Consider the following 57,671-nt stretch of genomic DNA (forward strand, 5'->3'; position numbering starts at 1 on the left):
CCGAAGTCTGTGCAGTACCTGTGGGAGCGGGTTTACCCGCGAAGAGGCCGGTACAGGCGGTATAAATGAAAACGCCCCGAACCAGTCGGGGCGTTTCACTTGCAGCAGCAGTGTCTTACTTGCCTTCCCAGCGCTTGAGCACCAGGGTGGCGTTGGTGCCGCCGAAGCCGAAGCTGTTGCTCATGACCGTGTCGATCTTGGCGTTTTCTTCGGTTTTGCGCAGTACCGGCAGGTCGGCGACTTCCGGGTCCAGCTCGTCGATGTTGGCGGAGCCAGCGATGAAGTTGTTTTCCATCATCAGCAGGCAGTAGATCGCCTCGTGCACACCAGCGGCGCCCAGCGAGTGGCCCGACAGGCTCTTGGTCGAGCTGATCTTCGGTGCCTTGTCGCCAAACACTTCGCGAACGCCCTTCATCTCGGCAACGTCACCGACCGGCGTCGAGGTCCCGTGAGTGTTCAGGTAGTCGATCGGGGTGTCGACAGTGGACAGTGCCTGCTGCATGCAGCGGATGGCACCTTCACCGCTCGGTGCGACCATGTCGTAGCCGTCGGAGGTTGCACCGTAGCCGACGATTTCGGCGTAGATCTTGGCGCCGCGGGCCAGGGCGTGTTCCAGCTCCTCGACCACGACCATGCCGCCGCCGCCCGCGATGACGAAACCGTCACGGTCAGCGTCGTAGGCGCGCGAAGCCAGTTCAGGGGTTTCGTTGCGCTTGGTCGACAGGGCGCCCATGGCATCGAACAGGAACGACTGGCTCCAGTGCTCTTCTTCACCACCGCCGGCGAAGACGATGTCCTGCTTGCCCCACTGGATCTGCTCCAGGGCGGTGCCGATGCAGTGCGCGGAAGTGGCGCAGGCCGACGAGATCGAGTAGTTGATGCCCTTGATCTTGAACGGGGTGGCCAGGCATGCCGAAACGGTGCTGCCCATGGTGCGGGTGACGCGGTATGGGCCGACGCGCTTGACGCCTTTTTCGCGCAGGGTGTCCAGCGCTTCCATCTGGTTCAGGGTCGAGGCGCCGCCGGAGCCGGCAACCAGGCCGGTACGCGGGTTGGACACCTGCTCTTCGGTCAGGCCGGAGTCCTTGATCGCGTCCTGCATCGCCAGGTAGGCGTAGGCAGCAGCGTGGCCGACGAAGCGGTAGACCTTGCGGTCGATCAGTTCTTCGAGGTTGAGGTCGATGGACCCGGAAACCTGGCTACGCAGCCCCATTTCCTTGTATTCCGGGTTGTAACGGATACCCGGACGGCTGTTGCGCAGGTTTTCGGTGACGGTAGCTTTGTCATTGCCCAGGCACGATACGATGCCCAGACCAGTGATAACGACGCGGCGCATGCGAATAACCCTTAGAAATTGTCAGTGGAGGTGAACACGCCGACCCGCAGGGCTTCGGCGGTGTAGATCTCGCGACCGTCGACGCTGACCGAGCCATCGGCGATGGCCATGTTCAGCTTACCCTTCAGGACGCGCTTGATGTGAATGTTGTAGGTGACTTTCTTGGCGGTAGGCAGCACCTGGCCGAAGAATTTCACTTCCCCCGACCCCAGCGCACGGCCACGGCCCGGCAGGCCTTGCCAGCCGAGGAAGAAGCCGACCAGCTGCCACATGGCGTCGAGGCCCAGGCAGCCTGGCATCACCGGGTCGCCTTCGAAGTGGCAGGCGAAGAACCACAGGTCCGGGGTGATATCCAGCTCGGCGACCAACTCACCTTTGCCGTACTTGCCGCCTTCTTCGCTGATATGGGTGATGCGATCGACCATCAGCATGTTCGGCGCGGGCAGTTGCGCATTACCTGGGCCGAACAGCTCACCGCGACTGCAGCGCAGCAGGTCTTCCCGAGTAAAGGCGTGTTGTTTGGTCATGCGAGCTCCTCAATAACCCCCTGTGGCAGGGGATGAATCTTCCCGGCCGACCCTTCTTGCTTCTGGGACGGCAGCCTACAGGTAGACTATTGCGTTGTGGTGAAAGTCACAGCGCACCTGGTGAAAGAAGTACAGGTGTGCACTGAAACGTCTATTTTCAGGTCCGAACAAGGTCCTGTCCAGTACTTAAGACTGCCGCACTTTAGCATTTATCGCCAGTCGCCGCTGTGCGGCCTGGTAACCAGCGCTGCAATACCCGCTGCAACTCGGTGCGGCGGAACGGTTTGCTCAGGTAATCGTTCATGCCGGCGGCCATGCAACGCTCGCGGTCGCCCTGCAAGGCATTGGCCGTCAGGGCGATGATCGGCAATTGGCCGCAGGCCGGCAACAGGCGGATACGCCGGGTGGCTTCGTAGCCATCCACTTGGGGCAGGCGGCAATCCATCAGCACTGCGGCAAACGGCTGCTGCCTTACCTGTTCCACTGCCTGTAGCCCGTCGTGGGCCACGCTGACGTCCATCCCCAGGCTACGTAACATGGCTTCGATGACGCTTTGATTGACCGGATTGTCTTCCACCAGCAGGATGCGCTTACCCACCTCAAGTGGCGCAATGCCCCCAGAGGCACCGGGCCGCGTTGCCGGCGTATCGATAGCCAGGGGCAGCGGCATTTCCAGGGTAAAGGTCGAGCCCAGCCCTTCGCGGCTTTCACCGCGCAGCTTGCCGCCCATGCGTTCGGCCAAGGTGCGGGCGATCGACAGGCCCAGGCCGGTGCCGCCATAGCGCCGCGAGATCGAGCTGTCAGCCTGCTGGAAGGCCACGAACATCATTTCCAGGCGTTCGCTGTCGATGCCGATGCCGGTGTCGCGCACGCTGCAGGTAAACCACAGCAATTGCCGGTCGAGCGGCTGCCAGCGTGCCTCGACCTGTACCTGGCCACGCTCGGTGAACTTCAGGGCGTTGCCGATCAGGTTGAGCAGGATCTGGCGAATCCGCGTCGGGTCACCAACCACCTGGGGCTGTGCGCCATCCGCTGGTAACTGCAGGTGCAGTTCCAGGCCGCGTTGCTGGGCGCTGTGCTGGAACGACTGCACGCTGCTGGTGATCAGCTCGCCCAGGTTGAAGTCGATGTGCTCGAGCTCCAGCGTGGTGCGTTCGATCCGCGAGAAGTCGAGAATGTCATTGATGACCTTCAGCAAATGCCCGGTGGACTCGCTGGCCACAGCCGTGTAATCGGCCTGTTCGCTGGTCAGCTGGGTGGTTTCCAGCAGTTGCAGCATGCCCAGCACGCCGTTCATGGGGGTGCGCAGTTCGTGGCTCATCATCGCCAGGAACTCCGACTTGGCGCCGTTGGCCTGTTCGGCTTCCTCACGTGCCTGGATCAACTGGGCGATGGCCTGCTTCTGTTCGGCGCTGGCCTGGTCCAGGGCGTTTGCCAGGTTGTTGATATGGCGCGCCAGGTGGCCCAGCTCGCTGTCGTCGACCACCGGCAGTGGCGCGTTGTATTCACCCTGCTGGATAGCCTTCACCGCATGGCTCATGTCGCTGATCGGTTTGGCCAGGCTCATGGCCAGACGACGGGCGAGGAGGAAGGTGAACAGCAACGCGAACAGCGCCAGGATGCCTGCCTTGATCACGATCTCCTGCTGGCGCTGACTGAACGCATCGTCGGACATGCCGACGATCACTCGGCCCAGGTAATCGTCGCCGATGGCCGGTGTTGGCGCTTTGCCCTGTTGCAGGAAGTCGCTGTCCAGGCGGATCTGCTGCAGGCGAATCGGCGCCTGGAACACCTCCACCTGCTGCGCACGGTTGTTGCTCTCGTCCTGCTGCTCGACGTACACCAATATATGGTTGCGGCTGTCTTGCACCTCGAGGAAGCGCACGTGGGGGATGCTCAGGGTGGCACGCATCAGGCCTTCGAGTACTTCATTGTTACCGGATATGACCCCGTACTCGGAGGCGGGCGCCAGCTGGTTGGCAATCAGTTGCCCGGTGTGGTTCAGCTCCTGGCGCAAATCCTGGATCCGCACGAAGGTGAAGAAGCTGATCAACAGCAAGGTCAGCAACAGCGCCGGGCCCAGGCTGATGATCTGGGTGCGGGTGTGGATGTCCCAGCTCAGGCGTTTGCTCATGGGGTGGGTTCTCCTGCGGCCAGGGCCTTGGCAGTGGCGTTCGGATCGATCGGTTCAAGGCCCAGGGCGCGTGCCACCTGCTGGTTGCCGCTGACGCCGTAGTGCGCCGGGTACAGGCTGCGCGGCCAGCGCGCCGGTGATTGGTCGAGCAACTGGTCCAGCACAGCCAGCCAGTCATCCTGGTCGCTGTAGGTGCTGGCCAGGGCGCCGGCACGGACGAAGCCGGCATTCGGGCCGATCAGTGCCATTTGCCGGCCATAGCTGCTGAGCAGCAGGTTCTTTGCCGTTTTCGGGTTGTATAGCTCGGGGTCGTCGAGGGCGAGCAGCACGTCGCTGTTGCCCAGCAGGTGCTGCAAGGGGCGGCTGTCGCGCTGGTCCGGCCAGTCCTGGGCGACGATTTCCAGGCCCAGCGGGCGTGCCGCCTGGCGCAGTTCGTCGAGCAGAAAATGGCTGTGCTCACCGTACAGCACGCCAATGCGCCGGGCTTGGGGTAACAGGTAGCGGGCCAGGCGCAGTTGCCGGGCCATGGGCGGGTCGCTCCACAGCAGGGTCAGGTACGCGGGGCGCGACTTTCCCAGGCGTTGTTCAGCCTGTACTCGGCTGATGCGCATGGCCAAGGCAGGCGGCCCATTGCTTTCAGCCAGGCGCCACTCCAGTGCGGCGTTGTCGAGCAGCACCAGGCGCACGTCAGCCTTGAGCTGGCCTGGCCGGGCCAGCTCGGCGACGCTCTGGAAGCGCACCTGGTCATGGCTGCGGCGGGCTTGCAGCGCTTCGACGAAGCTGCGCACGCCTGGCTGGTCTTCGCCGCCGACCAGCAGGATTTCGCTGGCGGACAGCGAACCCAGCGGCCACAGGCAGAACAGCAGCAGGCGCAGCAGCCGGGCCATCAGAACTCCAGCTCCGCGCTGACGCTCAGGCGGTGGCGGCTGTCATAACGGTTCTGAATCGATGTGGTCGGTTCGTCGTTCAGGCGTTGCTGCCAGAGCGCGGCCAGTTCCAGGTTGCTGCCTTCGATGCGAAAACGCTTGGCCACGCGCAGGTCGAGGCGCTCGTAACGGTACTGGTTGAGCGCATCGTCGCCGTAGTAGAACAGCGCGCTGGACCAGCCTTCGCCCCATTCGCGCATCCACCCGGCCGAACCACTGTTGCGGGCGGTGTTGGCGCTGTCGGCGGGGTTGCTGGCCCAGGCATCGACATAGGCATAGGTCAGGCGCAGGCGATCGCGTGGCGCCAGGTGCCAGTCGAACTGTGCTTCGCTGCCGGTAAAGCGGGCCTTGTTGGCGTTGCTGGCGATGTACTGATTGTTCTTCAGGGGCTCGCTGATCATTCCGGTGATCTCGTCATAGAACACCTTCACATCCATGTTCAGGTCGATGTCGCTGAAGTAGCCGTTGTAACCCAGCTCGCGCGAGCGCATGCGCTCCTGATCGAGGTCGCCCGGGCCGCGCGTCTTGACGAAGTATTCGGCATTGCGCTGGCCGAACGCTGCGGGGTTCAGGTTCTTGACCGTGTAGCTCCAGTTGACGTTGTTCTCGAACATGTCCGGCGAGCGCACGGCCTCGGAGTACACCGCGCGCAGGCCGTGGCGTGGCGTGATCAGGTAGTTGACCGCCATGCGCGGGGTCAGCGAGCTGCCGGAAAGGCGCGAATCCTCGAGCATCGCACCACCCTGGAGAATCCAGTGCTCATCGGCGCGCCATTCCAACTGGCCGAACAGGCGCCAGGTCTGGTCGTCGATGCTGCCGTTGAAGTAAGTCTGCGAATCGGCGCGATCATAGCGGTAGTTCATGCCGCTGAGCAGGCGCACGCTGTCGGTCAGGCTCAGGGTGTCCTGGATTTCCAGGTCGTAGCGGGTTTCTCGGGTGCTCTGGTCGACATCGCCACACACCACGTTCTTGCCACCCTGGTTGTTCCACTGGTCTTTGATCGCATCGACCAGCGCCTGTTCTTCGGGGTTGCTGCTGCTCGGCGGGTTGTTCGCCCCACGGGCGACCTTTTCGGCGAAGTCGGGGTTCATCTGCCACAAGCGGGTCAGCTCGGGGCTGAACGACAGCGCCGCATCGCAGGCGCGCCAGACCTGCTGACGGTCGAAATGCTGCGCCGAGCCCTGCACATACAGGCTGTGCTCGGGGTTGAAATCGATGTTCCAGCGTACTGAGCCGGCGTAGTCCTTGGCGTTGACGTCGGCGTTGTCACCGGTCTGGGTGACGTAGGGGAATACCGGCTGATACGTATACGGCCGCTGGTTGCTGCCTTCTTTGGCCGCCAGTTGCCATTCCAGGGTCTGGTCCGGTGCCAGGACGTGGCTGACACTGAGGTTGAAGCGGTTCAGGCGGCGGCTGTCGCGGTAGTCCTGGCCGAACTGGTTTTCGTCGAAGCCGTCGTCCTGCTGGCCGGACACCGACAGGCGCAGGTCGCCACCGTCCCAGCCGAAACCGTGGCTGAGGTAGTAGTCGTTGATGCCGTCCTGGCCGCGGGTCAGTTTCATCCGTGTACCGTGGCTGTCGGCCGGGTTGCGGGTGAGGATGTTGACCACCGCCATCAGTGCGTTGGCGCCATAGCTGACGGTGTTGGGGCCGCGGAATACCTCGATGCGCTCGATGTCCTCGATGGCCACCGGGATGTCGCTCCAGTCGACCGTGGCCAGGCCGGCACGGTATACCGAGCGGCCGTCGATCAGTACCTGCATGCGCCGTGCTTCGTTGACGTTGCTGCCGTGGTAGTTGACGGTCGGCTGGTTGCCGGCGCCATAGCCGATCATCATCCCGGGTACCAGGCGCAGCAATTCGGGGATGTCGCGGGCGCCGCTGGCGCGGATCAGTTCGTTATCAAGCACGGTCATGCTGCCGGGCACCGCCGCCGGGGATTGTTTCAGGCGCGTGGCGGTCAGAACCTGCGGCAGGTCCGTGTTGTCGATGAACATGTCGTCGGCCATGGCCGAGCCACCGAGCAATGCGGTCAGCAGCAACAGGCGAGGGTAGGGGGGCGGGCCAGGGAACACAGGACAGCCTTGTCTCAGAGTTGAAACAGGCATGGTAACTGACCGGGAAGGTTTTGCCAGTGGCCTGGGTTCGAATTGCCTGCGCGCGATCACACAGGCACCAGAAATACCATGGCGAACCCGAATCAGCCCCGGCACTGGCTCTGTAGCAGGCGCGCCGTATAATGGCTTGGTCGCCACTTAACTTATGGCTTTAACGGATTGAATATGACTGAACAGCACCCTGTTGCAGTTCTGGGAGGCGGCAGCTTCGGCACCGCCGTGGCGAACCTGCTGGCCGAGAATGGCGTGCCGGTGCGCCAATGGATGCGCGACCCTGAGCAGGCCGAGGCGATGCGGGTCAACCGCGAGAACCCGCGCTACCTCAAGGGCATCCGCCTTCAGGACGGTGTCGAGCCGGTCAACGACCTGCTGGCCACCTTGCAAGCCAGCGACCTGATCTTTGTCGCGTTGCCGTCGAGTGCCCTGCGCAGCGTATTGGCGCCGCATGCCGAATTGCTGCGCGGCAAGTACCTGGTCAGCCTGACCAAGGGCATTGAAGCGCAGAGCTTCAAGCTGATGAGCCAGATCCTTGAAGAAATCGCGCCTGAGGCCCGCATTGGCGTGCTGTCCGGCCCCAACCTGGCCCGCGAGATTGCCGAGCACGCGCTGACCGCCACCGTGGTCGCCAGTGAGGACGAGCAATTGTGCCAGCGGGTGCAGGCTGTGCTGCACGGGCGCACCTTCCGCGTCTATGCCAGCAGCGACCGCTTCGGCGTCGAACTGGGCGGTGCACTGAAGAACGTCTACGCGATCATTGCCGGCATGGCCGTCGCCCTGGGCATGGGCGAGAATACCAAGAGCATGCTGATCACCCGTGCGCTGGCCGAGATGACCCGCTTTGCTGTGAGCCAGGGCGCCAACCCCATGACCTTCCTCGGCCTTGCCGGTGTCGGTGACCTGATCGTCACCTGCTCATCGCCCAAAAGCCGCAACTATCAAGTCGGCCACGCACTGGGCCAGGGCCTGAGCCTGGAACAGGCGGTCAGCCGCCTGGGCGAAGTGGCCGAAGGGGTCAATACGCTCAAGGTGCTCAAGGCCAAGGCCCAGGAAGTGCAGGTCTACATGCCGCTGGTGGCCGGCCTGCACGCCATCCTGTTCGAAGGCCGCACACTGAACCAGGTGATCGAGCACCTGATGCGCGCCGAGCCGAAGACCGACGTCGATTTCATTTCCATCAGTGGTTTCAATTGAGCGAAGGAGCAGCACATGAACGATACACCCGAGCGCGCCCAGCGCGAGTCGATCATCCTGCGGGTGCTGTGGATGCTGGTGTTCCTGGTGGTCTGGCAACTGGCCGAGCTGCTGCTCGGCGGCCTGGTGCTGGTGCAACTGATCTATCGCCTGGTCTATGGCGCACCGAGCGCCAGCCTGATGAACTTCGGTGACAGCCTCAGCCAGTACCTGGCGCAGATCGGCCGCTTCGGCACTTTCCATACTGACCAGAAACCCTGGCCGTTCGCCGATTGGCCGGCAGCACGTGCACCGGAAGGCGAGGCGCCCCACGCCGTGGCCCCGGCCGCGCACCCGGTGCGCGACGAGGAGCCCAAGCTGTGAAGCTGTGGGTGCTGCGCCATGGCGAGGCGGAACCGCGCGCCAACACCGACGCCGAGCGGCGCCTGACCGGCCATGGCCGCGAGCAGGTGCTGCACAGTGCTGCGCGGCTGCTTGGCCAGCCGTTGCAGGCGATCATTGCCAGCCCGTACGTACGTGCGCAACAGACGGCCGCTTTGGTGCATGACACCCTGGGCTTCGCCGATCCTGTGCGCACCGTACCGTGGCTGACACCCGACAGCGATGTGCGGCAGGTGATCGGCGAGATCGAGCGTCTGGGCCTGGAGCACGTACTGCTGGTCAGCCATCAGCCACTGGTGGGGTCGCTGGTCGGCATGCTGGAGCATGGCCATCTGCAGCAGCCAGCGCCAATGAGCACCGCCAGCCTGGCGGAGCTGGAGGGCGACTGGCCGCTGGCGGGGCTGATGGCATTACGCGCGCTCAACGTCCCTGACTGAGCTGGAGCAACTGGTATTATTGCCACTTGCGAACGAGCTGTTGCGCTCCCTGGATCTGCAGCCCACGATTGAACACGCGCAGAACAACGACCGGCTCGATTTCGCCCAGTACAGCCTGCTGCGCGAGGCTGCCGACGCCAAGCTCCATCACCTGATGGGCAGAATTCGCAACAGGGTCGAGCAGCGGCCGCTGGATACCCTCCATGTCAAGCAGGACCTGCACGCGCTGCAGCAATCCTGCCTGCGCAGGTCTCACCTGCTGCAAACCCGTTGCCTGGCCTTGCGCCGCCTGCAGCTCGACCTTCAGGACCAAGGCCTGGCCCGCGAGGCGCGGGAAAGCCAGATTGCCTACATGCAGGCCTGTCTGCGCCGTTCGCTGGCCAGTTTCGACGAGTCGGCATGACCTGATTGCCCTTGGCGATGACATTTACAGACGTTGCCGAGTGCCAGCGCGATGCCGACAATGGGCCATCATCTCCCGTCCGGACCAGGCGCCATGTCGCAGCAGATCTTCTTCGCCCATGCCAACGGTTTTCCCTCGGCCACCTACGGCAAGCTATTCGCCGCCCTGGCGCCGGATTACCAGGTCAGTCACCTGGCCCAGCATGGCCATGACCCGCGCTTTCCGGTGGACGACAACTGGCAGAACCTGGTCGATGAACTGCTGCATCACCTGGCGCAGCAGGAGGCGCCGGTCTGGGGCGTCGGCCACTCGCTGGGTGGCGTGCTGCATCTGCATGCCGCCTTGCGTCGGCCCGACCTGTACCGCGGATTGGTGATGCTCGACTCCCCGGTCCTGACCCGTGCTGACCAATGGCTGCTGCGCACAGCCAAGCGCTTTGGCTTCATCGACCGTATCACCCCGGCTGGCCGTACCCTCGGCCGGCGTGAAGCCTTCGCCGACCGTGACAGCGCGCGCGACTACTTTGCCAGCAAGTCGCTGTTCCGCCACTTCGACCCTGATTGCCTGGAGGCCTACCTCGAACATGGCCTGCAGGTGGCCGAGCAGGGGTTGCGCCTGCGTTTCGACCCAGCCACGGAAATCAGCATCTACCGCAATATCCCCCACGCCAGCCCGGCGCCAGCGCGCCAGTTGCAGGTGCCCTTGGCGATGGTGTGTGGCGAGCGCAGCACTGTCATCCGCCGCCACCATGCATTGGCGGTGCGCGGCATGCCCCGGGGTGAATACCACAGTGTGCCCGGTGGGCACATGTTTCCGCTGGAGCGGCCGACCGACACGGCCAGCCTGATCAAAGGCCTGTTCGACCGCTGGAGCCAGGCATGAGCGCCCAGGTCGAGGAAGTCCGCCTGAGCCTGGGCCATATCGAACTGGCTGCGCACCTGTTCGGCCCGGCGGACGGCCTGCCGGTGATCGCCCTGCACGGTTGGCTGGACAACGCCAATAGTTTCGCCCGCCTGGCACCGCAGTTGAAGGGCTTGCGCATCGTCGCCCTCGATCTGGCCGGGCACGGTTATTCCGAGCATCGCCCGTTGGGCGCGGGTTACGCCCTGGCCGATTACGCCCACGATGTGCTGAGGGTTGCCGAACAACTCGGCTGGCAGCGTTTTGCCCTGCTTGGGCATTCGTTGGGGGCGATCATATCGGTGCAGCTGGCCGGTGCCTTGCCAGACCGGGTCAGCCATCTGGCCTTGATCGACGGTGTCATTCCGCCCACCGGCGCCGAGCAGGATGCCGGCGAGCGCCTGGGCATGGCCTTGCAGGCTCAACTGCGGCTGGACGGCAAGCGCAAGTCGGTTTACGCGAGCCTGGAGGAGGGCGTGCAGGCGCGCATGAAGGGCATGGTTGCGGTCACTCGGGAAGCCGCCGAGCTGCTGGCCCAGCGCGGCCTGATGCCGGTGCCCGGTGGTTACAGCTGGCGCAGCGACAGCCGCCTGACCCTGCCATCGCCAGTGCGCCTGAGCCAGGCCCAGGCCATGGCCTTTGTGCGGCGGGTGAGCTGCCCGGCCAGCCTGGTGGTGGCCGCCGACGGCATGCTGGCGCGCCACACCGAACTGCTGGAGCAGCTACCCTTTGAGCAGACGCTGCTGCCCGGCGGGCATCACCTGCACCTTAACGACGAACAGGGCGCGGCCCTTGTCGCAGACTGTTTCAATCGCTTCTTTGGCTTTGCTTGACTTGCACCGGACAAGTGTCGAGGCTTGGCGGGTTGAACAGGGAGACAACCATGCAACTGCCAGACATCCTGGAGCTTCAACCCGGCGCGCTGCGCCGCATGGGTCGCCGATGAGCGCGCCCGTTTCCATCCGTACTGCCTTCGCCGCCTGCCTAGTGCTGGCCAGCCCCTTGCTGTGGGCCGGCAGCCTGCCGGTGCCGGTGGACGCCAAGGTGGTCGACCAGCGCCCGGCCGTGGAGCAGGAACGTGTCTACCCCATGGGCCCGTTGCGCAAGATCAGCGGCCGCCTGCGCGTCGAAGACAAGGTCGAAAGCCGAGGCCAGGTCAGTTCGGTCACCTATGAGCTGCCAGTCGAGCGCAGCGCCCGCGAAGCCTTCACCAGTGCCCGCGAAACGCTGCAGCAGGAGGGCGGCTACCCGCTGTTCTGGTGCCAGGGCCGCGACTGCGGCGAAGGCAGCCTGTGGGCCAACGATGTGTTCGCCAATGCCCGGTTGAATGGCGGCGACGAGCAGCAGGCATTTATCCTCCTGCGCCGCTCGGCCGAGGAGGCCGACACCCTGGTCGCGCTGTACAGCGTCACCCGTGGCAACCGCCGCGCCTACCTGCATGTGGAAGAGTTCGTCGCCAGCAGCCCGCTGGGTGAAATACTGCCCACCGCCGCCACAGTGCTGCGTGAAATGCGCGACACCGGCAAACTCGACTACCCTGACCTGGCTGCGCCACGGGACAGCTGGGTGACCTTGCTGGCGCGCAGCCTGAACCTCGACAGTACCCTGCGCGCCAGCCTGAGCGGTGCCCAGGCCGGGGCCTGGCGCGAACAGCTGGTCAAGGCTGGCGTGCGTGACGGCCGGCTTGAAGTCGGCGATGCGCCCACCGAGGGCCTGCACCTGGAACTGATTCGTTGAGTGAGCGCCACCATGGCCAATAATGACCGCCTGCTGATCCAGATTCTGCTGCTGGCGCTGCTCGGTGCCGCCCTGTGGGTCATGGCACCGTTCATTTCCGCGTTGTTGTGGGGCGCGATCCTGGCCTTCGCCAGCTGGCCATTGATGCGCCTGCTGACGCGTGCGCTCGGTGGGCGTGAAACGTTGGCTGCCAGCCTGCTGACCACGGCCTGGATCCTGATCGTCGCCTTGCCGCTGGTGTGGCTGGGCTTCAACCTGGCCGACCACATCCGCGACGCCACCGCCTTTGTGCGTGACGTGCAGGTCGATGGCCTGCCCGATGCACCTGACTGGCTTGGCGGCATTCCTTTCGTTGGCGAGCGCCTGGTCAGCTGGTGGCAATCACTCGACCAGCAAGGCGCTGCCTTGCTGGCATCGGTGAAACCTTACCTGGGGCAGGTCGGCAACTGGTTGCTGGCGCGCAGTGCTCAGATCGGCAGTGGCGTGCTGGAGCTGACCCTGAGCCTGGTGTTCGTATTCTTCTTCTACCGTGACGGGCCGCGCCTGTCGGCATTCGTGCTGCGCCTGCTGAACCGGCTGGTGGGCGAGCGGGCCGATTACTACCTGGAGCTGGTGGCCGGAACCGTGCAACGGGTGGTCAACGGCGTGATCGGCACGGCGGCGGCCCAGGCCCTGCTGGCGTTGATCGGCTTCCTGATCGCCGGGGTGCCTGGGGCAATCGTGCTGGGGCTGGTGACCTTCATGCTCAGCCTGATCCCGATGGGGCCACCGCTTGTGTGGATCCCGGCGACCGGCTGGCTGGTATGGAAGGGCGAGTATGGTATGGCGGTGTTCCTCGGCATCTGGGGCACCTTCGTCATCAGCGGCGTGGACAACGTGCTCAAACCGTACCTGATCAGCCGCGGCGGCAACCTGCCGCTGGTGATCGTGCTGCTCGGCGTGTTCGGCGGGTTGATCGCCTTTGGCTTCATCGGCCTGTTCATCGGCCCGACCTTGCTGGCGGTCGGCTACAGCCTGCTGCTGGACTGGAGCCGCAATTCGGCGCAGTCCCAGCAGTGAGCCTGCACTGGCCTTCTCGCGGGTAAACAAGCTCCCACAGGATCGCCATAGCCTTTGAATTCGGTGCGGCCTCTGTGGGAGCGGGTTTACCCGCGAAGAGGTCAATGCAGGCATTCAACAAACCTCATCTTTACGCATTCTTTATTCCCATCCCCACCCCCTGATCTCGCCCCTTTACGCCTCTTCCTCGGACAATTCCCTCAAAGCGGTCAACGCCGCACCACGGGGGAGTTCCACTCATGTACATGCTCGACGGTCTGTCACTGCTGCTGGCAGTGGCGTTGGCGGTTTACCTGCTGGTGGCGCTGCTGCGCGCCGATCGCAGCTAGGGAGCGGCCATGCACAGTTACGATTACGCTTTGCTAGTGGTCTTTTTCGCCATCGTGCTGTTGCCGGCACCGTGGCTCGGGCGCTTCTACTACAAGGTCATGGAAGGGCAGCGCACCTGGCTGACGCCTGTACTGGGCCCGCTGGAGCGGCGCTGCTACAGCCTGGCTGGCGTGCGTGCCGACCAGGAGCAGAACTGGAAGCAGTACACCCTGGCCCTGCTGGCCTTCAACCTGGCGGGCTTTGTGCTGCTGTTCGCGGTGCTTCTGCTGCAAGGCTACCTGCCCCTCAACCCGCAGCACCTGCCCGGCCAGGAATGGTCGCTGGCATTCAACACGGCGGTGAGCTTCGTCACCAACACCAACTGGCAGGCCTACAGCGGCGAGGCGTCGGTCAGCTACCTGAGCCAGATGCTCGGCCTGACCGTACAGAACTTTGTCAGTGCCGCCACCGGCCTGGCCGTGCTGGTTGCCCTGTGCCGTGGCATCGCTCGCCGCTCCACCACCGACCTGGGCAATTTCTGGGTCGACATGACCCGCGCCACCCTCTACGGCCTGCTGCCGTTGTGCCTGCTGCTGTCACTGCTGCTGGTCTGGCAGGGCGTGCCACAGACTTTCGCCGACTACGCCCACGCTGTCACCCTGCAGGGCGCTGACCAGACCATCCCGCTGGGCCCGGCCGCCAGCCAGATCGCCATCAAGCAATTGGGCACCAACGGTGGCGGCTTCTTCGGTGTCAACTCGGCGCACCCGTTTGAGAACCCTACGGCCTGGAGCAACCTGTTCGAGGTGGCCTCGATCATCCTGATTCCGGTGGCGCTGGTGTTCACGTTTGGTCACTACGTCAAGGACCTGCGCCAGAGCCGCGCAATCATCGCCTGCATGCTCGGCCTGTTCCTGCTCGGCGGCGCCACTGCGTTGTGGTCGGAACACCAGCCGAATCCGGCACTGGAAAGCGCCCAGGTGCAGCAGAGCGCGCCCATGGAAGGCAAGGAAAGCCGCTTTGGCACCACCGGCTCGGTGCTGTGGACAGTGACCACCACGGCGGCCTCCAACGGTTCGGTAAACACCATGCATGACAGCCTCAACCCCCTGACCGGCATGGTCGCGATGGTCAACATGATGGTCGGCGAGGTGATTTTTGGCGGCGTCGGTACCGGGCTCTACGGCATGTTGCTGTTCGTGCTGATTGCCGTGTTCCTGGCTGGCCTCATGATCGGCCGCACGCCGGAATACCTCGGCAAGAAGTTGCAGGCGCGTGAGGTACAGCTACTGGTGGCAACCCTGCTGGTGATGCCGGTTGGCGTGTTGGTGCTCGCCGCCATCGCCGCCAGCTTGCCTGGGCCGGCAGGCGCGGTGAGCAACCCGGGCGCCCACGGTTTCAGTCAGCTGCTGTACGCCTATACCTCGGCCACCGCCAACAACGGCTCGGCGTTCGCCGGGTTTGGCGCCAACACGGTGTACCACAACGTGATGATCGGCCTGGCCATGCTGATCGGCCGCTTCGGTTACATCCTGCCGATCCTGGCGTTGGCCGGCAGCCTCGCAGCGAAGAAGAGCGCCCCCCAGGGTAGCAACAGTTTCCCCACCCACGGTCCGCTGTTCGCCAGCCTCTTGCTGGTGACCATCCTGCTGGTCGGTGGCCTGACCTTCCTGCCGACCCTGGCCCTCGGGCCGATCGCCGAACAACTGAGCCTGGGTTTCTGAGGAATCATCCATGAACATGCCCATTCCTGAAGTGAAAGCCTCGCGCAGCGCCAAGGACCAGACCCGCTTCGCGGCGCTGTGGCGCCCGGCGCTGGTGCAGGCCTTCGTCAAGCTTGACCCGCGCCAGCTCAAGCGTGCGCCTGTGATGCTGGTGGTCGCCCTGACGGCGATTCTCACCACCGTGCTGTGTTTCGCGCCCGGCAATGGCGTCAGCACGGGCGTCGCCGCGCAGATCGCCCTGTGGCTGTGGTTCACCGTGTTGTTCGCCAACTTCGCCGAGGCCCTCGCCGAAGGCCGGGGCAAGGCCCGCGCCGACAGCCTCAAGGCCGGAAGCCAAGGGCTGACTGCGCAGCGCCGCACGCGCGATGGCAGTTTTGAAAGCGTCCCTGCCACGGCACTGCGCAAGGACGATGTGGTGCGCGTGGTGGCCGGTGAGATGATCCCCGGTGACGGCGAGGTGCTCGAAGGCATCGCGGCGGTCAACGAAGCGGCCATCACTGGCGAATCTGCGCCTGTCATTCGTGAATCCGGCGGCGACCGCTCGGCCGTTACCGGCAACACTCGGCTGGTCTCGGATTGGCTGCTGATCCGCATCACCAGCAACCCCGGCGAGTCGACTCTGGACCGCATGATCGCCTTGGTCGAAGGCGCCAAGCGGCAAAAGACTCCCAACGAAATCGCCCTCGATATCCTGTTGATCGGCCTGACCCTGATCTTCCTGATCGTGGTGGTGACCCTGCAGCCGTTCGCCCATTTTGCCGGCGGCAGCCTGCCGTTGATCTTCCTCGCCGCGCTGCTGGTGACGCTGATCCCCACCACCATCGGCGGCCTGCTCTCGGCCATCGGCATCGCCGGCATGGACCGCCTGGTGCGCCTGAACGTGATCGCCCGCTCCGGCCGTGCGGTGGAGGCGGCCGGCGACGTTCATACGCTGATGCTCGACAAGACCGGCACTATCACCTTCGGCAACCGCCGCTGCAGCGCGCTGCACGCCGCCCAGGGCGTGACCGCCAAGGAACTGGGGGAGGGCGCATTGCTCGCCTCGCTGGCCGACGATACCGCCGAGGGCAAGTCGATCGTCGAGTACCTGCGCCAGCTGCACGATTTCATCGAGCCTTCGCCCGGGCAGTACCAGGCGATCGCCTTCAGCGCCGAGACGCGCCTGTCGGGTATCGATTTCCAGCAGCACCGCTACCGCAAGGGGGCCGTCGACGCGGTGCTGGCCTTCGTCGGCATGCAGCGCCTCGACCTGCCAACCGCTTTGGCGCGTGAAGTGGAGCGCATCGCCCAGAGCGGTGGTACCCCCCTGTTGGTGTGCGTCGACAAGCGTCTGCTTGGCGTGATTCACCTCAAGGATGTGGTCAAGCCGGGCATTCGCGAGCGTTTCGCCGAACTGCGCAAGCTGGGCATCCGTACCGTGATGGTGACCGGCGACAACCCGCTGACCGCTGCAGCCATCGCTGCCGAAGCCGGGGTAGACGATGTGCTCGCCGAGGCCACGCCAGAGAAGAAGCTGGCGCGCATCCGCCAGGAGCAGAACGACGGCCGCCTGGTGGCCATGTGCGGCGACGGCGCCAACGACGCCCCGGCGCTGGCCCAGGCGGACGTCGGCATGGCCATGAACGATGGTACCCAGGCGGCGCGCGAGGCAGCCAACATGGTCGACCTGGACAGCGACCCGACCAAACTGCTGGATGTGGTGCAGGTGGGCAAGGAACTGCTGGTGACCCGTGGGGCATTGACCACTTTTTCCATTGCCAACGACGTGGCCAAGTACTTCGCCATCCTGCCGGCGCTGTTCGCCGCCATCTATCCGCAGCTGGGTGTGCTCAACCTGATGCACCTGGCCAGCCCGCAGAGCGCGATTCTTTCGGCCATCGTGTTCAACGCGCTGATCATCATCGTGCTGATCCCGCTGGCGCTGCGCGGTGTGCGCGTGCAGGCCGCGAGCGCGGCGCACCTGTTGCGGCGCAACCTGCTGATCTACGGGCTGGGTGGCATCATCGTGCCGTTCGCGGGGATCAAGCTGATCGACCTGTTGCTCAATGCCTTGCATCTGGTCTGAGGAGGCCATCATGAACAGTTACGTACGCCCGGCGTTGAGCCTGATCCTGCTGATGACCTTGGTCACTGGCGCGCTGTACCCGTTGGCGGTGACCGGGGTTGCCCAGCTGGCATTTCCCGAGCAGGCCAATGGCAGCCTGGTGCGCGATGCAGGCGGTCAGGTACGTGGTTCGGCCCTGATCGCCCAGGATTTCCAGGGTGATGGCTGGTTCCACTCGCGGCCCTCGGCGGGGGCATTCGCCACCGTGGCCAGCAGCGCGAGCAACCTGGCACCGAGCAACCCGGCATTGGCCGAGCGGGTCAAGGGCGATGCTGCGGCACTGTACCAGGCGCCGCTGGGGCCGGTGCCCCAAGCGCTGCTGACAACCTCGGGCAGTGGCCTGGACCCGCACTTGCCACCAGAAGCGGTGGCCTACCAGATTCCTCGGGTGGCGGCGGCGCGCCAGGTGCCGGTGGAACGCTTGCAAGCCTTGTTGGAAGAGGCCACCCTCCACCCATTGATCGGACCGCCGGTGGTCAATGTACTGGCACTGAACCAGGCACTTGAGCAACTGAGTCGCTGATACCAAACTGCCCTCGACCCCTGTAGGAGCGGCCTTGTGTCGCGAAAGGGCTGCGAAGCAGCCCCAGCATTCTCAGCACTGATGCTGAGAACCTGGGGCCGCCTTGCGGCCCTTTCGCGACACGAGGCCGCTCCTACAAGGCATGAGATGCCCCCAGAAGGACGAAACATGAGTGACTCCACTCGCGCAGACGCGCTGTTGGCCTCCCTCCCACGCAGCGGTCGCGGTCGGCTCAAGGTGTTCCTCGGCGCCGCCCCCGGCGTCGGCAAGACCTTTGCCATGCTGCAGGCCGCCCACGCCCAGCAACGCCAGGGCGTGCAGGTGCTGGCCGCAGTGGTCGAAACCCACGGCCGCGCCGAGACCGAAGCGTTGCTCGGCGGCCTGCTCCAGCAGCCCCTGCTGCGCAGCGAATACCGCGGCGTCACCCTTGAAGAAATGGACCTCGACGGCCTGCTCCAGGCCGCTCCGACCCTGGCTCTGGTCGATGAACTGGCCCACACCAACGCCCCCGGCAGCCGCCACGCCAAACGCTGGCAGGACGTGCAGGAGCTGCTCGCCGCCGGCATCGACGTGTACACCACGGTCAACGTCCAGCACCTGGAAAGCCTCAACGATCAGGTCCGCGGCATTACCGGGGTGCAGGTGCGCGAAACCCTGCCGGACTGGGTGCTGCAGGAAGCCTTCGAGCTGGTGCTGATCGACCTGCCGCCGCGTGAGCTGCTGGAGCGCCTGCGCGAAGGCAAGGTGTATGTGCCGGAGCAGGCGCGGGCCGCCATCGACGCCTACTTCTCGCAAACCAACCTGACCGCCCTGCGCGAATTGGCCATGCAGACCGCCGCCGCCCAGGTCGACGCCGACCTGGCCCACGGTTACCGCCTGCGGGGCGAAGCGGCGCCGGCCTTGCGTGGGCGCCTGCTGGTGGGCGTGGATGGCGACGAGCAGGCCGAACGCCTGGTGCGCCATGCCAGCCGCGTTGCCCAGCGCCGCCACCTGCCGTGGAGCCTGGTACATGTCGACAACGGCCGGCTGCGTGACGAAGCTGCCCGTCAGCGCCTGCAGGCGGCCCAGCAACTGGCCGAACGCCTGGGGGGCGAGGTGGTGCTACTGCGCGCCGGTGAGGTGGCGCGGACCTTGATCCAGCACGCCAGCGAGCGTCGTGCCAGCCTGGTACTGGTCGGTCAGTCCCGTGACCGCCTGCGCCGGCGCCTGTTCGGTGCCGGGGTCGCCACCCGGCTGCTGCGCGAAAGCCATGGCCTGGAGATCAATGTGCTCGACCGCGACAGCCAGGCCCGCCCGGCTCGTGCGGCGGTCAGCCGGGTGTGGGTCTGGCGCCATTACCTGCTCGCGCTGCTGGCTACGGTGCTGGCTGCCGGCCTGGCCTGGGGCGTGTCGAGCGTGCTGGCGTTACCCAACATCTCGCTGGTGTTCCTTGCCGCCGTGCTGCTGGTGGCCGTGCGCAGCAGCCTGGGCCCGGCGCTGGCCTGCGCGGTGCTGTCGTTCCTGAGCTACGACTTCCTGTTCATTCCGCCGAATTTCTCGTTCAGCATCCAGCGCGAGGAAGACGTGCTGACGCTGGTGTTCTTCCTGCTCATGGCGGCGCTCACCGGTAACCTCGCGGCCCGCCAGCGCAGCCAGCTGCAGGCCCTGCGGGAAACCCAGGCGCAGACCAACCAGTTGCTCGACCTGTCGCGCCGGCTGACCGTGGCTACCGACCGCCAGGCGGTGTTCAATGCGGCCGGCCGACACCTCAATGGCTGGAAGGAGGTGCAGGTGTGCCTGCTGGAGCGCAACAGCGAAGGCCTGCTGCAACTGGCGAGTGGCGAAGCACAGGCCTTGAGCGACAACGAGCGTGCCGCCGCCGAGTGGGCCTGGCAGCACGGCCAGGCCGCTGGCCATGGCAGCGACACATTGCCCAATGGCCGCTGGTGGTGGTGGCCACTGGCGGTTGACGATCAACCCTTGGCCCTGCTCGGCGTGCGCCCGCGTTCCGGCGAACCGCTGAGCGCCCAGCGCCGGCGCCTGTTGATGGCCCTCGGCCAACCTCTGGCCCAGGCCCTGGCCCGTGCCCGGCTGGCTGAACAACTCGAAGCCGCCCGCCTGCACGGCGAAACCGAGCAACTGCGCAGCGCCTTGCTGGCCTCGGTATCCCACGACCTGCGCACCCCGCTGACAGCCATGCGCGGCAGCATCGACAGCCTGCTGGCGCTGGGCGAGGCGATCCCCGTCGAAGACCGTCGTGAGCTGCTCGAAGGCACGCGTAACGAAGCCGAACGCCTGGACCGCTACATCCAGAACCTGCTCGACATGACCCGCCTTGGCCACGGCGGCCTCAAGCTTGCCCGCGACTGGGTTGCCCCCGCTGACATCGTCGGCAGCGCCCTCAACCGCCTTCGCGCTGTGCTGGCGCCGTTGCGCGTGCACACCGACGTGCCGGCGGAGCTGCCGCTGCTGTTCGTGCACGCCGCGTTGATCGAGCAGGCGCTGATCAATGTGCTGGAAAATGCCGCACGCTTCTCGCCCTCACAAGGCCGCCTGGAGCTGCAGGTATCGGTGCACGACGCGCAGTTGCACTTTGCTGTCAGCGACCAGGGGCCCGGCATCCCGGTGGCCGAACGCGAGAAGATCTTCGACATGTTCTACACCGCTGCCCGTGGCGATCGCGGCGGCCAGGGCACGGGCCTGGGCCTGGCGATCTGCCAGGGCATGATCGGTGCCCACGGTGGGCAGATCGTGGTTGGCGAAGGCATCGATGGCCATGGCACCTGCATCACTCTATGCTTGCCGCTGCCCCAGCAACCTGAAGCCGAAAGCGAAACCCCATGAGCCAGTCCGCCACTTTGTTGGTCATCGACGATGAACCGCAGATCCGCAAGTTCCTGCGTATCAGCCTGAGCTCCCAAGGCTACAAGGTGATCGAGGCCGCCACCGGCAGCGAAGGGCTGGCCCAGGCTGCGCTGGCCAAGCCCGACCTGGTGGTGCTCGACCTCGGCCTGCCTGACATGGACGGCCAGCAAGTGCTGCGTGATCTGCGCGAGTGGAGTGCGGTGCCGGTGCTGGTGCTATCGGTGCGGGCCAGCGAGGTGCAGAAGGTCGATGCGCTCGATGGTGGCGCCAATGACTATGTGACCAAGCCTTTCGGCATCCAGGAGTTCCTTGCCCGGGTGCGCGCGTTGTTGCGCCAGGTGCCGCAGTCGGGCGGCAGCGAAGTGACGGCCAGCTTCGGGCCATTGGTGGTGGATTTCGCCTTTCGCAAAGTGACGCTGGATGGTGTGGAGGTCGCACTGACGCGCAAGGAGTACGCATTGCTGGCGCAACTGGCCGGGCACCCGGGGCGGGTGATTACCCAGCAGCAACTGCTCAAGGACATCTGGGGGCCAACCCATGTCGACGATACCCACTACCTGCGGATCGTGGTGGGGCATTTGCGGCAAAAGCTCGGCGATGACCCGACAGCGCCGCGGTTCATCATTACCGAGGCAGGGGTGGGGTATCGGCTAGTAGCCCCCGCTTCGATCTGACTACTTGACGCGGTCCGTGTAGGAGCGGCCTTGTGTCGCGATAGGGCCGCAAGGCGGCCGCTCGATTTCAGCTGTTAATCACAATTTGCCGGGGCTGCTCTGCAGCCCTTTCGCGACACAAGGCCGCTCCTACAAGGACCGCGCCGTTTCAGGCCCTGGGTGGTTCTTTCTCGAACAGCTGGCGCATCACTTCCAGGTAGCGCCTGGCACCCAAGCCCAACGGCCGTGGCTTCAGCCAGATGATGTCAACCCACAACCGCAAGCGGCTGGCCATGTTGTCAAAACGCACCTCGGCCAGCGCACCCGAGGCAATCAACGGCTCCACCAGTGGCTGTGGCAAGTAAGCCCAGCCCAGGCCGGACTGCACAAGGTCGAGCGTGGCCAGGTAGCTGTCGGTCAACCATATGCGCCGTGACAGCACCATGCGCGGGTCCGAGCCGGTCGCCTTGCCCGAGGCTACGATGATCTGCCGCTGTTCGGCAAACGCTTCCTCAGGCAGCGGCGTACCACTGTTGTTGCCTGCGGGGTGGCGTGGCGAGGCTACGGCCACCAGCAGCTGGCTGCCGGCTTCGAGAAAGGACTCGCGCTCATCGATCCCGGGCCGTTCGAACACCAGCGCCAGTTGCACGCTGCCTTCATGCAGCAAGCGCACCGCCTCGGTCTGGGTCGCCGAGCGCACCTCGATCTCCAGGCTGGGAAATTCCTTCGCCAGGGTTTCCAGCGGCTGGCTCCAGCGGCCGGTCTGCAGCTCTGGGGCCATGGCGATGGTCAGGCGCTTCTCCAGCCCCTGGTGCAGTTGCAGGGCCTGGGCATCGAGCAGGTTGAGCTGGCAGATCACCTGCCGCGCCTGCGGTTCCAGGGCCAGGGCGGCGCTGGTGGGCAGGGCTTTGCGTGTGGCCCGGTCGAACAAAACCAGGTCCAGCTCTGCCTCCAGCTGCGCGATGGCCATGCTCACGGCAGACGGTACACGCCCCAACTTGCGCGCGGCGGCAGAGAACGAACCCGCCTCCAGCACGGCGAGGAAAATTGCCAGTGAGTCGCTGCTGAAGGCCATGTCCGCAAACCTGAGGAAGAGGCCGGAAAGTATGAACACTCGCCGGCCTGGTTGACAGCCCTCTTACAGGCCTTCGCCCAGCACCCGGTCGATGCTGTCGACGAAGTAGTCGACGCTCGCTCGGGTGGTGCACATCGGCGGCTTGATCTTGAGGATGTTCAGGTAGTCGCCGGTTGGCTGCATGAAGATGCCCAGCTCGCGCAGGCGGTCGCACAGTGCCATGGTTTCCTCGGTGGCCGGCTCCAGGGTTTCACGGTTACGTACCAGCTCCAGTCCCAGGTAGAAGCCTGAGCCATGGGCCGCACCGGCCAGCGGATGTTTGTCGACCAGTGCCTGCAGGCGCGCCTTGAAATAGCGCCCGGTTTCGCGGGCATTGTCCCACAGGCCTTCTTCCTGCATCACGTCCAGCACTGCCATGCCGATGCGGCAGCTGACTGGGCTGCCACCGGCCGAGGAGAAGAAATAGCCCTCGGCCTCCAGTGCTTCGGCGATCTCACGGCGGGTGATGACCACGCCCAACGGCTGGCCGTTGCCCATGCCCTTGGCCATGGTGATGATGTCCGGCACCACGCCCTGTTCCTCGAAGCCCCAGAAATACTCGCCCAGGCGGCCATAACCGACCTGCACCTCATCGGCGATGCACACGCCACCGCGGGCGCGGACCTTGGCATACGCTTGGCGCAGGTAACCGGCCGGTAGCGAGATGCCCCCGGCATTGCCGTAGACCGGCTCGCAGATGATGCCGGCCAGCTGGCGGCCACGGGCGTCGAGGTCGGCCAGCTTGGCGTCGACGTCGCGCAGGTAGCCGGCGGCTGTGTCGGCGCCGCGCAAGCGACCGCGGAAGGTGTTGGGTGCCTCCACCGGGTGCACCCAGTCCGGGCGGGTTTCCAGGGCCTGCGGGTTGTCGGCGATGGAGGTGGAAATGGCATCGGTGGCCACCGACCAGCCGTGGTAGGCCTCCAACACGCTGAGCAGGTCGCGGCCACCGCTGTAGGCCCAGGCCAGGCGGATCGCCAGGTCGTTGGCCTCGGTGCCGCTGTTGACCATGAATACCCGGTCGAAGCCTTCGGGTGCGAGGTCGAGCAGGCGCTCGGAGAACTCGGTGATGGCGGCGTAATGGAAGCGCGAGTTGGTGTTGAGCAGCGACCACTGGCGCGCCGATTCGGCCACCATGCGCGGGTGGCCGTGGCCCAGCACGGCGACGTTGTTGAGCATGTCCAGGTACGAGCGGCCCTGCAGGTCGATCAGGTAGTTGCGCCAGCCGCGTTCAATCTGCGGTGGTTGCGCGTAGTAGTGTTTCTGCGAGCGGGCGAAGCTGGCATCGCGACGGGCCAGCAGGGCCTGTGGATCGGGCAACGGTTCGGCATCGCAATCGAAGCCCAGCAGCGCGGCGGGCGACGGGCACACGGCCAGCCAGGCTGCAGCCTGGGAAGGTGTGGCGAAGAACGGCGGCTGAGTGTGGGTGTCGAGGCACAGCTGGACACTGAGCAAGCCGCAGCTGCTGCCCAGGGTTTGCCCTTTGGCCACGGCCTGGCCATCTGCCGGGGCATCTTCCAGGCCGTGCAACCACACGGCCCAGTGTGGCGTGCGCAGGCAGCCACGGCCGTCGCCGTGACGTTGCCAGATGCCCGCCTCGGGGGCTTGAACCGGGCTGCCATTGGGTACATGCAGCTCTACGCCCAGCGCGCAGGTTGCCGGTTCTTCGGGGCGATCAATATGGGTTTGTGACAGGCGATACTGGCCGTGCAGGGTACAGGCAGGCGCCGGTTGCGAGCTCAGCAGGTGCCGGTCGAAGCCCGGCTGTTCCCAGTTGCCGGCTTCGCAGTGCGCGCTGAGCACACCCAGATCGACCCGGCAGACCGGCTGCCCGGCCAGTTCAGGGAGCAGCGGCGCACAGCCTGTCAGGTCGGCTGAGGCGGCCGGCAGGCCGGCCGCCTGGAGAATGGCCGCCTCCATCAAGGCGAATGGCACGGCCGTGGCGGTATCGAAGATCTCCCATTCATGGGCGACGTTGTCGCGGGTGTACTGGTTGTCCGGGTCCACGGCCAATTGCTGCGCGCTGCTCAGCACCAGCACTGCCGCACGGTTCAGTACCAGCGGCCACAAGGCGCGCAGCTCGGTCTCGGTCAAGGGGTTGAGGGCCTGGTAGGCGTTGACTGCCGGCAGGATGCGCAGCGGGTCGCCTTCGGCGTGGTGCAGCAGCGCTGCGCAGGTCACCGAGAGGTCGGCGATGCGCCAGGTGCGCGACAGGTCGCCGAAGTCGATCACGCCCTGCAGTTGCCATTGGCGCTGGTCGTCGCGGGCCCACACGGTGTTGTCGTCGGTGATGTCCAGGTGCACGGCCTGGGTCGGCAGCTGCTGCGCCAAGGGGGCCAGGCGCTCGCTGGCCAGGCGCGCGGCTTGCGCGATGCGGGCGCGTTGCGCGGCGTCCTGCAGCACCGGCAGCAGGTGCTCGATCAGCGCCTGGGCATGCTGCGGGTCCCATTGCAGTGTGCGTTCAAGGCCTGGGTGGTCGAAGTCGACCAGGGCCTTGTCGAGCCGCGCGCACAGCTTGCCCAGTTCGGCCATCAGGCGCGGCGGCATGTGTTTGAGGCGGGTCAGTGGCTGGCCGTCGATGTAGTCGAGCAGGCGAACTCGCAGGGGGTGCCCGTCGATGTCCACTGCCAGCAAGGTTTCGCCACTTTGCGCAGTTTGCACGGCGGGCACTGGCAAGCCCTGCTCACGCAGGTAGGCCAGGGCGGCATGCTGCGCCTGCAGTTCGACCTGGGCGTAGCTGCCGTGGCAGGCCTTGAGTACGAAGCGCCCTTGCGCCGCGTCCACGCGCAAGTTCAGGTCCTGCTGGCTGCCCAGTGCCGTCAAGTCGCCATCCAGGTCGTAGTGGGTTTGCAGCAGCGCGTGCGCCTGAGCTTCGCTGAGCGATGGGCTGGGCAGGGCGGAACGCTGGATCAGCGTGTCGAGGGCAGGGGAGGCGGGCTGTTGTTGTTGGCTGGACATGGGGGCTACCGTTGCTGCTGGGTCTTGGATGCGCAGAATCTATTCCCGATCTGGCTGATGATGAAAGACGATAGTGATCAGTTTTTTTGATGAGCGATAGTGCTGGGCATGACCTTTGGTTTGATATTTGCGTATAGGAAGCATTAACATTCGCGTGTTATTTCCCATTTCGCGCTATCAGGACTTGCACAATGTCGTCCCGTTTTCCTTCACGCCCCGCATTACTGGCGATTTGCTGTTCCGCAACCCTGATGGCGCATGCTGCCGAGCCGATTCAGCTGGAAGCGACCGATGTCAATGCCGATGCCTTGAAAGCGCAACCAGGCGCACTGCCTGAGGCGTTTGCCGGTGGCCAGGTCGCCCGCGGTGGCCAGATGGGCGTGCTGGGCAATCAGGATTACATGGACGTGCCGTTCACCCAGACCAGCTACACCTCCAAACTGATCGAAGACCAGCAGGCGGAAGACATCGGCGACGTGCTGGCAAACGACCCGTCGGTGCGGGAGTCGTTCGGCTTCGGCAACCAGTCCAAGGTCTTCATCATCCGCGGCCTGCCGCTGGCGGGGGACGATATTTCCTTCAACGGCTTGTACGGCATCCTGCCGCGCCAGATCATGTCCACCGATGGTGTCGAGCGGGTCGAAGTGTTCAAGGGCCCCAATGCCTTCCTCAACGGCGTGAGCCCGACCGGCACCGGCCTGGGCGGCAACGTCAACCTGCAACCCAAGCGCGCCGGCGATGAGCCGACCCGCCGCTACACCCAGGACATCAGCTCCGATGGCCGTATCGGCGAGCACCTGGACATCGGCCAGCGCTTCGGTGAAGACAACCGCTTCGGTGCCCGCCTGAACCTCAGCCAGCGCGAAGGCGAAACGGCCGTGGACGACCAGGACCAGCGCACCAAGCTGTTCACCGCTGGCCTGGACTACCGCGGTGACACCTTCCGCATATCGACCGACATCGGTTACCAGAAGCAGCGCATCAACCACCTGCGCAACTCGGTGCGCCTGGGCGGTACCACGACCAAGGCCCCGACCGCGCCAGATGCCGATCACAACTATGGCCAGAGCTGGAGCTACAGCGAATCGGAGGACACCTTCGGCATGGTGCGTGGCGAATGGGACCTGAGCGACAGCTGGACTGCCTACCTAGCTGGCGGTGCCCGCCACAGCCGCGAGCAGGGCACCTACGGTACGCCGGTACTGGTCGGCAATAGTGGTGCCGCCACCATGACCCCCTCTGATATCGTCCATGGCGAAGACAACACCAGTTTCAGCGCTGGCCTGAATGGTCGTGTGCAGACCGGCCCGATCAGCCACCAGATCGCTGTGGGCGCCAGCACGATGTGGACCCAGGCCGAGAACGCTTACACGTTCTATTCACCGATCACCACCAACATTTACGACACGGTACAGCGCCCCAAACCCACTAACGTCACCAGCTGGGGCGGTGACATGGGCGACCCAGGCGTGACCGGGAAGACGCGTGCGCGAAGCATCGCTATTTCCGACACGGTTGGCCTGTTCGACGACCGGCTGCTGCTGACCTATGGCTTGCGTCGCCAGCAATTGCGCGTGGAAAACTACTTCTATGACGGCACCTCCAAGCTCCCGAGCGCGGATGGCAGCCGTAACGGCGACCCGTACGACAAGTCGATCACTACCCCGGTGTACGGCATCGTATTCAAGGCCACCGACAGCATCTCGCTGTACGCCAACCGCATCGAGGGCCTTGCCCAAGGCCCGACCGCAGCGGCTGGTACCGAGAACGCCGGCACCATGTTCCCGCCCGGCCGCACCAAGCAACTCGAGGCCGGTATCAAGTTCGACCGCCAGACCTACGGCGCGAACCTGGCAGTGTTCCGTATCGAAAAACCGTCGGACGGCTACACCTTGAACAACGTGTTCATCCGCGATGGCGAGCAGGTCAACAAAGGCCTGGAACTGAGCCTGTTCGGCGAGCCCATCGAAGGCCTGCGGCTGATGGCCGGTGGCACGCGCATGGCCTCGGAGCAGAAGAACACCGCCAATGGCAGCAACGACGGCAACCACGCCATCGGCGTGCCGACCTTCCAGCTCAATGCCAGCGTCGATTGGGATGTGCCGGGTGTGCCGGGGCTGTCGCTCAATGCACGGATGCTGCGAACCGGTGGCCAGTACGTCGATGCGGCGAACAACGTCAGCCTGCCCACCTGGAACCGCTTCGATGCCGGTGCCCGCTACAAGCTGAAAGTGGCGGAGAAGGACCTGACCCTGCGGGTCAACGTCGAGAACCTCACCGACAAGAATTACTGGGCTTCGGCTAACGGCGGTTACCTGACCCAGGGCGATCCACGCCTGGTGAAGTTCTCCGGCACCCTCGATTTCTGATTGCAGGGCTGGTGAAGGGGGATTTGTCGCGCAATGGCGGCAGGGCTGGCAGGTGCATGCCTGGGTTTTGCAGGGGGGGCGGAAATCGAGCGCCGCCCGCGCGGCGCATCGCGGATGAATCCGCTCCTACGTCTTTTTCGGGCCAATTACGCCTGTAAGGTCACCACTGTCCGCCTTGTTTGTTCCCTTCGATATCGAGGTGGACGCAAGGCGGGCAGCCCACCTGTCACAGGACAGACTGGCCCGAAACAGACGTAGGAGCGGATTCATCCGCGATGCGCCGCACGGGCGGCGCTCGATCTCAAAGGCGCTGCAAATCGTCCGACAGGCACTTGGTGGCCTTGGTGCATTCTGAAGCAGGCCCCTCGTAGCCCTCATAAGGAAATCACTCCCCCAAGAATGCCGCCTCCAACAACTGCCGTGTATAAACATGCTGCGGCGCATGGAAGATCTCCCGCGCATCCCCTTGCTCCACCACATGCCCATGCTTGATCACCATCAACTGGTGGCTCAGCGCCTTGACCACCGCCAGGTCATGGCTGATGAACAGGTACGTCAGGTTGTACTTCTGCTGCAGGTTGCGCAGCAGTTCCACCACCTGCCGCTGCACCGTGCGGTCCAGGGCCGAGGTCGGCTCATCCAGCAGAATCAGCGCCGGCTTCAACACCAGCGCCCGGGCAATGGCGATGCGCTGGCGCTGGCCACCGGAAAACTCATGCGGGTAGCGATGCCGAGTCCGCGGGTCCAATCCCACTTCTTCTAGGGCCGCAATGATCGCTGCCTCCTGTTCCTCAGGCGTACCGATCTTGTGAATCCGCAACCCCTCGCCAACGATATCCGCCACGCACATCCGCGGGCTCAGGCTGCCGAAAGGGTCCTGAAACACCACTTGCATCTCCCGACGCAGTGGCCGCACTGCTTTTTGGTTCAGCCCTTCCAGCGGCTGCCCGTGAAAGCGAATACCGCCCTGGCTGGAGATCAGGCGCAGAATCGCCAAACCCAGCGTCGACTTGCCCGACCCAGACTCGCCGACGATCCCCAGCGTCTGCCCCTGGGGCAGGCTGAAGTTGATCCCGTCCACCGCCTTTACGTGGTCAACCGTCTTGCGCAATAACCCCTTCTTGATCGGGAACCACACCTTCAGGTCATTTACCTCCAGCAAGGGTGGCCCAACCGGGTTATGCGCAGGCAACCCGCTGGGCTCGGCATTGATCAGCATCTGCGTGTAGTGATGCTGCGGGGCACTGAACAGCGTGGCGCACTCGGCTTGTTCGACGATCTGCCCGCGTTGCATCACGCACACGCGATGGGCGATACGACGCACCAGGTTGAGGTCGTGGCTGATCAGCAGCAGTGCCATGCCTAGCCGCGCCTGCAGCTCTTTGAGCAGGTCAAGGATCTTCAACTGCACGGTCACATCGAGCGCCGTGGTCGGCTCGTCGGCAATCAGCAGCTCCGGCTCGTTGGCCAGGGCCATGGCGATCATCACCCGCTGGCGCTGGCCGCCGGACAGTTCATGGGGCAAAGCCTTCAGGCGTTTGCGCGGTTCGGGGATGCCGACCATTTCCAGCAGTTCCAGCGTTCGCGCCGTGGCTTGCTTGCCGGTCAGGCCTTTGTGCAGCAGAAGGATTTCGTTGATCTGTTTCTCGATGCAGTGCAGCGGGTTCAGCGAGGTCATCGGCTCCTGGAAGATCATCGCGATGCGGTTGCCGCGAATGCGCTGCATGGCCTTCTCGTTCTGCTGCAGCAGGTCCTTGCCCTCATAGCGGATGCTGCCGCTGGGGTGGCGGGCCAGCGGGTAGGGCAGCAGGCGCAAAATCGAGTGCGCGGTAACTGACTTGCCTGAACCGCTTTCGCCGACCAGGGCCAGGGTTTCGCCCTTGCGGATGTCGAAGCTGATGCCGTCGACCACGCGGTTGACCTGCTCGCCGGTGACAAACTCCACGGCCAGGTCGCGCACTTCGATCAGGTTCTGTTCGCTCATTTCACTTCCTCGGGTCGAAGGCATCGCGGGCGGATTCGCCGATGAACACCAGCAGGCTCAGCATGATCGCCAGCACGGCGAAAGCGCTGATGCCCAGCCACGGGGCTTGCAGGTTGGACTTGCCTTGCGCCACCAGTTCACCCAGCGACGGAGCGCCGGGGGGCAGGCCGAAGCCGAGGAAGTCCAGCGCTGTCAGGGTGCCGATGGCGCCAGTGAGGATGAAAGGCATGAAGGTCATGGTCGAGATCATGGCGTTGGGCAGGATATGCCGGTACATGATCGCGCCGTTGCGCATGCCCAGGGCACGGGCAGCGCGCACGTATTCCAGGTTGCGCCCGCGCAGGAACTCGGCGCGCACCACGTCCACCAGGCTCATCCACGAGAACAGCAGCATGATGCCCAGCAGCCACCAGAAGTTGGGCTGCACGAAGCTGGCGAGGATGATCAGCAGGTAAAGCACCGGCAGGCCCGACCAGATTTCCAGAAAGCGCTGCCCGGCCAGGTCGACCCAGCCGCCGTAGAAACCCTGCAAGGCGCCGGCGATGACGCCGACGATGGAGCTCAATACGGTCAGGGTAATGGCGAACAGGACGGAGACGCGGAAGCCGTAGATCACCCGTGCCAGCACATCGCGGCCCTGGTCGTCGGTGCCCAGCCAGTTGTCCGTCGAGGGCGGCGCCGGGGCTGGCACGCGCAGGTCGTAGTTGATGCTCTGGTAGCTGAACGGGATTGGCGCCCAGACCACGAAGCTGTCTTTTTTCTCCAGCAGGTCGCGGATGTACGGGCTCTTGTAGTTGGCCTCCAGCGGGAATTCGCCGCCGAAGGTGGTTTCCGGGTAGCGCTTGAACGCCGGGAAGTACCATGAGCCTTCGTAGCGCACGGCAATTGGTTTGTCGTTGGCGATCAGCTCGGCGCCCAGGCTCAGGCCGAACAGGATGAGGAACAGCCACAGCGACCACCAGCCTCGGCGGTTGGCCTTGAAGCGCTCGAAGCGCCGGCGGTTGAGGGGGGAGAGGGCCATGTCAGTGCTCCCGGCTGGCAAAGTCGATGCGTGGGTCGACCAGGGTGTAGGTCAGGTCGCCGATCAGTTTCACCACCAGCCCGAGCAGGGTGAAGATGAACAGGGTGCCGAAGACCACCGGGTAGTCGCGGTTGATTGCCGCTTCGAAGCTCATCAGGCCGAGGCCGTCGAGGCTGAAGATCACCTCGATCAGCAAGGAGCCGGTGAAGAAGATGCCGATGAACGCCGACGGGAAGCCGGCGATCACCAGCAGCATGGCGTTGCGGAACACATGCCCGTACAGCACCCGCGGCCGGCTCAGGCCCTTGGCCTTGGCGGTGACCACGTACTGCTTGTTGATCTCGTCGAGGAAGCTGTTCTTTGTCAGCAGGGTCATGGTGGCGAAGTTGCCGATCACCAGCGCGGTGATCGGCAACACCAGGTGCCAGAAGTAGTCCAGCACCTTCCCCGTGGTGGAGAGCTCGTCGAAGTTGTTGGAGGTCAGGCCGCGCAGCGGGAACCAGTCGAAGTAGCTGCCGCCGGCGAACAGCACGATCAGCAGGATGGCGAACAGGAACGCCGGGATGGCGTAGCCGACGATGATCGCCGAGCTGGTCCAGACGTCGAAGTGGCTGCCGTGTCGTACCGCTTTGGCGATCCCCAGCGGGATCGATACCAGGTACATGATCAGCGTGCTCCACAGCCCCAGCGAGATCGACACCGGCATCTTTTCGGCGATCAGGTCGATGACCTTGGCGTCGCGGAAGAAGCTGTCGCCGAAGTCCAGCGTGGCGTAGTTCTTGATCATGATCCAAAGGCGTTCGGGCGCCGACTTGTCGAAGCCGTACATGTGCTCGATCTCGGCGATCAAGGCCGGGTCCAGGCCTTGGGCACCGCGGTAGTTGGAGCCAGCCACCGAGACCTCGGCGCCGCCGCCGGCGATGCGGCTGGTGGCGCCCTCGAAGCCTTCGAGCTTGGCGATCATCTGTTCCACCGGGCCGCCGGGGGCGGCCTGGACGATGATGAAGTTGATGATCAGGATGCCGAACAGGGTCGGGATGATCAGCAGCAGGCGGCGCAGGATATAGGCCAGCATGTCAGTTGGCCTCGTCCGTTGGGGCTTCGGTGACCGCTGGGGTCACGTCGGGCTTGATCCACCAGGTGTCGATGCCGACGTCGTACTTCGGCGATACCTTGGGGTGGCCGATGTGGTTCCAGTAGGCCACGCGCCAGGTCTTGATGTGCCAGTTGGGGATCACGTAGTAGCCCCACAGCAGCACGCGGTCCAGCGCCCGGCAATGGTCGATCAGGCTCTGGCGAGAGTCGGCGTTGATCAGCGCTTCCACCAGTTGGTCGATAGCCGGGTCGCGCAGGCCGATGAAGTTGCGGCTGCCGGGGTTGTCGGCCGCGCTGCTGCTCCAGTACTCGCGTTGCTCGTTGCCCGGGGAGTTGGACTGCGGGAAGCCGCTGACGATCATGTCGTAGTCACGCGAGCGCAGGCGGGTGATGTACTGCGAGACGTCGACACGGCGGATGTTCAGGTCGATGCCCAGGTCCGCAAGGTTGCGCTTGAACGGCAGCAGGATGCGTTCGAACTCGGTCTGCGCCAGCAGGAACTCGATCACCACCGGCTTGCCCTGGGCGTCGACCATCTTGTCGTCGACGATCTTCCAGCCGGCTTCCTGCAGCAGCTTGTAGGCCTTGCGCTGTTGCTCGCGGATCATGCCGCTGGCATCGCTGACCGGGTTGTGGAAGGCCTCGTTGAAGGCCTGGTCGGGAATCTTGCCGCGCAGCGGTTCGAGGATCTTCAGTTCATTGGCGCCGGGCAGGCCATGGGCGGCCATTTCCGAGTTCTCGAAGTAGCTGCCGGTGCGGGTGTAGGCGCCATTGAACAGCTGCTTGTTGGTCCATTCGTAGTCCAGCAACTGGCTCAGCGCCTCGCGCACGCGCACGTCCTGGAACAGCGGGCGGCGGATGTTGAAGACGAAGCCCTGCATCCCGGTCGGGTTGCCGTTGGGCAGCTCTTCCTTGATCAGGCGGCCTTCACGCACGGCCGGCACGTTGTAGGCAGTGGCCCAGTTCTTCGCGCTGACCTCCAGCGCGTAGTCGAAGGCGCCAGCTTTCAAAGCTTCCAGGGCGACGGCGGTGTCGCGATAGGAATCGAAGGTCATGGCATCGAAGTTGTAGAAGCCGCGGTTGATCGGCAGGTCCTTGGCCCAGTAGTCCTTGACCCGCTCGTAGCGGATGGTGCGGCCGGCCTTGACCTCGGCAACCTTGTACGGGCCGCTGCCTAGCGGGATTTCCAGGTTGCCGCGGTTGAACTCGCGGTTTTCGTACCAGTGCTTGGGCAGCACCGGCAGTTGGCCAAGAATCAGCGGCAGCTCGCGGTTGTTCTTGTGCTTGAACTTGAACAGTACCCGCAGCGGGTCTTCGGCGACCACCTCGGCAACGTCGCCGTAGTACTGGCGGTACAGCGGTGCGCCGTCCTTGATCAGGGCATTGAAGGTGAACACCACGTCGTCGGCGCGCATCGGGTGGCCGTCGTGGAAGCGCGCTTCGGGGCGCAGGTAGAAACGCACCCAGCTGTTGTCCGGGGCCTTCTCGATCTTGCCGGCGACCAAGCCGTACTCGGTGAACGGCTCATCCTGGCTCTGGCGCATCAGGGTGTCGTAGATGATGTTGAGGTTGTCGGCCGACACGCCCTTGTTGATGAACGGGTTGAGGCTGTCGAAACCACCGAAGCTGGACTGGCGGAAGGTGCCGCCCTTGGGCGCGTCGGGGTTCACATAGTCGAAGTGCTTGAAGTCAGCCGGGTATTTCGGCGGCTCGTCGTACAAGGTCAGCGCGTGCTGCGGCGCGGCCAGCGCGGGCAGGCTCAGGCAGGCGAACAGCAGGCTGCAGGCCAGGCGATGCGTCGGCGTCATTTGGCTTTCTCCGAAGGCTTTATCCACCAGGTATTCAGCCCGAGGGTGTAGGGCGGCGTGGTGACGAAGGCGAACCGGTTGCGGTAGGCCAGGCGGTGATTGTCGAGGTACCAGTTGGGGATCATGTAGTACTGCCATGAGAGCACGCGGTCCAGGGCGCGGGCGGCGGCGACCTGGTCGTCGCGGGTGCGCGCGGCCAGCAGGGTGTCGAGCAGGTGGTCGACCACCGGGTCCTTGACCCCAGCATAGTTCTTGCTGCCCTTGGTCGCGGCCTGGCTGGAATGGAAGTACAGCCATTGCTCGAGGCCCGGGCTCAAGGTCTGGTTCAGGGTCATCAGGATCATGTCGAAGTCGAACTGGTCCAGGCGCTGTTTGTACTGGGCACGGTCCACGGTGCGCAAGCGCGCGTCGATGCCGATGCTGGCCAGGTTTTCGACATAAGGTTGCAGGATGCGTTCGAGGCTTGGGTTCACCAGCAGCAGTTCCATGCGCATCGGCTGGCCCTTGGCGTTGACCAGGCGCTGGCCGTCGAGCTTCCAGCCAGCCTGGTTGAGCAGGCTCAGGGCTTGGCGCAGGGTCTGGCGGCCAATGCCGCGCCCATCGGTGTGGCTGACCTGGTAGGGCTGGGTGAACAGCTTGTCGGGCAGCTGGTCGCGCCATGGTGCCAGCAGCAGCCATTCCTTGCCGGTAGGCACGCCACTGGCGGCGAACTCGCTGTTGGGGTAGTAGCTTGTCGCACGGCAGTAGGCGCTGCTGAAAAGCGCGCGGTTGGTCCACTCGAAGTCGAGCATCAGGCCCAGCGCCTGGCGAACCCTGGGGTCGCTGAAAGTCGCCCGGCGGCTGTTCATGAACAGGCCTTGGGTCTGGGTTGGGATGCGGTGTGGGATCTGTGCCTTGATCACCTCGCCACGGCGCACGGCCGGGAAGTTGTAACCGTTGGCCCAGTTTTTCGCCTGGTGCTCGATATAGATGTCGAATTCGCCAGCCTTGAACGCTTCGAAGGCCACGGTGGCATCGCGATAGAACTCGAATTCGACGCGGTTGAAGTTGTACTTGCCGCGGTTCACCGCCAGGTCCTTGCCCCAGTAGTTCTTCACCCGCTCGAAAACCAGGCGCCGGCCGGGTTCCACCTGCGTGATGCGATACGGCCCGCTGCCCAGCGGCGGTTCGAAGGTGGTGGCCTCGAAGTCGCGCTTTTGCCAGTAGTGCTTGGGCAATACTGGCATTTCACCCAGGCGCAGGATCAGCAGCGGGTTGCCAGCACGCTTGAAGACGAAGCGGATACGCAGCGGGCCGAGGATGTCGATGCGCTGCACTTCCTGCAGGTTGGTGCGGTAGATCGGGTGGCCTTGCTTGAGCAGGGTGCGGTACGAGAACGCCACGTCGGCGGCGGTGATGGGCATGCCGTCATGCCAGCGCGCCTCCGGGCGAAGGTTGAACACCACCCAACTGCGGTCTTCGCTGTACTCCACCGAGCGGGCGATCAGGCCGTAGCTGGAGGTGGGCTCGTCACCGGAGGGGTCGTACTGACCGGTGCCGACCATCAGCGTTTCGTTCAGCTCGCTGACGCCATATTGCAGGAAGTTTGGCGTGGTGACCGGGCTGGTGCCCTTGAAGGTGTACGGGTTGAGCGTGTCGAAGGTGCCGAATGCCATGGCCCGCAAGGTACCGCCCTTGGGCGCTTGCGGGTTGACCCAGTCGAAGTGGGTGAATGTGGCTGGGTACTTGAGCGTGCCGAACTGCGCGTATCCGTGGCTTTCGCTCACCATCGCGACGGCGGGGAAGCTCAAGGCCAGGCTGAGTGACAGCAGGAGGGGACGTATCAAGTCGGCATCCGATCCAGAGGCGTTGGGCTTTGGTCGGGGTACAGTAACAGCTTGTCGGGTATGGAAAAAGAGAGAGTCAGCAGGCTATGAAATGCTTGATCTTGTAGGAGCAGCCTTGCGTCGCGAAAGGGCTGCGAAGCGGCCCCAACAATCTGTGCGACGCAGCTGAATTTTGGGGCCGCTTCGCAGCCCTTTCCGACCGGTCCGGCGCCCCGGCAAGGCCGCTCCCACAAAGGCCGTGGGGCGAGGCCGATATCAGTGGGAGAGGTAGACGGTCAGGGTCTGGCCTGGCTTGAGCGCATGCCCGCTGCGTGGGTTCCAGCGCTTGAGGTGCTGCATTTCGACATTGAAACGTTTGGCTACAAGATACAGAGAATCACCCTTGCGCACCTTGTACTGGGTGGAACGCTGGCCGGAGGCCGCTACGCGGTTGCCCGCAGCGCTCGGTGCGTTGCCACCGCGCAGCGCCAGGACCTGGCCGGCCTTGACGCGGTTGCCCGGCAGCTTGTTCCAGCGCTGGATGTCCTTGACCGCAACACGGTTTGCCTTGGCGATACTGCTCAGGCTGTCGCCACGCTTGACCCGGTAGCTGCGCGCTGCCGGCCCCTTGGCTTCTGCCACGGCGGCGGCGAACACGGCCTTGTTCGGCTGCAGGCTGACCAACTGCTCAGGCTTGAGGTTGGACAGGCTGTCGCTGAGCAGTTGTGCCTTGGCGGTGGGCACCAGCAGCTGCTTGGGGCCATCCACGGTCATGCGCTTCTTGAATGCCGGGTTGAGCTGAATCAGTTCGTCTTCATCTATGTTGGCGAAGGCGGCGACCCGCGACAGGTCGAGGCGGTCGTTGATGGCCACCGCTTCGAAGTACGGCTCGTTGGCGATCGGGTTGAGGTTCACGCCATAGGCTTCGGGCGTGGAGACCACCTGCGACAGGGCCAGCAGCTTGGGCACGTAGTCACGGGTTTCCTGCGGCAGCGGCAGGTTCCAGTAATCGGTGGGCAGGCCGAGTTTCTCGTTGCGCTCGATGGCCCGGCTGACGGTGCCTTCGCCGGCATTGTAGGCAGCCAGGGCCAGCAGCCAGTCGCCGTTGAACATGTCGTGCAGGCGGGTCAGGTAGTCCAGCGCGGCGTTGGTCGACGCGGTGATGTCGCGGCGGCCGTCGTAAAAGTTGGTCTGGCGCAGGTTGAAGTGACGCCCCGTTGCCGGCATGAACTGCCACATGCCCGCAGCGCTGGCACGCGAGTACGCCATCGGGTTATAGGCGCTTTCGATGGCCGGCAGAAGGGCCAGCTCCAGCGGCATGTCGCGCTCTTCAAGACGCTCGACAATGTAGTGCAGGTAAAGGCTGCCGCGTTCGCCAGCGCTTTCGATAAACGTCGGGTTGCTGGCGAACCACAGGCGTTGCTGCTCGATGCGCGGGTTGACGTCGATGTTGTCCTGCAGGGCGAAGCCCTGGCGCATGCGCTCCCACACATCCTGCGGCGGTTCGGCAGGCTTGACCGCCAGCGGCGAGGGCTTGTGCTTGATCCGTGCCTGGTAGCTGTGCGCGCGAACGCTATCGGCTTCGTCGAGCTGACGGGTGCTCTGGCAGCCCACCAGGGTGGCGGCCAGCGCCAGCGCACTGATTTGGGCCAGACGCGTCAGGGCGACTGAATGAGCGGTTCTGCGGCTACGGGAAGACATCGGCTGACACAGGTATCCGGGCGAAAAATTTCGGCGATTCTAGAAACCGCTCCCGCCTGGGTCAACCGTTGACATCCCGCTGCGATATATCTTGAGGTTATCAGAAGGAGTCCTTCCAAGACCTCAAAGCAGCAAAAACAGTGACCTGCGAGTCGTTTGGATGTCCCTTCCATTCGTCTGCTTTTTGTTTAACTAATGTTTCAGCGGTACGCAGGAAAGGGTTGGTCAGGCGCTCGAGACCGATGGTTGATGGCAATGTGATGCGATTTTCGGCGCGCAAACGACTAACGTCTTCGAACCGCTGCTGAACGTGCAGGTTGGTGGGCTCCACGGCCTTGGCGAAACGCAGGTTGCTCAAGGTGTATTCATGGGTGCAGTAGACTTCGGTCTGCTCCGGCAGCGCGGCCAGGCGGGCGAGGGCAGGCTGCATCTGCTGCGGCGTGCCTTCGAACATGCGCCCGCAACCGGCGGCGAACAGGGTGTCGCCACAGAACAGCAACGGCGTTGCTGGCTGATCGCTGTAATAGGCAATGTGCCCCAGCGTGTGGCCCGGCACGGCGAGCACCTGGAAGTTCACGCCCAGCACGCTGACCGGGTCGCCTTCGTCCAGCGCCAGGTCGCGGGCCGGGATCTGCTCCCGGGCTGGGCCACAGACGCGGGCACCGGTCTTCTGTTTGAGGCGTTCGACCCCGCCGACATGGTCATGGTGGTGGTGAGTCACCATGATGGTGTCCAGTACCCAGCCGGGGTTGGCGGCCAACCAGGCCTCCACCGGGCCGGCATCCCCGGGGTCGACCACCGCGCAGCGGCGTTTGGCAGTATCCTGTAACAACCAGATGTAGTTGTCGGAGAAAGCGGGAAGAGCGTCGATCTGTATCATGGTGCGGATCCGTATCGCCAGGCGTGGCACATGAGGCCATCTTAGCCGCGATGGCGCGGTGCGAGAACCTTCGAGGGAGAGCGCAATGACTGACCAAGCCTTTGCTCAGGCCGACCCGGAATGGGTCGAACTGATCAGCCTGGCCCGTGAGTGGTTCAACGGCCCACTCGGCCAGCTGATGTTGAAGGAGGAGGAAAAACTGCTGGAAGAAGAGCTCGGGCGCTTCTTCGGTGGCTACCTCGTGCACTATGGGCCCTGTGCCGAGGCACCGCCCAGCGCGCCCCAGGTGCAGCGTAACGTGCGCCTTGGCGCACCGCTGCCGGGGGTGGAGATCGTCTGCGAGGAGCAGGCCTGGCCGTTGAGCGAGCATGCCGCCGACGTGGTGGTGCTGCAGCATGGCCTGGACTTCAGCCTGTCGCCCCATGGCCTGCTGCGTGAGGCGGCCAGCGCGGTGCGCCCGGGCGGGCACCTGCTGATCGTCGGTATCAACCCCTGGAGCGGCTGGGGCATGCGCCATTTCTTCAGCCATGGCGCCCTGCGCAAGGCGCGCTGCATCTCGCCGTCGCGGGTGGGCGACTGGCTCAACCTGCTGGGCTTCGCGCTGGAGAAACGCCGCTTCGGGTGCTATCGTCCGCCGCTCACTTCGCCGGCCTGGCAGCAACGCCTGGCAGGCTGGGAACGGATGGCGGGAGGCTGGCAGAGCGCCGGCGGCGGGGTCTACCTGCTGGTGGCGCGCAAGATGGTGGTCGGCCTGCGGCCGTTGCGCCAGGTGCGTCGCGAGCCGATGGGCAAGCTGCTGCCGTTGCCGTTGGCCAAGGTCAACCGCAACGCTGCCAATCCGGATGCCGAAAAGCACTGAACATGAGTGGTACATGAGCGATAGCGTCGAGATGTATACCGATGGCGCCTGCAAGGGCAACCCTGGCCCAGGTGGCTGGGGCGTCCTGCTGGTCTTCAAGGGCGTCGAGAAGGAACTGTGGGGCGGCGAACGCGAAACCACCAACAACCGCATGGAGCTGATGGCGGCGATCCAGGGGCTGATGGCGCTCAAGCGTGAATGCGAGGTGGTGCTCACCACTGACTCGCAGTACGTGATGAAGGGCATCAACGAGTGGATGGTCAACTGGAAGAAACGCGGTTGGAAGACGGCCGCCAAGGAGCCGGTGAAGAACGCCGACCTGTGGCAGTTGCTCGACGAGCAGGTCAACCGCCACAAGGTCACCTGGAAGTGGGTGCGTGGGCATATCGGCCACCCCGGTAACGAACGTGCCGACCAGTTGGCCAACCGCGGCGTCGAGGAAGTGCGCGCCAAGCGCTGAGCTGCGCTACAATCGCCGCCTTAGTAACTGATGCAAGTTGGAGCGCCCCGCGTGGAGCAGCAGCAAGATAAACGCCTGGTCATTCTCGATACCGAAACTACCGGTATGCCGGTCAGCGAAGGCCACCGGATCATCGAGATCGGCTGTGTCGAGGTCATGGGCCGGCGCCTGACCGGGCGGCACTTCCACGTCTACCTGCAGCCGGACCGCGAAAGTGACGAGGGCGCGATCAACGTCCACGGCATCACTGATGCGTTCCTGGTCGGCAAACCGCGTTTCGCTGATGTGGCAGAAGAGTTCTTCGAATTCATCCAGGGTGCCACCCTGGTCATCCACAACGCGGCGTTCGACGTCGGCTTCATCAATAACGAGTTCGCTTTGCTGGGGCAGAGCGACCGCGCCGACATCGCCAACCACTGCACCATTCTCGATACCCTGTTGTTGGCCCGTGCCCGTCACCCAGGGCAGCGCAACAGCCTCGATGCGCTGTGCAAACGCTACGACATCGACAACTCCGGGCGTGAACTGCACGGCGCATTGCTCGACTCCGAGTTGCTGGCTGACGTCTACCTGGCGATGACCGGCGGCCAGACCAGCTTGTCGCTGGCCGGGCACGGGGCCGATGATGATGGTCAAGGGCAGGGCACGGGTGGCAGCGAGATCCGCCGCATCGTCGGGCGCGCGCCGGGGCGGGTGATCATGGCCAGTGCCGAGGAGCTCGAGGCGCATGCCGAGCGGCTGGCGGCGGTGGCCAAGTCGGCAGGTGGGCCTTCAATGTGGCAAGCCCTGACCGAGACACCTGCTGGCTGATCTGCAGGCCTGTCCCGCCCTCTTCGCGGGCAAGCCCACTCCCACACTGTGAAACCCTGTTGGGGGGCGGCGTGCCCGCGAAGAGGGCGGCACAGAGCGCGCAGGGCCTACTACCCTGAACAGGACAACAAGTCCTGCGGAGGTAGCAGCCGGATGTACAAGGACCTCAAGTTCCCGATTCTCATCGTCCACCGTGCCATCAAGGCTGACAGCGTTGCCGGCGAGCGCATCCGCGGCATCGCCGAGGAGCTGAGTCAGGACGGCTTCGCCATCATCAAGGCCGCCGACCATGCCGAAGCGCGCCTGGTCGCCACCACCCACCATGGCCTGGCCTGCATGCTGATCGCGGCCGAAGGCGTCGGCGACAACACCCACTTGCTGCAGAACATGGCCGAGCTGATTCGCCTGGCCCGCCTGCGTGCGCCTGACCTGCCGATTTTCGCCCTGGGCGAGCAGGTCACCCTGGAAAACGCCCCCGCCGAGGCCATGAGCGAGCTCAACCAGCTGCGTGGCATCCTTTATCTGTTTGAAGACACCGTGCCGTTTCTCGCCCGCCAGGTGGCGCGTGCTGCGCATAACTACCTCGACGGCCTGCTGCCGCCGTTTTTCAAGGCCTTGGTGCAGCACACCGCCCAATCCAACTACTCGTGGCACACCCCTGGGCACGGCGGAGGTGTGGCCTACCGCAAAAGTCCGGTGGGCCAGGCATTCCACCAGTTCTTTGGCGAAAATACCCTGCGTTCGGACTTGTCGGTCTCGGTGCCCGAGCTGGGCTCGCTGCTCGATCATACCGGCCCCTTGGCCGAGGCCGAGGCCCGCGCAGCGCGTAACTTCGGCGCTGACCACACCTTTTTCGTCATCAATGGCACTTCCACCGCCAACAAGATCGTCTGGCATGCCATGGTGGGTCGCGATGACTTGGTGCTGGTCGACCGCAACTGCCACAAGTCGGTGGTCCACGCCATCATCATGACGGGGGCGATTCCCATCTACCTGTGCCCGGAGCGCAACGAACTGGGCATCATCGGGCCGATTCCGCTCAGCGAGTTCAGCCCTGAGTCGATCCAGGCCAAGGTCCAGGCCAACCCACTGGCCGCGGGGCGTGAGCCACGGATCAAGCTGGCGGTGGTGACCAATTCCACCTACGACGGGCTGTGCTACAACGCCGGGCTGATCAAGCAGGCGCTGGGCAGCAGCGTTGAAGTGCTGCACTTCGACGAGGCCTGGTTCGCCTATGCGGCGTTCCATGAGTTTTTCGAGGGTCGCTACGCCATGGGCACCGCGTGCAGCGAGAGCAGCCCGCTGGTGTTCAGCACCCATTCCACCCACAAGCTACTGGCCGCCTTCAGCCAGGCATCGATGATTCACGTGCAGGATGGCGCCCAGCGCCAGCTGGACCGCGACCGCTTCAACGAAGCATTCATGATGCATATCTCCACCTCGCCGCAATACAGCATCCTCGCCTCGCTGGACGTGGCGTCGACCATGATGGAAGGCCCGGCCGGGCGCTCGCTGCTGCAAGAGATGTTCGACGAAGCCCTGAGCTTCCGGCGTGCCCTGGCCAACCTGCGCGAGCATATCGCCGCCGCTGACTGGTGGTTCAGTATCTGGCAGCCGCCAGCGGCGGAGGGCATCCATCGCCTGGCCGCGCAGGACTGGCTGCTGCAACCGGGTGCTGAGTGGCATGGCTTTGGCGAGGTGGCCGACAACTACGTGCTGCTTGACCCTCTGAAGGTGACCTTGGTGATGCCTGGGCTCAGCGCCGGTGGCGTACTGGGTGAGCACGGCATACCGGCGGCCGTGGTCAGCAAGTTCCTCTGGGAGCGCGGGCTGGTGGTGGAGAAGACCGGCCTGTACAGCTTTTTGGTGCTGTTCTCGATGGGCATCACCAAGGGCAAGTGGAGCACGCTGCTTACCGAATTGCTGGAGTTCAAGCGCCATTACGATGGCAACACTGCGCTGAGTACCTGCCTGCCGAGCGTGGTTGCAGTGGATGCCGCGCGATACCAGGGGCTGGGGCTGCGCGACCTGTGCGATCAGTTGCATGACTGCTACCGAGCCAATGCCACGGCCAAGCAGCTCAAGCGCTTGTTCACGCGTTTGCCGGAAGTGGCCGTGAGCCCGGCGCGGGCTTATGACCAGATGGTGCGCGGGGAGGTGCAGGCGGTGCCGATCGAAGCCCTGCTGGGCCGGGTCGCGGCGGTCATGCTGGTGCCGTACCCGCCGGGGATTCCGCTGATCATGCCGGGCGAGCGGTTCACCGAAGCGACCCGCTCGATCCTCGATTACCTGGCGTTTGCCCGGGCCTTCAACAGTGGTTTCCCGGGGTTCGTCGCCGATGTGCATGGCCTGCAGTGCGAAAGCGGCCAGTACACGGTCGACTGCATCAAGGAATGCGAATGATCTCGACGCCAGTCTGTGCCAGTTCGAAGCGGTTTTCGCCCAGGTGATTGACGCGATCGCCGATGGCCAGGCGGTAGGTGGTGATCGGTGCGCCCAGTGCGCTGCCGTCAGCCTGGAGGGTGGACTCCTGGAACTCGTGGACGGGGTAGATACGGCCTTCGGCGTCACGGGCGTGGAACTGGCCGACCATTACTGCTGCCATTTGGGGGGAAACCTCTGAATTGCGTAGGAAATGTCTGCAGACATAGACCGTATAAGGTACTCGGAAGTTTTCGCAGGGTGGAAAAAAAACCAGGCCGCCGAGGAACGGTCATCTATAACTACTGACGTCCCTTTTTCCCAGCAAAGGATGGATAACGCCATGAGCCAGGTGTATTCGGTAGCAGTGGTCGTCGGCAGCTTGCGCAAGGACTCTTACAACCGCAAGGTGGCCCGCGCACTTTCGGAGCTGGCGCCGTCCAGCCTTGCCTTGAAGGTCGTCGAGATCGGCGACTTGCCGCTGTACAACGAAGATGTCGAAGCCGAGGGTGTGCCTGAGGCGTGGACGCGTTTTCGCGATGAGATTCGCCGCAGTGATGCGGTGCTGTTCGTCACGCCGGAGTACAACCGTTCGGTGCCGGGCGGCCTGAAGAATGCCATCGACGTCGGTTCGCGGCCCTACGGGCAAAGCGCCTGGGGCGGCAAGCCGGCAGCGGTTGTGAGCGTCTCGCCGGGTGCCATTGGCGGGTTCGGTGCCAACCATGCCGTGCGCCAGTCGTTGGTGTTTCTCGACATGCCGTGCATGCAGATGCCAGAGGCTTATATTGGTGGGGCAGCGAGCCTGTTCGAGGACAATGGCAAACTCAATGACAAGACCCGGCCCTTCTTGCAGGGTTTCATCGACAAGTTCGCTTCGTGGGTAAAACTGAACCGGGCGGTCTGAACGGACCTGCTTGTGGATGCCCGGCACAGCGTTGTAGCTCATTCGGAATCTTGAACGCAACAGAGGTAGGTGCCACGCAGGCCAGGTGATCTGCCCAGAAGCTGTCGCGGGCAAGCCCGCTCCTTACAGGCTCGATGAGACCTTGGGAGTGGGCATGCTCGCGACGGGCTTGACGTCTAGCCGTCAGAACGCCTGCGGCATCTCGCCTTTGGCCAGGCGCTGGTTGATATCAGCGATAACCTCTGGCAGTTCATTGATGGTGTCGATCAGGTAATGCGGGCGTGAGCGCTCGAACATTGCGTGAATACGCGTGCGTTCGCTTTCCAGCTTCTCCGAGCTCAATGCCTGGTAGCCTTCCCAGGTGAGGCCCAAGGCGTTGCCCGAGCACACCAGGGCCACGGTCCACATGCCGGCACGCCGGCCTTCCAGGATGCCCGGCACAGTGTCGTCAACCTTCACGCAGGCCGCCACATCGTCGATACCCAAGGCAATCACGTTGGCCAGGGCCTGGGCTGGCCACGGGCGGCCGTTCGGGGTCTCGTCGGTGGCCACCACATGGTCGGCGACATAGCCATTCTTCGCGGCCAACGCCACCACCTTGTCCATCACGACCTTCGGGTAGCCCGAGCAAGAGCCAATCTTCAAGCCGTCCTGGCGCAGGCCGGTGAGGGTGTCCAGGGCGCCGGGGATGAGCGCCGAATGCACGGCGATCTTTTCGATCTGCAGCGGCATGAAACGGTTATAGATGGCGGTGACATCGTCATCAGTGGGGGTGCGGCCGAACACCTTGCGATAGCGCTCGGCGATTTCCGGCACGTCACACAGGGTGCGGATGTGATCCCACTTGCCCATGCCCATCGGGCCACGGGCTTCTTCGATGGAAACCTGGACATCGAACTCGGCGAAAGCTTCGACGAAAATCTGGGTGGGTGCGAAGGAGCCAAAGTCGACCACGGTGCCGGCCCAGTCGAGGATCGCGGCTTGCAGCTGGGTGGGGTTGTTGTAATTCATGTGCGCTAATTCCTGAGTTCGGTTGGGCGAAGGGTCAGATGTCCAGTACTTCCATTTCCCGCAGCACCTCGGCCACGGCATTCACGGCGGCCTGCATGCCGTCCGGGCCGACCACGCCGATACAGCCGACACGGAAGGTCTCGACCTGGGTCAGCTTGCCCGGGTAGAGAATGAAGCCCTTGGCCTTTACCCGCTCGTAGAAGTCCTTGAACTGATAACGGGCGTCGTTCGGCGCGTGGAAGGTGACGATGATCGGCGCCTGGATATCCGCTGGCAGGAAGCTGCGCAGGCCGATAGCGGCCATGCCGTCGAGCAAGGTCTTGCAGTTGCTGGTGTAGCGCTGGTGGCGGGCAGGCAGGCCGCCTTCCTCGTTGTATTGCTGCAGCGCCTCATGCAGGGCGGCGACCACATGAGTCGGGGGAGTAAAGCGCCATTGGCCGGTCTTGGCCATGTAGGTGTGCTGGTCGTGCAGGTCCATGGCCAGCGAGTGGGCATTACCTTCGGCAGCGGCCAGGGCGGCTTTTTCAGCGAAAACGAAGCCCATGCCGGGTACGCCTTCCAGGCATTTGCCGGAGGCGGCGATCAGTGCCTCGAAGGGAACCTCGCGGGCATCGATTGGCAGCGCGCCGAACGAACTCATGGCGTCGATGATCAGGCGTTTGCCGTGGCGCTTGATCACTTGGGCAATCTCTGGCAACGGGTTGAGGATGCCGGTGCTGGTTTCGCAGTGGATCAGCGCCACGTGGGTCACCGCAGGGTCGGCGGCCAGCAGGCGATCGACGTCGGTGGCGGTGGTCGGCTGGTCCTCGGCGGTCTCGAAGGTGCTGTAGGTTCGCCCCAGTACCTTGCAGATCTTCGCCAGGCGTTGGCCATAGGCACCATTGATCAGCACTAGCACCTTGCCGTCACGCGGTACCAGAGTGCCGATGGCAGCTTCCACGGCAAAGGTACCGCTGCCCTGCAGCGGTACGCAGTGGTGGCTGGCGCTGCCATCGATGATTGCCAGCAGCTGTTCGCAGACACTGGCGGTAAGTTGATTGAAGTCGCGGTCCCAGGAGCCCCAGTCCACCAGCATGGCTTGGCGGGTGCGGGCGGAGGTGGTCAGGGGGCCGGGGGTCAGCAGGATCGGGGCGTTGCTCATTCCGTGGTTCCTCACAAGCGGCGGGTGGTCAGCCGGAAAACTGGCGCTGAAACTACGGGACCTAGGTTGCAATTCGCCTGCCTATCAATCAAATTGTTTGTTGTTATTCGAGCTATAAGTCAGGCCGATAAATATGAACCTGTTTCAGTTGCGTGCCTTCGATGCCGTCGCCCGGGAGGGCAGCTTTACCCGTGCCGCGGCACGCCTGTTCATCAGCCAGCCGGCGGTTACCGGACATGTCAAGGCGCTGGAGGAGCATTACCAGATCACCCTGTTGCGCCGTACTGCCCGGCGTGTCGAGCTGACCGAGGAGGGCACCCGACTGGCAGCTATCACTCGCGCGATGTTCGGCCTGGCGGAAGAGGCCCAGGCGATGCTCGAGGCCAACCGGCAGTTGCTTACCGGTCGGCTGGAAGTGGCTGCGGACGGGCCACACCGGGTCATGCCGATGCTCGCCCAGTTGCGCGAGCGCTACCCGGGCATCACCGTCAACCTGCGCCTGGGTAATGCCCAGGAAACACTGGCGGCGTTGCTGTCGGAGCACGCCGATGTCGCCGTGCTGACCGAGATCGAGCCACGCAAGGGCCTGTATCTGCAGGCCCTGTGCGAATCGCAGTTGTGTGCGCTGCTACCGGCCGGACATGCCTGGGCGAGTGGCGAAAGTGACTTGCCGTTGGCGCAACTGCATCAGCAGATCATGGTATTGCGCGAACCCAGTTCGACGACCCGCCGTACATTCGACAAAGCCTGTGCCGCTGCGGGTGTGCAGCCACGTGTGCTGCTGGAGCTCGATAGCCGGGAAGCAGTGACCGAGGCGGTGGCTTCGGAGCTGGGGGTGGGGGTGGTTTCGTCGACCGAAGTGGCCAACGACCCGCGTGTGGTGGCAAGGCCGCTGGCGGGCAAGGGGCTGGTCAACCAGCACATGATCGGCTGCCTGGAGCGGCGGCGTGAACTGCGGTTGATCCAGGCATTCATGGGGTTGGCGCAGAGCCAGTGATACAGCGCTGACATTTTCCCTTGCCAGGCCTAACATGGCCGCCACAGACCAGCCCGGATGGCCGATGAGCGAAAAAGACACCATCTCCATGCAACTGGTGCGCGAAGCGCTGTTGCAGACCTGCCCCAATGGGCAAGCCGATCTCAGCGTGCTGATGCGTGCCGGTATCGACCCTGCGCAGCTTGAACTGCCGCAGGCGCGGGTGCCTGCCGAGGCCTACGCGCGGTTGTGGCGGCTGCTGGCACGGCGTTGCAACGATGAATTCTTTGCCATGGACCGGCGTGGTCTACCCGTGGGCAGCCTGGCATTCCTGAGCCGTGCGGCTATGGCTCAGCCTACCTTGGGCGAGGGCCTGGAGGTTGCGCTCGGTTTTCTATCGCTGATGCTCGAAGACCTGCAGCCCAGCCTGGTGCGCCAGCAGAGCCTGGCCGAAATCGTCATCAACGAACCCCGCGATCAGCCGCGTCGAGCGTTTACTTACTTCACTTTCTGGATGATCGTGCACGGTGTCGCCTGCTGGCTGGCGGGCCGCCGCATTCCGATCCTGGCAATAGACCTGCGTTGTTCCGAGCCCTCTTTCTGTGATGATTACCGGGTCATGTTCTCGGAAAGCCTGCAGTTCGACAGGCAGCGTACGCGCATGATCATTGCCGCCGATAGCCTGGACCTGCCACTTAAACGGACGCCCCAAGAGTTGCAGCGCTTCCTGGCCGAAGCGCCTGGAAATATTCTGGTCAAGTATCGCGACCCTGCCAGCCTGGGGCGGCGTGTGCGCAACGATCTTTTGCATTTGCACCCGTACCAGTGGCCCGACGCCGACGCGCTGGCCCGGCAGCTGTGTCTGTCACCTTCCACCCTGCGCCGACGCCTGGCCGAAGAGGGGCAGACTTACCAAGGGCTGAAGGACAGTGTGCGGCGTGAATTGGCGATCGCCTGGCTCAGCGAGGTTGAGCCGTCCATGGCGGATATCGCCGAACGCCTGGGATTTGCCGACAGCAGTTCGTTCTACAAGGCATTTCGCAAGTGGTTCGGCTGCAATCCCGGCCATTACCGAGCGTTGGTTCAGGCCCGAGGGCCCCACTGCTGAGAGGCAGCTCCCGGAATTGCTGCGGTAACTGCTCTGCTTCCCTCTGAACCTTCCCCGGCATGGGTGAAAGATTGTGCCCCTCTCATCAGTACAGAGGGTTCCTCATGCGCACATTTCCGGCTTTACCCCGTGTCCGCAACAGTGTCACTGCCAGCGATATGCAAAAAGCCGCTGACGCGTTCACCCAATCGCTCCCACAATGGATCAAAGGTGCCTCTGCAGCGAACATCCACACGCTGCGGGTACTGATTGCCAGCCATAGCGTCAGTCAGGCGGCTGTGGCCAGCGCGACCCAGGCAGCAGTGCCTTTGCGGGAATATGCCGAAAGCATGCTCTCCAAAGCCCTGGCAGGCCTGCTGCCACGTGGGCAGACACTGACCACGCTGCAGTGGCGAAGAAAGATCCGCACGGGGCAAGGGCAGTCCACTCCCCATATTCAGGATTCTTGGGAAGTGCAGCCTGCGCTGACGCGCCTGATGCAGAACTTTGCCGCAGGCGTTACGCCGTTGAGCGGCAGTGGCCTGGTCATCCAGCGTGATGACGAAGAAGTGATTGGCAATACCGAGGAATTGATCGAGGCGTGCCGCAAGCTGGATGCTGGAAAACAGTACCAGACGTTGCTTGATCAAATGTTCACCCAGAACAAGACCGTGCTGGTCACTGACAAGCTTGCGGGTTTCAAGCTGGCCGTGCACGTTGCGTTTCTGAAGAACAAGATCGACGAGGATGTGAAAACCGCACTGCAAAACTACGCCGATGGTTCGAGCGCCAGGGGCGCCGAGACCAGGCTGACCGCGTACCCTGGTTTGATGTCCATGTTGGGCGTGCGTGTTCATGAGGCGCTGATTATCCAGTTGCAGACCGCCGATGGTAACAGTGCCGGTGTAGTTACCTACATGCCCGGCGATGCTCGCAATCCATTGCGCTGGCACCGTTCAACGCGCGACGTGCAAGCTGAATGGGTAACCGCCCTCAAGGAGGAGCGTTACCTGCGTGAGTTGCTGCAATTGATCGCTCTGGATCAGCGCAACGCGTTTTTCCGTACGCTGCAGTCGCGGTTGATGGATGCGGTACCGGATCTGGAGATCGAGGGTGATACCGGTCATGGTTCTGTTTTTACAAGATGGGTGGATACGCAGATCGAACGTGCGTGCGCAGATGCCAAGGTACTTCTAGTGCCTACCGCAGATGCAGATGCCCAGGCCAGTCGCGAACGCCTGGAAGACTGGAAGTCGCTTGGCTGGGGGCTGGCCGGGCTGGCGGGTTTCTTCATCCCGGCAGTTGGGGGCGTGCTGTTGGTGGCATTGGTGAAGGATGTATGTGCCCAGGTGTTTGAAGGCGTTGCAGACTGGGCCAAGGGGCATGATCACGAGGCCCTGCAACATGCACTGAACGTGGCACAAATTGCTGCTGCTACGGCTGCGGGGGTGGGTGTAGGTGCAGCGGTCGGGCATTTGGTCAGCAAGGCGCTGGTCGAAGGCCTGGAAGCGGTCACGTTGGACAACAATGCCCAAGGTTTATGGAACGGCGACCTGAGCATCTACGAGAGCGAGTTGCCGGATGACGCGATCATGGGTGAGGATGGTTTGTACTTCAGCGGTGACCGCCGTTGGCTAAAGGCTGGCAGTCATCATTACGAGGTACATCAGCCGAGTGAAAACGGGGCCTGGCGGCTGGTTCACCCGGAATGCCCGCATGCCTATGGCCCGGTGCTGCAGCGCAACGCCGAGCGCTTGTGGCTGCTGCCTGACGACTCGCCGCTGGACTGGGATGATGCGCCGCAAATGCTCGCCCGCCTCTGGCCACAGCAACGCCCGCTTGATCAGCAACGTGCGAGGCAGGTGCTGCAGGCAGCCTGCAGCGATGTGGACGAATTGCGCGGTATCCTGGTAGAGAATCGTCCGTTGCCGGCCAACCTGCGAGAGACGCTTCGCCGTTTCGAGGCCGATGAAAAGATCGAGCGTTTCTTTGAGTCGCTGGCTGCTGATACGTCCGAGATTGATGACCCGGTGCTTCTGAAGTGGTGCGAGAAGCGCCCCGGCATAGCCGAGCTGGCTGCCACCGCACGACCTTTGGCTATCCTCGATCAGCAGAGCCTTCTGCGTCATGACCTGTTCAAGTTCCTGACATTCGTCGAACCGGTTTCTGACCCTGTCGTTTCGGTGCTCAATCGCGATTTCCCCGGTTTGCCAACCGACTATGCCATCGAGTTGGCCAGCCAGGTGAGCGGCGATGAGCGCGAAGAGATCGAATTGCTGCAACGGCTACCGCTTTCAGTGGCAACCAAGGCGCGCTCCCTGCTTCAGCTCACCAGGGTGAATCATGCCGTGCAAGGCCTGATGCTGCGTAACGCTTACAGCGATGTCAGTGGAGAAGTGGGGTTGGGGTTGCTTTCGAGGCTTGGCTCCTGGTCTTTCAATCAGCGTGTGGAGTTGCGCTCCGGCTCTGCAGAAGGGCGTCGCCTGGCGGTGCTCAACTCGCAGTCACCGGAAGCAGGTCAGGTAATAATGGTGCGTAGAGAGGGCGCGTTCCTGCTGTATGACGATAATGGCCTGGAGCTCCCAGCGCAGAGCACTGCTGCTGATGACTTCTTCAACGCCATCGTCACATTGCTGACAGCACAACAGAAAGCCGCCCTCGGCCTCGGCAGTGACGATCAGGCAGGCGAACTGCGGCGGCAGGTCGTCAGACTGCTGCCAACCGGCAGGCAGAAGCTGATAAGACTGTTTGCCTGGCGGGAAGAGCCGAGCTGGTTCAACCCAGGGCAGCGATTGGACGATGGCCGTGTAGGGTACCCATTGGGCGGCAGCGTGTCCCGTGTTCAGGGGCCGGGACGGAGGATCCGGCGGCGGTTGGCCAGGCTCTATGAAGGCGCTACTCCCAGGCAGATTGACGAGCAGCTTAATCGCATCCTGGGCGCTGCCAATCCGTACGCAGCGCTGTTGATGGAAGAACATAACTATCTACTGTTGAACGGTCAGCTAGAAACGTGGGTCGCGGCGGGGCGAGAAGGCGAGCGGGCATCGCGTCGCTTGCTTGCGCAAATGTTGCGACGAGCTTGGCGCAGGCAATTGCCGATTGATCGCGATGAGAGTGCCGTGGAAGGCTTCGTTCTGGACCTGAGCGGTCATCGTGTGACCAGCCTGCCTGAGCTGGATGCCTCAATCGACTTCCATCACGTCACCTCCCTGGTAATGGTCAATACCCCGCTGCAGGAGGTTCCCGACGCCTTCTTCAGCTGTTTCGGGCAACTACGCCGACTGAACATGGCGCGCAACCGTTTGGAGGCGCTACCGGTCGGCATTCGCCATCTCCCATTACTCGAACGACTCGAGCTCTCTTACAACAGTATTCGAAATGGCGAGCGCGTATCCGAGGCGCTCGGCTCACTGACTCATTTGCAGGATCTGGACCTCAGTTTCAATCCGTCGCTTCGCCGCTTGGCCTTGGTCAACAGGGCTTCAGTGTTGAGGCGCCTGAACCTGCGGCTTTGCGGGCTGCTGGAATGGCCCACTGGGTTGGAACAGTGTCGGATGCTGCGCTGGATCGACTTGAGTTCCAATAACTTGACCTCCGTGCCAGCTGCCATCCAGGCGATGCCGTATACATTTCGTATTTCAATTCTGTTGGATCGAGGTGCTGTTGAGGCTGCGCAACTGGAGCGCCTGTATGCGCGCCCTGCGCCTTTCCATCCGCCCGCTCTGCAATCTGCCCCTGAGCTGCTGGCTGCCAGGGCAGCCTGGGTGGCAGGGGAACAGGCGCAAACGCGTGGGGAAACATGGGATCGATTGTTCGCCGACCCCAGAAACAGTGAATTGGAAGTCATCCTGCGCAGGCTGCAGGAAAGCAGCGATTTTCGCGATCAGGTTCATCGGGCTGAACTGAATACGCGGGTGTGGACGTTGCTTGAAGCCATGGACACCGATGCTGCGCTCATCGACGAGGTCCATGCCCATGCGATTGGCGATGCCACCTGCGCGGATGATGTCGTCGATCGGTTCAGCGAGCTGCATCTGCTCGCGTTGGTGAGCAACGCGAAGCGCTTGGCCGTGGCGGCCGGGCAGCAACAGGCGTTGCTAGACCTTGGGCAAGGATTGTTCAGGCTACAGTTGCTCAATCAACACGTCGGCCACTACATCGCTGAGAAATCCGCGACCAATCCAACCCTGGATGCCATCGAAGTCAGCCTTTATTTTCGGTTGCAGCTGACCCAAGAGATGAATCTGCCCGGTCAGCCCGGTTCGATGTTGTTTGGCGCGATAGCCAATGTCAGTGAGGCGGATCTCGACGCTGCAAGGGCCTTTGTAAGGCGCGCGGGAACAGTTGAAGCAAAAGCGGCATTCCTGAGCCATCAGGCGTTCTGGGTCCAGTGGTTGGAAAAACACCGCGCGGGCGACTTCGAACCCATCCTTGAGCAGTTCCAGGAACAAGGGAGCCAGTTGTTCGAGCAAAAGTCCGCGTTGACCGACCAGCAGTACAAAGACCAGTTCGATAAGCTGGCCGCAGAACTTGATCAAATGAAAAACCGACTGGTTCTCTGGTTGACCAAGCCGATGCTGAAGCCCGACGCGGACTCGGACCTGCCAGCTGGCGACCAAACCGGTCATCCAGATTGACAGCTTTGGCCATTGCCCGGCAGGGCAGGTAGCGACAACATCGTCAGACCAATGGTGCAGGCCAACAATAAAAAACCAGGAGTCTGACGATGCGTGATTACGCCGATGCCGCCCGTTCGTTCGACCATGCTCAGGCCGCTCGCGCAGCGCTGTGCGGGCAACTGACCGCGCTCAATGCCTGTGTCGAATGCTGCGACCGGCATGTGGGACGCGGCAAGCTGGCCCTGCTGTGGGAAGGCCGCGATGGCGACAGCAAGCGGTATACCTTCGATGAGCTGGCGGCCTTGGCGGCGCGTTTTGCCAACGTGCTCAAGGCCCAAGGTGTTAATGCGGGTGACCGCGTTGCGGGCTTGATGCCGCGCACTCCGGAGTTGTTGGTGACCATACTCGCCACCTGGCGCCTGGGCGCGGTCTACCAGCCGCTGTTCACCGCATTCGGCCCCAAGGCCATCGAGCATCGTCTGGAGCAATCGGCTGCGTGTGTCGTCGTCACTGACCGGCACAACCGCGCCAAGCTGGATGACGTTCATGATTGTCCGACGGTCATCACCGTGCAGGCACGTGCTGGCGAGCTGGATTTCCATGGCTGCCTGGAAGGTGTCGCTGACGGGTGCGAGCCCGTCATGCGCACGGGCGACGACCCGTTCCTGCTGATGTTCACCTCGGGGACCACAGGCCCGGCCAAGCCACTCGAAGTCCCCTTGCGCGCCATCGTCGCGTTCCAGGGCTACATGCGCGATGCCATCGACCTGCGCCCGCAGGACAACTTCTGGAACCTGGCCGACCCAGGCTGGGCCTACGGCCTCTATTACGCAGTCACCGGCCCTTTGTCACTGGGCCACGCCACGACTTTCTACGATGGCCCGTTCAGCGTCGAGAGCTGCGCACGCATCATCAACAAACTGGGCATCAGCAACCTGGCCGGCTCACCAACGGCCTATCGGCTGCTGATCGCTGCAGGCAGTGAGTTTTCTTCGCCGATCAAAGGCCGCCTGCGAGTCGTCAGCAGCGCCGGCGAGCCGCTCAACCCCGAAGTGATTCGTTGGTTCGCCGACGAACTGGGTGTGACCATCCACGATCACTACGGCCAGACTGAACTGGGCATGGTGCTGTGCAACCACCATGGCCTGGCGCATCCGGTGCACCTGGGCTCAGCCGGTTTCGCCATCCCCGGCCATCGCATCGTCGTGCTGGATGAGCAAGGTGCCGAATTGCCGGCCGGCCAGCCAGGGATTCTGGCCGTGGACCGTGAGCAATCGCCCTTGTGCTGGTTTGGTGGCTATCACGGCGTGCCCACCCGATCCTTCGTCGGCAAGTACTACCTCAGCGGTGACACCGTGGAGCTGAACCCTGACGGCAGCATCAGCTTCGTCGGTCGCAGTGATGACGTGATCACTACTTCAGGTTACCGGGTCGGCCCGTTCGACGTGGAAAGTGCGCTCATCGAGCACCCGGCAGTGATAGAGGCAGCGGTGATCGGCAAGCCGGACCCTGAGCGCACCGAACTGATCAAGGCGTTCGTCGTGTTGGCTAACGGCTATCAAGGCGACGCTCAGCTGGAAGAAACCCTGCGTCAGCATGTACGCCAACGCCTTTACGCCCATGCCTACCCCCGCGAAATCGAATTTGTCAGCGAGTTGCCAAAGACCCCGAGCGGCAAGCTGCAACGCTTCATCCTGCGCAATCAGGAAGTCGCCAAACAACACGCGCAACAGGCCACCCCTGCCAGCGCCTGAAAGGAACCAGATCATGCAGATAGCCAATAAGCACTTCATTGTCAGCGGCGCCGCTTCCGGGCTGGGTGCTGCCACCGCGCAGATGCTGGTCGAGGCCGGCGCCAAGGTCATGCTGGTCGACCTCAATGCCCAGGCTGTGGAGGCCAAAGCCCGCGAGCTGGGTGAAAACGCCCGCTTCGCAGTGGCTGACATCAGTGACGAGCAGGCCGCCCAGGCGGCGGTCGATGCGGCAGTCAGCGCCTTCGGCCGCCTCAACGGGCTGGTCAACTGCGCCGGCATCGTCGGCGCCGAGAAGGTGCTGGGCAAGCAGGGCCCGCATGGACTGGCCAGCTTCGCCAAAGTCATCAACGTCAACCTGCTGGGCAGCTTCAACCTGTTGCGCCTGGCCGCCGCTGCCATGGCTGAAGGCGCTGCGGACGAGGGAGGCGAGCGTGGCGTGATCATCAATACCGCCTCCATCGCGGCCTACGACGGCCAGATCGGCCAGGCTGCCTATGCTGCATCCAAAGGCGCCATCGCCAGCCTGACCTTGCCCGCCGCGCGTGAGCTGGCGCGTTTCGGCATCCGCGTGATGACCATTGCCCCGGGCATCTTCGAGACACCTATGATGGCCGGCATGAGCGAGGACGTGCGCGCTTCGCTGGCCGCCGGCGTACCGTTCCCACCGCGCCTGGGTCGCCCGCAGGAATACGCAGCGCTGGCGCGCCATATCATCGAGAACAGCATGCTGAACGGCGAGGTGATCCGCCTCGACGGCGCACTGCGCATGGCTGCCAAGTGAGGAGAATGAACATGACACTTGCCAACGATCCGATCGTTATCGTCAGCGCCGTGCGCACGCCCATGGGTGGCCTGCAGGGCGATCTCAAGAGCCTGACTGCGCCGCAGCTGGGCAGTGCAGCCATCCGCGCAGCCGCAGAGCGCGCCGGCATCGATCCGGCCAGTGTCGAGCAGGTGCTGTTCGGCTGCGTATTGCCAGCCGGCCAGGGCCAGGCACCTGCACGTCAGGCTGCGCTGGGTGCCGGCCTGGACAAGCACACCACCTGCACCACGCTGAACAAGATGTGCGGCTCGGGCATGCAGGCGGCGATCATGGCCCATGACCTGCTGCTGGCCGGCAGCGCCGAAGTGGTCGTGGCCGGTGGCATGGAAAGCATGACCAACGCTCCCTACCTGCTGGATAAAGCCCGTGGTGGCTACCGCATGGGCCACGGCAAGATCATCGACCACATGTTCATGGACGGTCTGGAAGACGCCTATGACAAAGGCCGCCTGATGGGCACCTTCGCCGAAGACTGTGCCCAGGCCAACGCCTTCAGCCGCGAAGCCCAGGACCAGTTCGCCATCGCCTCGTTGACCCGCGCCCAGAACGCGATCAAGAGCGGCCGCTTTGCCGCCGAGATCGTGCCGGTAGAGGTTACCGAGGGCAAGGAAAAGCGCCTTATCAAAGACGACGAACAGCCGCCTAAAGCTCGCTTGGACAAGATCCCCCAGCTTAAACCGGCCTTCCGCGAAGGCGGCACGGTGACTGCCGCCAACTCCAGCTCGATCTCCGACGGTGCCGCGGCGCTGGTACTGATGCGTCGCTCCGAAGCCGACAAGCGCGGCCTCAAGCCGTTGGCGGTAATCCGCGGCCATGCTGCCTTCGCCGATACCCCGGCTCTGTTTCCGACCGCGCCGATCGGTGCCATCGACAAACTGATGAAACGCACTGGCTGGAGCCTGGGTGAAGTCGACCTGTTCGAGATCAACGAAGCGTTTGCCGTGGTCACCCTGGCGGCGATGAAGCACCTCGACCTGCCGCACGACAAGGTCAATATCCATGGTGGCGCCTGCGCCCTCGGCCACCCGATCGGCGCCTCGGGCGCGCGCATTCTGGTGACGCTGCTTTCAGCCCTGCGCCAGAACAACCTGCGTCGCGGCGTGGCAGCCATCTGCATCGGCGGTGGCGAGGCCACGGCCATGGCTGTCGAATGCCTGTATTGAGGTGAACCATGCTGGTAAATGAAGATCAACAACAGATCGCCGATGCGGTACGTGCCTTTGCCCAGGAACGTCTCAAGCCGTTTGCCGAACAATGGGACAAGGAGCACCGCTTCCCGAAGCAGGCCATTGAAGAAATGGCCGAGCTCGGGCTGTTCGGCATGCTGGTGCCGGAGCAATGGGGCGGCAGTGATACCGGTTACGTCGCCTACGCCATGGCGCTGGAGGAGATCGCTGCCGGTGACGGCGCCTGCTCGACCATCATGAGCGTGCACAACTCGGTGGGTTGCGTGCCGATCCTGCGGTTTGGCAACGAGCAACAGAAAGCGCAGTTCCTCACCCCGCTGGCCATGGGCTCGATGCTTGGGGCGTTTGCCCTGACCGAACCACAGGCCGGTTCCGACGCCAGCAGCCTGAAGGCTCGCGCTCGGCTTGAGGGTGACCACTATGTGCTCACTGGCAGCAAGCAGTTCATCACGTCCGGGCAGAATGCCGGTGTGGTGATCGTCTTTGCCGTAACTGATCCAGGGGCGGGCAAGCGTGGCATCAGTGCCTTCATCGTGCCCACCGACTCGCCGGGCTACCAGGTGGCGCGGGTCGAAGACAAGCTGGGCCAGCATGCCTCGGATACCTGCCAGATCGTTTTCGATAATGTGCGCGTGCCAGTGGCCAACCGCCTGGGTGCGGAAGGCGAGGGCTACAAGATTGCCCTGGCCAACCTTGAAGGCGGCCGTATCGGCATTGCCTCGCAGGCGGTGGGCATGGCCCGTGCGGCTTTCGAAGTGGCACGCGACTACGCCAATGAACGGCATAGCTTCGGCAAGCCATTGATCGAACATCAAGCCGTGGCCTTCCGGCTGGCCGACATGGCAACGAAGATTGCAGTGGCGCGGCAGATGGTGCTGCACGCGGCCGCGCTGCGTGACGCCGGGCGCCCGGCGCTGGTGGAAGCGTCGATGGCCAAGCTGTTTGCCTCGGAAATGGCCGAAAAGGTCTGTTCGGATGCCTTGCAGACCTTGGGCGGATATGGCTATCTGAGCGACTTCCCGCTGGAGCGGATCTACCGCGACGTTCGGGTCTGCCAGATCTATGAAGGCACCAGCGACATTCAGCGCATGGTCATTGCGCGCAATCTTTGAAGGAGCAGACTGCATGGCATTCGAAACCATCCTGTTGGATATCCACGGAAAGGTCGGCCTGATCACTCTCAACCGCCCGCAGGCGCTCAATGCGCTGAACGCGCAGATCGTCGGCGAGATCAACCAGGCCCTGGACCAGCTCGAGCATGACCCGAACATTGGCTGCGTGGTGCTCACCGGCTCTGCCAAGGCTTTTGCCGCGGGGGCCGACATCAAGGAAATGGCCGAACTGCAATACCCACAGATCTACGTTGACGATCTGTTCAGCGATGCCGATCGCATCGCCAACCGGCGTAAACCGATCATCGCCGCAGTCTCCGGCTTCGCCCTGGGCGGTGGCTGCGAACTGGCGATGATGTGCGACTTCATCCTCGCTGCCGACAATGCCAAGTTCGGCCAACCGGAAGTCAACCTCGGCGTGCTGCCGGGCATGGGGGGCACCCAGCGCCTGACCCGTGCGGTGGGCAAGG

General features: G+C 63.8%; 45 protein-coding genes (1 of these 45 running past the window's edge). 28 read left to right on the plus strand and 17 right to left on the minus strand.

Annotated features, from left to right (window positions below; translation table 11 throughout):
* Nucleotides 1–115 precede the first annotated feature (115 nt).
* The 5 genes from fabB to H040_RS25020 all read right to left on the minus strand — a co-directional run bounded on the left by fabB (nt 116) and on the right by H040_RS25020 (nt 7,031).
* Nucleotides 116–1,336 carry a beta-ketoacyl-ACP synthase I gene (fabB, locus tag H040_RS25000; RefSeq protein WP_027919058.1) on the minus strand — a complete coding sequence of 407 codons (1,221 nt, stop codon included), beginning with the start codon at nt 1,334–1,336 and terminating at the stop codon, nt 116–118.
* A gap of 11 nt (nt 1,337–1,347) precedes the next feature.
* Nucleotides 1,348–1,863 carry a 3-hydroxyacyl-[acyl-carrier-protein] dehydratase FabA gene (fabA, locus tag H040_RS25005; RefSeq protein ID WP_012315334.1) on the minus strand — a complete coding sequence of 172 codons (516 nt, stop codon included), beginning with the start codon at nt 1,861–1,863 and terminating at the stop codon, nt 1,348–1,350.
* Nucleotides 1,864–2,065: 202 nt separating this feature from the next.
* On the minus strand, nt 2,066–3,997 hold the full coding sequence (locus tag H040_RS25010; protein ID WP_027919059.1) for an ATP-binding protein: 1,932 nt from the start codon (nt 3,995–3,997) through the stop codon (nt 2,066–2,068).
* Nucleotides 3,994–4,884, minus strand: coding sequence for an ABC transporter substrate-binding protein (locus tag H040_RS25015; protein WP_027919060.1), 891 nt, complete (start codon nt 4,882–4,884; stop codon nt 3,994–3,996). Before H040_RS25015 ends, H040_RS25010 begins: the two co-directional genes overlap by 4 nt.
* A complete protein-coding gene (locus H040_RS25020) occupies nt 4,884–7,031 on the minus strand; it encodes a TonB-dependent receptor plug domain-containing protein (protein ID WP_177326698.1) in 2,148 nt (715 codons plus the stop codon). Before H040_RS25020 ends, H040_RS25015 begins: the two co-directional genes overlap by 1 nt.
* Before the next feature lie 174 nt (nt 7,032–7,205).
* Between H040_RS25020 and H040_RS25025 the strand changes: the two genes are divergently transcribed.
* The 14 genes from H040_RS25025 to H040_RS25090 all read left to right on the plus strand — a co-directional run bounded on the left by H040_RS25025 (nt 7,206) and on the right by H040_RS25090 (nt 21,326).
* Nucleotides 7,206–8,231 (plus strand): NAD(P)H-dependent glycerol-3-phosphate dehydrogenase, encoded by a 1,026-nt coding sequence (locus tag H040_RS25025; RefSeq protein WP_027919062.1) that lies wholly within the window; start codon nt 7,206–7,208, stop codon nt 8,229–8,231.
* A gap of 15 nt (nt 8,232–8,246) precedes the next feature.
* Nucleotides 8,247–8,594 (plus strand): DUF4389 domain-containing protein, encoded by a 348-nt coding sequence (locus tag H040_RS25030; protein WP_027919063.1) that lies wholly within the window; start codon nt 8,247–8,249, stop codon nt 8,592–8,594.
* On the plus strand, nt 8,591–9,049 hold the full coding sequence (gene sixA, locus H040_RS25035; RefSeq protein WP_027919064.1) for a phosphohistidine phosphatase SixA: 459 nt from the start codon (nt 8,591–8,593) through the stop codon (nt 9,047–9,049). Before H040_RS25030 ends, sixA begins: the two co-directional genes overlap by 4 nt.
* A gap of 19 nt (nt 9,050–9,068) precedes the next feature.
* Complete coding sequence (locus H040_RS25040) at nt 9,069–9,452, plus strand: hypothetical protein (protein ID WP_033696219.1); 384 nt, start codon at nt 9,069–9,071, stop codon at nt 9,450–9,452.
* Nucleotides 9,453–9,545: 93 nt separating this feature from the next.
* On the plus strand, nt 9,546–10,334 hold the full coding sequence (locus H040_RS25045) for an alpha/beta fold hydrolase (RefSeq protein ID WP_027919066.1): 789 nt from the start codon (nt 9,546–9,548) through the stop codon (nt 10,332–10,334).
* Nucleotides 10,331–11,185 carry an alpha/beta hydrolase gene (locus H040_RS25050; RefSeq protein ID WP_027919067.1) on the plus strand — a complete coding sequence of 285 codons (855 nt, stop codon included), beginning with the start codon at nt 10,331–10,333 and terminating at the stop codon, nt 11,183–11,185. Before H040_RS25045 ends, H040_RS25050 begins: the two co-directional genes overlap by 4 nt.
* A gap of 109 nt (nt 11,186–11,294) precedes the next feature.
* Nucleotides 11,295–12,089 (plus strand): DUF4892 domain-containing protein, encoded by a 795-nt coding sequence (locus tag H040_RS25055; protein ID WP_027919068.1) that lies wholly within the window; start codon nt 11,295–11,297, stop codon nt 12,087–12,089.
* A 12-nt stretch (nt 12,090–12,101) separates the two neighbouring features.
* Nucleotides 12,102–13,148 (plus strand): AI-2E family transporter, encoded by a 1,047-nt coding sequence (locus H040_RS25060; RefSeq protein ID WP_027919069.1) that lies wholly within the window; start codon nt 12,102–12,104, stop codon nt 13,146–13,148.
* Nucleotides 13,149–13,387: 239 nt separating this feature from the next.
* Nucleotides 13,388–13,477 carry a K(+)-transporting ATPase subunit F gene (gene kdpF, locus H040_RS25065; RefSeq protein ID WP_033696222.1) on the plus strand — a complete coding sequence of 30 codons (90 nt, stop codon included), beginning with the start codon at nt 13,388–13,390 and terminating at the stop codon, nt 13,475–13,477.
* Between the two features lie 9 nt (nt 13,478–13,486).
* Nucleotides 13,487–15,181: a potassium-transporting ATPase subunit KdpA gene (gene kdpA / locus H040_RS25070; RefSeq protein ID WP_027919070.1), complete on the plus strand. Its 1,695-nt coding sequence runs from the start codon at nt 13,487–13,489 to the stop codon at nt 15,179–15,181.
* Between the two features lie 10 nt (nt 15,182–15,191).
* Complete coding sequence (gene kdpB / locus H040_RS25075) at nt 15,192–17,246, plus strand: potassium-transporting ATPase subunit KdpB (RefSeq protein ID WP_027919071.1); 2,055 nt, start codon at nt 15,192–15,194, stop codon at nt 17,244–17,246.
* 10 nt (nt 17,247–17,256) lie between these two features.
* On the plus strand, nt 17,257–17,808 hold the full coding sequence (gene kdpC / locus H040_RS25080) for a potassium-transporting ATPase subunit KdpC (RefSeq protein ID WP_027919072.1): 552 nt from the start codon (nt 17,257–17,259) through the stop codon (nt 17,806–17,808).
* A 168-nt stretch (nt 17,809–17,976) separates the two neighbouring features.
* Complete coding sequence (locus H040_RS25085) at nt 17,977–20,631, plus strand: sensor histidine kinase (RefSeq protein ID WP_027919073.1); 2,655 nt, start codon at nt 17,977–17,979, stop codon at nt 20,629–20,631.
* Entirely contained in the window at nt 20,628–21,326 is a 699-nt protein-coding gene (locus tag H040_RS25090) for a response regulator (protein WP_027919074.1), read from the plus strand. Before H040_RS25085 ends, H040_RS25090 begins: the two co-directional genes overlap by 4 nt.
* A 148-nt stretch (nt 21,327–21,474) precedes the next feature.
* Here H040_RS25090 and H040_RS25095 read toward each other — a convergent pair whose 3' ends face one another.
* Together H040_RS25095 and H040_RS25100 are read right to left on the minus strand one after the other, a co-directional pair.
* On the minus strand, nt 21,475–22,380 hold the full coding sequence (locus H040_RS25095) for a LysR family transcriptional regulator (RefSeq protein ID WP_027919075.1): 906 nt from the start codon (nt 22,378–22,380) through the stop codon (nt 21,475–21,477).
* Between the two features lie 63 nt (nt 22,381–22,443).
* Nucleotides 22,444–25,374, minus strand: coding sequence for an aminotransferase (locus H040_RS25100; RefSeq protein WP_027919076.1), 2,931 nt, complete (start codon nt 25,372–25,374; stop codon nt 22,444–22,446).
* 191 nt (nt 25,375–25,565) lie between these two features.
* Between H040_RS25100 and H040_RS25105 the strand changes: the two genes are divergently transcribed.
* Nucleotides 25,566–27,743: a TonB-dependent receptor gene (locus tag H040_RS25105; protein ID WP_027919077.1), complete on the plus strand. Its 2,178-nt coding sequence runs from the start codon at nt 25,566–25,568 to the stop codon at nt 27,741–27,743.
* A 385-nt stretch (nt 27,744–28,128) separates the two neighbouring features.
* Here the strand turns inward: H040_RS25105 and H040_RS25110 are convergent, their stop codons facing one another.
* From H040_RS25110 to gloB, 7 genes are all read right to left on the minus strand, one after another.
* Nucleotides 28,129–29,727 carry an ABC transporter ATP-binding protein gene (locus H040_RS25110; protein ID WP_027919078.1) on the minus strand — a complete coding sequence of 533 codons (1,599 nt, stop codon included), beginning with the start codon at nt 29,725–29,727 and terminating at the stop codon, nt 28,129–28,131.
* Nucleotide 29,728: 1 nt separating this feature from the next.
* Nucleotides 29,729–30,748 carry an ABC transporter permease gene (locus H040_RS25115; RefSeq protein WP_027919079.1) on the minus strand — a complete coding sequence of 340 codons (1,020 nt, stop codon included), beginning with the start codon at nt 30,746–30,748 and terminating at the stop codon, nt 29,729–29,731.
* 1 nt (nt 30,749) lies between these two features.
* A complete protein-coding gene (locus tag H040_RS25120; RefSeq protein ID WP_027919080.1) occupies nt 30,750–31,823 on the minus strand; it encodes a microcin C ABC transporter permease YejB in 1,074 nt (357 codons plus the stop codon).
* Between the two features lies 1 nt (nt 31,824).
* Nucleotides 31,825–33,651, minus strand: coding sequence for an extracellular solute-binding protein (locus H040_RS25125; protein WP_027919081.1), 1,827 nt, complete (start codon nt 33,649–33,651; stop codon nt 31,825–31,827).
* Nucleotides 33,648–35,474 carry an extracellular solute-binding protein gene (locus H040_RS25130; protein WP_033696229.1) on the minus strand — a complete coding sequence of 609 codons (1,827 nt, stop codon included), beginning with the start codon at nt 35,472–35,474 and terminating at the stop codon, nt 33,648–33,650. Before H040_RS25130 ends, H040_RS25125 begins: the two co-directional genes overlap by 4 nt.
* A gap of 258 nt (nt 35,475–35,732) precedes the next feature.
* Nucleotides 35,733–37,157, minus strand: a complete 1,425-nt coding sequence (locus H040_RS25135; protein WP_027919083.1) for a lytic transglycosylase domain-containing protein — start codon at nt 37,155–37,157, stop codon at nt 35,733–35,735.
* A gap of 100 nt (nt 37,158–37,257) precedes the next feature.
* On the minus strand, nt 37,258–38,037 hold the full coding sequence (gene gloB, locus H040_RS25140; RefSeq protein ID WP_027919084.1) for a hydroxyacylglutathione hydrolase: 780 nt from the start codon (nt 38,035–38,037) through the stop codon (nt 37,258–37,260).
* Between the two features lie 85 nt (nt 38,038–38,122).
* Between gloB and H040_RS25145 the strand changes: the two genes are divergently transcribed.
* The 4 genes from H040_RS25145 (at nt 38,123) to H040_RS25160 (ending at nt 42,569) form a co-directional block, all read left to right on the plus strand.
* Nucleotides 38,123–38,896: a class I SAM-dependent methyltransferase gene (locus H040_RS25145; protein ID WP_027919085.1), complete on the plus strand. Its 774-nt coding sequence runs from the start codon at nt 38,123–38,125 to the stop codon at nt 38,894–38,896.
* Between the two features lie 13 nt (nt 38,897–38,909).
* Nucleotides 38,910–39,356 carry a ribonuclease HI gene (gene rnhA / locus H040_RS25150; protein ID WP_027919086.1) on the plus strand — a complete coding sequence of 149 codons (447 nt, stop codon included), beginning with the start codon at nt 38,910–38,912 and terminating at the stop codon, nt 39,354–39,356.
* A 51-nt stretch (nt 39,357–39,407) separates the two neighbouring features.
* Nucleotides 39,408–40,166 (plus strand): DNA polymerase III subunit epsilon, encoded by a 759-nt coding sequence (gene dnaQ, locus H040_RS25155; protein WP_027919087.1) that lies wholly within the window; start codon nt 39,408–39,410, stop codon nt 40,164–40,166.
* Nucleotides 40,167–40,319: 153 nt separating this feature from the next.
* Nucleotides 40,320–42,569 (plus strand): Orn/Lys/Arg decarboxylase N-terminal domain-containing protein, encoded by a 2,250-nt coding sequence (locus H040_RS25160; protein WP_027919088.1) that lies wholly within the window; start codon nt 40,320–40,322, stop codon nt 42,567–42,569.
* On the opposite strand, the gene H040_RS25165 is transcribed toward H040_RS25160, so the two are convergent.
* A complete protein-coding gene (locus H040_RS25165) occupies nt 42,553–42,771 on the minus strand; it encodes a hypothetical protein (protein ID WP_027919089.1) in 219 nt (72 codons plus the stop codon). The two genes, H040_RS25160 and H040_RS25165, sit on opposite strands and share 17 nt — an antisense overlap.
* Before the next feature lie 159 nt (nt 42,772–42,930).
* On the opposite strand from H040_RS25165, the gene H040_RS25170 reads away from it, so the two are divergent.
* A complete protein-coding gene (locus tag H040_RS25170; protein WP_027919090.1) occupies nt 42,931–43,491 on the plus strand; it encodes an NADPH-dependent FMN reductase in 561 nt (186 codons plus the stop codon).
* Nucleotides 43,492–43,674: 183 nt separating this feature from the next.
* On the opposite strand, the gene phnX is transcribed toward H040_RS25170, so the two are convergent.
* Nucleotides 43,675–44,502 carry a phosphonoacetaldehyde hydrolase gene (gene phnX, locus H040_RS25175; RefSeq protein WP_027919091.1) on the minus strand — a complete coding sequence of 276 codons (828 nt, stop codon included), beginning with the start codon at nt 44,500–44,502 and terminating at the stop codon, nt 43,675–43,677.
* Between the two features lie 34 nt (nt 44,503–44,536).
* Complete coding sequence (locus H040_RS25180; protein ID WP_027919092.1) at nt 44,537–45,643, minus strand: 2-aminoethylphosphonate--pyruvate transaminase; 1,107 nt, start codon at nt 45,641–45,643, stop codon at nt 44,537–44,539.
* 133 nt (nt 45,644–45,776) lie between these two features.
* Between H040_RS25180 and H040_RS25185 the strand changes: the two genes are divergently transcribed.
* From H040_RS25185 to H040_RS25220, 8 genes are all read left to right on the plus strand, one after another.
* A complete protein-coding gene (locus tag H040_RS25185) occupies nt 45,777–46,640 on the plus strand; it encodes a LysR substrate-binding domain-containing protein (RefSeq protein WP_027919093.1) in 864 nt (287 codons plus the stop codon).
* A gap of 64 nt (nt 46,641–46,704) precedes the next feature.
* A complete protein-coding gene (locus H040_RS25190) occupies nt 46,705–47,727 on the plus strand; it encodes an AraC family transcriptional regulator (RefSeq protein ID WP_027919094.1) in 1,023 nt (340 codons plus the stop codon).
* 104 nt (nt 47,728–47,831) lie between these two features.
* Nucleotides 47,832–52,343, plus strand: coding sequence for an NEL-type E3 ubiquitin ligase domain-containing protein (locus H040_RS25195; RefSeq protein WP_027919095.1), 4,512 nt, complete (start codon nt 47,832–47,834; stop codon nt 52,341–52,343).
* Nucleotides 52,344–52,432: 89 nt separating this feature from the next.
* A complete protein-coding gene (locus H040_RS25200) occupies nt 52,433–54,079 on the plus strand; it encodes an AMP-binding protein (protein ID WP_027919096.1) in 1,647 nt (548 codons plus the stop codon).
* A gap of 13 nt (nt 54,080–54,092) precedes the next feature.
* A complete protein-coding gene (locus H040_RS25205; RefSeq protein WP_027919097.1) occupies nt 54,093–54,860 on the plus strand; it encodes an SDR family NAD(P)-dependent oxidoreductase in 768 nt (255 codons plus the stop codon).
* Nucleotides 54,861–54,871: 11 nt separating this feature from the next.
* Nucleotides 54,872–56,065: an acetyl-CoA C-acyltransferase gene (locus H040_RS25210; protein ID WP_027919098.1), complete on the plus strand. Its 1,194-nt coding sequence runs from the start codon at nt 54,872–54,874 to the stop codon at nt 56,063–56,065.
* Nucleotides 56,066–56,073: 8 nt separating this feature from the next.
* Entirely contained in the window at nt 56,074–57,201 is a 1,128-nt protein-coding gene (locus tag H040_RS25215) for an acyl-CoA dehydrogenase (RefSeq protein ID WP_027919099.1), read from the plus strand.
* 13 nt (nt 57,202–57,214) lie between these two features.
* Nucleotides 57,215–57,671, plus strand: the 5' portion of a protein-coding gene (locus H040_RS25220) for an enoyl-CoA hydratase (RefSeq protein ID WP_027919100.1). 317 nt of this gene lie beyond the right edge of the window; the window shows 457 of its 774 coding nt (coding positions 1–457); its start codon is at nt 57,215–57,217; its stop codon lies off the right edge, out of view.

The sequence above is a fragment of the Pseudomonas sp. URMO17WK12:I7 genome (assembly GCF_003269045.1).
In the GTDB taxonomy this organism is placed as follows: Bacteria; Pseudomonadota; Gammaproteobacteria; order Pseudomonadales; family Pseudomonadaceae; genus Aquipseudomonas; species Aquipseudomonas putida_J.

Coding starts and splice junctions, on each gene's coding strand:
- fabB (WP_027919058.1), bottom strand. CDS start 1,336: ATGCGCCGCGTCGTTATCACTGGTCTGGGCATCGTATCGTGCCTGGGC.
- fabA (WP_012315334.1), bottom strand. CDS start 1,863: ATGACCAAACAACACGCCTTTACTCGGGAAGACCTGCTGCGCTGCAGT.
- H040_RS25010 (WP_027919059.1), bottom strand. CDS start 3,997: ATGAGCAAACGCCTGAGCTGGGACATCCACACCCGCACCCAGATCATC.
- H040_RS25015 (WP_027919060.1), bottom strand. CDS start 4,884: ATGGCCCGGCTGCTGCGCCTGCTGCTGTTCTGCCTGTGGCCGCTGGGT.
- H040_RS25020 (WP_177326698.1), bottom strand. CDS start 7,031: ATGCCTGTTTCAACTCTGAGACAAGGCTGTCCTGTGTTCCCTGGCCCG.
- H040_RS25025 (WP_027919062.1), top strand. CDS start 7,206: ATGACTGAACAGCACCCTGTTGCAGTTCTGGGAGGCGGCAGCTTCGGC.
- H040_RS25030 (WP_027919063.1), top strand. CDS start 8,247: ATGAACGATACACCCGAGCGCGCCCAGCGCGAGTCGATCATCCTGCGG.
- H040_RS25045 (WP_027919066.1), top strand. CDS start 9,546: ATGTCGCAGCAGATCTTCTTCGCCCATGCCAACGGTTTTCCCTCGGCC.
- H040_RS25050 (WP_027919067.1), top strand. CDS start 10,331: ATGAGCGCCCAGGTCGAGGAAGTCCGCCTGAGCCTGGGCCATATCGAA.
- H040_RS25055 (WP_027919068.1), top strand. CDS start 11,295: ATGAGCGCGCCCGTTTCCATCCGTACTGCCTTCGCCGCCTGCCTAGTG.
- H040_RS25060 (WP_027919069.1), top strand. CDS start 12,102: ATGGCCAATAATGACCGCCTGCTGATCCAGATTCTGCTGCTGGCGCTG.
- kdpF (WP_033696222.1), top strand. CDS start 13,388: ATGTACATGCTCGACGGTCTGTCACTGCTGCTGGCAGTGGCGTTGGCG.
- kdpA (WP_027919070.1), top strand. CDS start 13,487: ATGCACAGTTACGATTACGCTTTGCTAGTGGTCTTTTTCGCCATCGTG.
- kdpB (WP_027919071.1), top strand. CDS start 15,192: ATGAACATGCCCATTCCTGAAGTGAAAGCCTCGCGCAGCGCCAAGGAC.
- kdpC (WP_027919072.1), top strand. CDS start 17,257: ATGAACAGTTACGTACGCCCGGCGTTGAGCCTGATCCTGCTGATGACC.
- H040_RS25085 (WP_027919073.1), top strand. CDS start 17,977: ATGAGTGACTCCACTCGCGCAGACGCGCTGTTGGCCTCCCTCCCACGC.
- H040_RS25090 (WP_027919074.1), top strand. CDS start 20,628: ATGAGCCAGTCCGCCACTTTGTTGGTCATCGACGATGAACCGCAGATC.
- H040_RS25095 (WP_027919075.1), bottom strand. CDS start 22,380: ATGGCCTTCAGCAGCGACTCACTGGCAATTTTCCTCGCCGTGCTGGAG.
- H040_RS25100 (WP_027919076.1), bottom strand. CDS start 25,374: ATGTCCAGCCAACAACAACAGCCCGCCTCCCCTGCCCTCGACACGCTG.
- H040_RS25105 (WP_027919077.1), top strand. CDS start 25,566: ATGTCGTCCCGTTTTCCTTCACGCCCCGCATTACTGGCGATTTGCTGT.
- H040_RS25110 (WP_027919078.1), bottom strand. CDS start 29,727: ATGAGCGAACAGAACCTGATCGAAGTGCGCGACCTGGCCGTGGAGTTT.
- H040_RS25115 (WP_027919079.1), bottom strand. CDS start 30,748: ATGGCCCTCTCCCCCCTCAACCGCCGGCGCTTCGAGCGCTTCAAGGCC.
- H040_RS25120 (WP_027919080.1), bottom strand. CDS start 31,823: ATGCTGGCCTATATCCTGCGCCGCCTGCTGCTGATCATCCCGACCCTG.
- H040_RS25125 (WP_027919081.1), bottom strand. CDS start 33,651: ATGACGCCGACGCATCGCCTGGCCTGCAGCCTGCTGTTCGCCTGCCTG.
- H040_RS25135 (WP_027919083.1), bottom strand. CDS start 37,157: ATGTCTTCCCGTAGCCGCAGAACCGCTCATTCAGTCGCCCTGACGCGT.
- gloB (WP_027919084.1), bottom strand. CDS start 38,037: ATGATACAGATCGACGCTCTTCCCGCTTTCTCCGACAACTACATCTGG.
- H040_RS25145 (WP_027919085.1), top strand. CDS start 38,123: ATGACTGACCAAGCCTTTGCTCAGGCCGACCCGGAATGGGTCGAACTG.
- rnhA (WP_027919086.1), top strand. CDS start 38,910: ATGAGCGATAGCGTCGAGATGTATACCGATGGCGCCTGCAAGGGCAAC.
- H040_RS25160 (WP_027919088.1), top strand. CDS start 40,320: ATGTACAAGGACCTCAAGTTCCCGATTCTCATCGTCCACCGTGCCATC.
- H040_RS25165 (WP_027919089.1), bottom strand. CDS start 42,771: ATGGCAGCAGTAATGGTCGGCCAGTTCCACGCCCGTGACGCCGAAGGC.
- H040_RS25170 (WP_027919090.1), top strand. CDS start 42,931: ATGAGCCAGGTGTATTCGGTAGCAGTGGTCGTCGGCAGCTTGCGCAAG.
- phnX (WP_027919091.1), bottom strand. CDS start 44,502: ATGAATTACAACAACCCCACCCAGCTGCAAGCCGCGATCCTCGACTGG.
- H040_RS25180 (WP_027919092.1), bottom strand. CDS start 45,643: ATGAGCAACGCCCCGATCCTGCTGACCCCCGGCCCCCTGACCACCTCC.
- H040_RS25185 (WP_027919093.1), top strand. CDS start 45,777: ATGAACCTGTTTCAGTTGCGTGCCTTCGATGCCGTCGCCCGGGAGGGC.
- H040_RS25190 (WP_027919094.1), top strand. CDS start 46,705: ATGAGCGAAAAAGACACCATCTCCATGCAACTGGTGCGCGAAGCGCTG.
- H040_RS25195 (WP_027919095.1), top strand. CDS start 47,832: ATGCGCACATTTCCGGCTTTACCCCGTGTCCGCAACAGTGTCACTGCC.
- H040_RS25200 (WP_027919096.1), top strand. CDS start 52,433: ATGCGTGATTACGCCGATGCCGCCCGTTCGTTCGACCATGCTCAGGCC.
- H040_RS25205 (WP_027919097.1), top strand. CDS start 54,093: ATGCAGATAGCCAATAAGCACTTCATTGTCAGCGGCGCCGCTTCCGGG.
- H040_RS25210 (WP_027919098.1), top strand. CDS start 54,872: ATGACACTTGCCAACGATCCGATCGTTATCGTCAGCGCCGTGCGCACG.
- H040_RS25215 (WP_027919099.1), top strand. CDS start 56,074: ATGCTGGTAAATGAAGATCAACAACAGATCGCCGATGCGGTACGTGCC.